This window comes from Pseudomonas sp. Eqa60, assembly GCF_018326405.1.
GTDB lineage: Bacteria > Pseudomonadota > Gammaproteobacteria > Pseudomonadales > Pseudomonadaceae > Aquipseudomonas > Aquipseudomonas protegens.
Genome location: NZ_AP024342.1, coordinates 2,336,826 through 2,392,332, shown reverse-complemented (window position 1 = coordinate 2,392,332; position 55,507 = coordinate 2,336,826). Strand labels below are relative to the sequence as shown.

Annotated in this window: 56 protein-coding genes and 10 tRNA genes (1 of these 66 running past the window's edge); 16 read left to right on the top strand and 50 right to left on the bottom strand. The window is 61.5% G+C overall.

Going from position 1 to position 55,507, the window contains the following annotated elements; translation table 11 throughout:
• The first annotated feature begins 97 nt into the window (after positions 1-97).
• On the top strand, positions 98-310 hold the full coding sequence (locus KI242_RS10880; RefSeq protein WP_003179963.1) for a cold-shock protein: 213 nt from the start codon (positions 98-100) through the stop codon (positions 308-310).
• A gap of 70 nt (positions 311-380) precedes the next feature.
• Here the strand turns inward: KI242_RS10880 and KI242_RS10875 are convergent, their stop codons facing one another.
• Both KI242_RS10875 and KI242_RS10870 read right to left on the bottom strand, forming a co-directional pair.
• On the bottom strand, positions 381-692 hold the full coding sequence (locus KI242_RS10875; RefSeq protein ID WP_053150273.1) for an I78 family peptidase inhibitor: 312 nt from the start codon (positions 690-692) through the stop codon (positions 381-383).
• Positions 693-853: 161 nt separating this feature from the next.
• On the bottom strand, positions 854-1,159 hold the full coding sequence (locus KI242_RS10870; protein ID WP_053150270.1) for a hypothetical protein: 306 nt from the start codon (positions 1,157-1,159) through the stop codon (positions 854-856).
• Positions 1,160-1,324: 165 nt separating this feature from the next.
• Here KI242_RS10870 and KI242_RS10865 point away from each other — a divergent pair, with 165 nt between their 5' ends.
• Positions 1,325-1,537, top strand: coding sequence for a hypothetical protein (locus tag KI242_RS10865; protein WP_011060413.1), 213 nt, complete (start codon positions 1,325-1,327; stop codon positions 1,535-1,537).
• Between the two features lie 33 nt (positions 1,538-1,570).
• Here the strand turns inward: KI242_RS10865 and KI242_RS10860 are convergent, their stop codons facing one another.
• From KI242_RS10860 to KI242_RS10825, 8 genes are all read right to left on the bottom strand, one after another.
• Positions 1,571-2,599, bottom strand: a complete 1,029-nt coding sequence (locus tag KI242_RS10860; protein WP_011060412.1) for a nucleoside hydrolase — start codon at positions 2,597-2,599, stop codon at positions 1,571-1,573.
• Positions 2,600-2,641: 42 nt separating this feature from the next.
• Positions 2,642-3,046, bottom strand: coding sequence for a D-ribose pyranase (gene rbsD / locus KI242_RS10855; RefSeq protein WP_072451517.1), 405 nt, complete (start codon positions 3,044-3,046; stop codon positions 2,642-2,644).
• Positions 3,043-3,960, bottom strand: coding sequence for a ribokinase (rbsK, locus tag KI242_RS10850; protein WP_053157380.1), 918 nt, complete (start codon positions 3,958-3,960; stop codon positions 3,043-3,045). Before rbsK ends, rbsD begins: the two co-directional genes overlap by 4 nt.
• A 24-nt stretch (positions 3,961-3,984) precedes the next feature.
• Positions 3,985-5,007 carry a LacI family DNA-binding transcriptional regulator gene (locus tag KI242_RS10845; RefSeq protein WP_011060409.1) on the bottom strand — a complete coding sequence of 341 codons (1,023 nt, stop codon included), beginning with the start codon at positions 5,005-5,007 and terminating at the stop codon, positions 3,985-3,987.
• 3 nt (positions 5,008-5,010) lie between these two features.
• Positions 5,011-5,985, bottom strand: coding sequence for an ABC transporter permease (locus KI242_RS10840; RefSeq protein ID WP_011060408.1), 975 nt, complete (start codon positions 5,983-5,985; stop codon positions 5,011-5,013).
• Positions 5,982-7,535, bottom strand: coding sequence for a sugar ABC transporter ATP-binding protein (locus KI242_RS10835; RefSeq protein ID WP_053157377.1), 1,554 nt, complete (start codon positions 7,533-7,535; stop codon positions 5,982-5,984). Before KI242_RS10835 ends, KI242_RS10840 begins: the two co-directional genes overlap by 4 nt.
• Positions 7,536-7,592: 57 nt before the next feature.
• Positions 7,593-8,549, bottom strand: coding sequence for a sugar ABC transporter substrate-binding protein (locus KI242_RS10830; RefSeq protein ID WP_212806096.1), 957 nt, complete (start codon positions 8,547-8,549; stop codon positions 7,593-7,595).
• Between the two features lie 272 nt (positions 8,550-8,821).
• Entirely contained in the window at positions 8,822-9,271 is a 450-nt protein-coding gene (locus tag KI242_RS10825) for a hypothetical protein (RefSeq protein ID WP_011060405.1), read from the bottom strand.
• A gap of 338 nt (positions 9,272-9,609) precedes the next feature.
• Between KI242_RS10825 and KI242_RS10820 the strand changes: the two genes are divergently transcribed.
• From KI242_RS10820 to KI242_RS10810, 3 genes are all read left to right on the top strand, one after another.
• Entirely contained in the window at positions 9,610-10,698 is a 1,089-nt protein-coding gene (locus KI242_RS10820; RefSeq protein WP_053157371.1) for an asparaginase, read from the top strand.
• A 186-nt stretch (positions 10,699-10,884) separates the two neighbouring features.
• Entirely contained in the window at positions 10,885-11,154 is a 270-nt protein-coding gene (locus tag KI242_RS10815; protein WP_015634917.1) for a DUF1654 domain-containing protein, read from the top strand.
• A gap of 4 nt (positions 11,155-11,158) precedes the next feature.
• Positions 11,159-11,848, top strand: a complete 690-nt coding sequence (locus KI242_RS10810) for an endonuclease I family protein (RefSeq protein WP_053157368.1) — start codon at positions 11,159-11,161, stop codon at positions 11,846-11,848.
• A 51-nt stretch (positions 11,849-11,899) separates the two neighbouring features.
• Here KI242_RS10810 and KI242_RS10805 read toward each other — a convergent pair whose 3' ends face one another.
• On the bottom strand, positions 11,900-12,250 hold the full coding sequence (locus tag KI242_RS10805) for a hypothetical protein (protein ID WP_011060401.1): 351 nt from the start codon (positions 12,248-12,250) through the stop codon (positions 11,900-11,902).
• Between the two features lie 265 nt (positions 12,251-12,515).
• Here KI242_RS10805 and csrA point away from each other — a divergent pair, with 265 nt between their 5' ends.
• Positions 12,516-12,710: a carbon storage regulator CsrA gene (csrA, locus tag KI242_RS10800; protein WP_007920550.1), complete on the top strand. Its 195-nt coding sequence runs from the start codon at positions 12,516-12,518 to the stop codon at positions 12,708-12,710.
• A gap of 238 nt (positions 12,711-12,948) precedes the next feature.
• On the opposite strand, the gene KI242_RS10795 is transcribed toward csrA, so the two are convergent.
• The 6 genes from KI242_RS10795 to KI242_RS10770 form a co-directional block, all read right to left on the bottom strand.
• A complete protein-coding gene (locus KI242_RS10795; RefSeq protein WP_053157365.1) occupies positions 12,949-13,389 on the bottom strand; it encodes a VOC family protein in 441 nt (146 codons plus the stop codon).
• 79 nt (positions 13,390-13,468) lie between these two features.
• Positions 13,469-13,930 carry a DUF2214 family protein gene (locus tag KI242_RS10790; RefSeq protein ID WP_053157649.1) on the bottom strand — a complete coding sequence of 154 codons (462 nt, stop codon included), beginning with the start codon at positions 13,928-13,930 and terminating at the stop codon, positions 13,469-13,471.
• 163 nt (positions 13,931-14,093) lie between these two features.
• Positions 14,094-15,560, bottom strand: coding sequence for a glycosyl hydrolase family 18 protein (locus KI242_RS10785; RefSeq protein ID WP_015634913.1), 1,467 nt, complete (start codon positions 15,558-15,560; stop codon positions 14,094-14,096).
• Positions 15,561-15,605: 45 nt separating this feature from the next.
• On the bottom strand, positions 15,606-16,235 hold the full coding sequence (locus KI242_RS10780) for a lytic polysaccharide monooxygenase auxiliary activity family 9 protein (protein ID WP_011060397.1): 630 nt from the start codon (positions 16,233-16,235) through the stop codon (positions 15,606-15,608).
• 343 nt (positions 16,236-16,578) lie between these two features.
• Complete coding sequence (locus KI242_RS10775; RefSeq protein ID WP_041117035.1) at positions 16,579-16,929, bottom strand: hypothetical protein; 351 nt, start codon at positions 16,927-16,929, stop codon at positions 16,579-16,581.
• Positions 16,930-17,017: 88 nt separating this feature from the next.
• Complete coding sequence (locus KI242_RS10770) at positions 17,018-17,338, bottom strand: helix-turn-helix transcriptional regulator (protein ID WP_011060395.1); 321 nt, start codon at positions 17,336-17,338, stop codon at positions 17,018-17,020.
• Between the two features lie 274 nt (positions 17,339-17,612).
• Here KI242_RS10770 and KI242_RS10765 point away from each other — a divergent pair, with 274 nt between their 5' ends.
• From KI242_RS10765 to catB, 3 genes are all read left to right on the top strand, one after another.
• Positions 17,613-18,746, top strand: a complete 1,134-nt coding sequence (locus KI242_RS10765) for an RNA ligase RtcB family protein (protein ID WP_015634911.1) — start codon at positions 17,613-17,615, stop codon at positions 18,744-18,746.
• A complete protein-coding gene (prfH, locus tag KI242_RS10760; RefSeq protein WP_011060393.1) occupies positions 18,746-19,363 on the top strand; it encodes a peptide chain release factor H in 618 nt (205 codons plus the stop codon). Before KI242_RS10765 ends, prfH begins: the two co-directional genes overlap by 1 nt.
• A gap of 142 nt (positions 19,364-19,505) precedes the next feature.
• Positions 19,506-20,141 carry a type B chloramphenicol O-acetyltransferase gene (gene catB, locus KI242_RS10755; protein ID WP_041752092.1) on the top strand — a complete coding sequence of 212 codons (636 nt, stop codon included), beginning with the start codon at positions 19,506-19,508 and terminating at the stop codon, positions 20,139-20,141.
• A 144-nt stretch (positions 20,142-20,285) separates the two neighbouring features.
• Here the strand turns inward: catB and KI242_RS10750 are convergent.
• A tRNA-Val gene (locus KI242_RS10750) sits at positions 20,286-20,362 on the bottom strand.
• Positions 20,363-20,549: 187 nt separating this feature from the next.
• Between KI242_RS10750 and KI242_RS10745 the strand changes: the two genes are divergently transcribed.
• Together KI242_RS10745 and KI242_RS10740 are read left to right on the top strand one after the other, a co-directional pair.
• Complete coding sequence (locus tag KI242_RS10745) at positions 20,550-21,833, top strand: FAD-binding oxidoreductase (RefSeq protein WP_011060391.1); 1,284 nt, start codon at positions 20,550-20,552, stop codon at positions 21,831-21,833.
• A gap of 51 nt (positions 21,834-21,884) precedes the next feature.
• Positions 21,885-22,031 (top strand): hypothetical protein, encoded by a 147-nt coding sequence (locus KI242_RS10740; RefSeq protein WP_155246649.1) that lies wholly within the window; start codon positions 21,885-21,887, stop codon positions 22,029-22,031.
• Positions 22,032-22,039: 8 nt separating this feature from the next.
• Here KI242_RS10740 and KI242_RS10735 read toward each other — a convergent pair.
• From KI242_RS10735 to truA, 12 genes are all read right to left on the bottom strand, one after another.
• Positions 22,040-22,116: transfer RNA gene (locus KI242_RS10735), tRNA-Asp, on the bottom strand.
• 102 nt (positions 22,117-22,218) lie between these two features.
• Positions 22,219-22,295: transfer RNA gene (locus KI242_RS10730), tRNA-Asp, on the bottom strand.
• 59 nt (positions 22,296-22,354) lie between these two features.
• Positions 22,355-22,430: transfer RNA gene (locus KI242_RS10725), tRNA-Val, on the bottom strand.
• Between the two features lie 154 nt (positions 22,431-22,584).
• Complete coding sequence (locus tag KI242_RS10720; protein ID WP_041117029.1) at positions 22,585-23,361, bottom strand: SDR family oxidoreductase; 777 nt, start codon at positions 23,359-23,361, stop codon at positions 22,585-22,587.
• Positions 23,358-24,569 (bottom strand): O-succinylhomoserine sulfhydrylase, encoded by a 1,212-nt coding sequence (locus KI242_RS10715; RefSeq protein ID WP_015634907.1) that lies wholly within the window; start codon positions 24,567-24,569, stop codon positions 23,358-23,360. Before KI242_RS10715 ends, KI242_RS10720 begins: the two co-directional genes overlap by 4 nt.
• Positions 24,570-24,605: 36 nt before the next feature.
• A complete protein-coding gene (gene purF, locus KI242_RS10710) occupies positions 24,606-26,111 on the bottom strand; it encodes an amidophosphoribosyltransferase (protein ID WP_011060388.1) in 1,506 nt (501 codons plus the stop codon).
• A 41-nt stretch (positions 26,112-26,152) separates the two neighbouring features.
• Positions 26,153-26,710, bottom strand: a complete 558-nt coding sequence (locus tag KI242_RS10705; protein WP_011060387.1) for a CvpA family protein — start codon at positions 26,708-26,710, stop codon at positions 26,153-26,155.
• A 98-nt stretch (positions 26,711-26,808) separates the two neighbouring features.
• The gene (locus tag KI242_RS10700; RefSeq protein ID WP_212806095.1) at positions 26,809-27,462 is read right to left on the bottom strand and encodes an SPOR domain-containing protein; all 654 of its coding nucleotides are present in this window, start codon (positions 27,460-27,462) and stop codon (positions 26,809-26,811) included.
• A complete protein-coding gene (gene folC, locus KI242_RS10695; protein ID WP_053150239.1) occupies positions 27,446-28,753 on the bottom strand; it encodes a bifunctional tetrahydrofolate synthase/dihydrofolate synthase in 1,308 nt (435 codons plus the stop codon). Before folC ends, KI242_RS10700 begins: the two co-directional genes overlap by 17 nt.
• Complete coding sequence (accD, locus tag KI242_RS10690) at positions 28,750-29,670, bottom strand: acetyl-CoA carboxylase, carboxyltransferase subunit beta (protein ID WP_019094939.1); 921 nt, start codon at positions 29,668-29,670, stop codon at positions 28,750-28,752. The genes folC and accD overlap by 4 nt, the downstream gene beginning before the upstream one ends.
• Before the next feature lie 259 nt (positions 29,671-29,929).
• The gene (locus KI242_RS10685; RefSeq protein ID WP_011060383.1) at positions 29,930-30,562 is read right to left on the bottom strand and encodes a phosphoribosylanthranilate isomerase; all 633 of its coding nucleotides are present in this window, start codon (positions 30,560-30,562) and stop codon (positions 29,930-29,932) included.
• A 61-nt stretch (positions 30,563-30,623) separates the two neighbouring features.
• The gene (gene truA, locus KI242_RS10680; RefSeq protein WP_011060382.1) at positions 30,624-31,448 is read right to left on the bottom strand and encodes a tRNA pseudouridine(38-40) synthase TruA; all 825 of its coding nucleotides are present in this window, start codon (positions 31,446-31,448) and stop codon (positions 30,624-30,626) included.
• Positions 31,449-31,676: 228 nt separating this feature from the next.
• On the opposite strand from truA, the gene KI242_RS10675 reads away from it, so the two are divergent.
• Positions 31,677-32,336 (top strand): M24 family metallopeptidase, encoded by a 660-nt coding sequence (locus KI242_RS10675; protein ID WP_212806094.1) that lies wholly within the window; start codon positions 31,677-31,679, stop codon positions 32,334-32,336.
• A gap of 77 nt (positions 32,337-32,413) precedes the next feature.
• Here the strand turns inward: KI242_RS10675 and KI242_RS10670 are convergent, their stop codons facing one another.
• The 7 genes from KI242_RS10670 to leuC all read right to left on the bottom strand — a co-directional run bounded on the left by KI242_RS10670 (position 32,414) and on the right by leuC (position 41,619).
• Complete coding sequence (locus KI242_RS10670; RefSeq protein WP_212806093.1) at positions 32,414-34,990, bottom strand: FimV family protein; 2,577 nt, start codon at positions 34,988-34,990, stop codon at positions 32,414-32,416.
• Between the two features lie 205 nt (positions 34,991-35,195).
• Entirely contained in the window at positions 35,196-36,206 is a 1,011-nt protein-coding gene (locus KI242_RS10665) for an aspartate-semialdehyde dehydrogenase (protein WP_212806092.1), read from the bottom strand.
• Positions 36,207-36,385: 179 nt separating this feature from the next.
• Positions 36,386-37,498, bottom strand: a complete 1,113-nt coding sequence (asd, locus tag KI242_RS10660; RefSeq protein WP_011060379.1) for an aspartate-semialdehyde dehydrogenase — start codon at positions 37,496-37,498, stop codon at positions 36,386-36,388.
• A 54-nt stretch (positions 37,499-37,552) separates the two neighbouring features.
• Complete coding sequence (gene leuB, locus KI242_RS10655) at positions 37,553-38,635, bottom strand: 3-isopropylmalate dehydrogenase (RefSeq protein WP_077933678.1); 1,083 nt, start codon at positions 38,633-38,635, stop codon at positions 37,553-37,555.
• A gap of 51 nt (positions 38,636-38,686) precedes the next feature.
• The gene (locus KI242_RS10650) at positions 38,687-39,451 is read right to left on the bottom strand and encodes a class I SAM-dependent methyltransferase (RefSeq protein ID WP_015634897.1); all 765 of its coding nucleotides are present in this window, start codon (positions 39,449-39,451) and stop codon (positions 38,687-38,689) included.
• Positions 39,452-39,545: 94 nt separating this feature from the next.
• Positions 39,546-40,190, bottom strand: coding sequence for a 3-isopropylmalate dehydratase small subunit (gene leuD, locus KI242_RS10645; protein WP_015634896.1), 645 nt, complete (start codon positions 40,188-40,190; stop codon positions 39,546-39,548).
• Between the two features lie 10 nt (positions 40,191-40,200).
• The gene (leuC, locus tag KI242_RS10640) at positions 40,201-41,619 is read right to left on the bottom strand and encodes a 3-isopropylmalate dehydratase large subunit (RefSeq protein WP_015634895.1); all 1,419 of its coding nucleotides are present in this window, start codon (positions 41,617-41,619) and stop codon (positions 40,201-40,203) included.
• 153 nt (positions 41,620-41,772) lie between these two features.
• On the opposite strand from leuC, the gene KI242_RS10635 reads away from it, so the two are divergent.
• Positions 41,773-42,663, top strand: a complete 891-nt coding sequence (locus KI242_RS10635; RefSeq protein ID WP_011060374.1) for a LysR family transcriptional regulator — start codon at positions 41,773-41,775, stop codon at positions 42,661-42,663.
• An 83-nt stretch (positions 42,664-42,746) separates the two neighbouring features.
• The gene (locus KI242_RS10630; protein ID WP_011060373.1) at positions 42,747-46,025 is read left to right on the top strand and encodes an EAL domain-containing protein; all 3,279 of its coding nucleotides are present in this window, start codon (positions 42,747-42,749) and stop codon (positions 46,023-46,025) included.
• A 48-nt stretch (positions 46,026-46,073) separates the two neighbouring features.
• Here KI242_RS10630 and KI242_RS10625 read toward each other — a convergent pair whose 3' ends face one another.
• The 12 genes from KI242_RS10625 to gltX form a co-directional block, all read right to left on the bottom strand.
• Positions 46,074-46,520: an Hsp20 family protein gene (locus tag KI242_RS10625; RefSeq protein WP_011060372.1), complete on the bottom strand. Its 447-nt coding sequence runs from the start codon at positions 46,518-46,520 to the stop codon at positions 46,074-46,076.
• 114 nt (positions 46,521-46,634) lie between these two features.
• The gene (locus KI242_RS10620) at positions 46,635-47,594 is read right to left on the bottom strand and encodes a tRNA-dihydrouridine synthase (RefSeq protein ID WP_011060371.1); all 960 of its coding nucleotides are present in this window, start codon (positions 47,592-47,594) and stop codon (positions 46,635-46,637) included.
• Positions 47,595-47,738: 144 nt separating this feature from the next.
• The gene (locus tag KI242_RS10615; RefSeq protein WP_011060370.1) at positions 47,739-48,173 is read right to left on the bottom strand and encodes a thioesterase family protein; all 435 of its coding nucleotides are present in this window, start codon (positions 48,171-48,173) and stop codon (positions 47,739-47,741) included.
• A gap of 47 nt (positions 48,174-48,220) precedes the next feature.
• Positions 48,221-49,054, bottom strand: coding sequence for an alpha/beta fold hydrolase (locus KI242_RS10610; RefSeq protein ID WP_212806091.1), 834 nt, complete (start codon positions 49,052-49,054; stop codon positions 48,221-48,223).
• A 26-nt stretch (positions 49,055-49,080) separates the two neighbouring features.
• Complete coding sequence (locus KI242_RS10605; protein ID WP_011060368.1) at positions 49,081-49,620, bottom strand: TetR/AcrR family transcriptional regulator; 540 nt, start codon at positions 49,618-49,620, stop codon at positions 49,081-49,083.
• 182 nt (positions 49,621-49,802) lie between these two features.
• Positions 49,803-49,878 (bottom strand) — tRNA-Glu (locus KI242_RS10600).
• A gap of 78 nt (positions 49,879-49,956) precedes the next feature.
• A tRNA-Ala gene (locus KI242_RS10595) sits at positions 49,957-50,032 on the bottom strand.
• A 52-nt stretch (positions 50,033-50,084) separates the two neighbouring features.
• Positions 50,085-50,160 (bottom strand) — tRNA-Glu (locus tag KI242_RS10590).
• Positions 50,161-50,239: 79 nt separating this feature from the next.
• A tRNA-Ala gene (locus KI242_RS10585) sits at positions 50,240-50,315 on the bottom strand.
• A 52-nt stretch (positions 50,316-50,367) separates the two neighbouring features.
• Positions 50,368-50,443: transfer RNA gene (locus tag KI242_RS10580), tRNA-Glu, on the bottom strand.
• 80 nt (positions 50,444-50,523) lie between these two features.
• Positions 50,524-50,599: transfer RNA gene (locus KI242_RS10575), tRNA-Ala, on the bottom strand.
• A gap of 279 nt (positions 50,600-50,878) precedes the next feature.
• Positions 50,879-52,360, bottom strand: coding sequence for a glutamate--tRNA ligase (gltX, locus tag KI242_RS10570; protein ID WP_011060367.1), 1,482 nt, complete (start codon positions 52,358-52,360; stop codon positions 50,879-50,881).
• A 232-nt stretch (positions 52,361-52,592) separates the two neighbouring features.
• Here gltX and KI242_RS10565 point away from each other — a divergent pair, with 232 nt between their 5' ends.
• Positions 52,593-53,639, top strand: coding sequence for an HlyD family secretion protein (locus KI242_RS10565; protein WP_041752090.1), 1,047 nt, complete (start codon positions 52,593-52,595; stop codon positions 53,637-53,639).
• Positions 53,640-53,688: 49 nt separating this feature from the next.
• Complete coding sequence (locus KI242_RS10560; RefSeq protein ID WP_169893377.1) at positions 53,689-55,179, top strand: MDR family MFS transporter; 1,491 nt, start codon at positions 53,689-53,691, stop codon at positions 55,177-55,179.
• Between the two features lie 112 nt (positions 55,180-55,291).
• On the opposite strand, the gene uvrB is transcribed toward KI242_RS10560, so the two are convergent.
• Positions 55,292-55,507, bottom strand: the final stretch of a protein-coding gene (uvrB, locus tag KI242_RS10555; protein WP_011060364.1) for an excinuclease ABC subunit UvrB. 1,800 nt of this gene lie beyond the right edge of the window; only the last 216 of its 2,016 coding nucleotides appear in the window; its start codon lies beyond the right edge, outside the window; the stop codon is at positions 55,292-55,294.

Sequence of the window (55,507 nt, the reverse complement as noted above, 5' to 3'; positions counted from 1 at the left end):
CTCCCAAGCCGAACATTTCGACTATGATAGCTCGGTGTGCCCAGTTGGCCTGAGCAGCACAGCACTACTGAAAATATATGTTTCTTGGAGATACACCATGTCTAATCGCCAAACCGGCACCGTAAAATGGTTCAACGATGAAAAAGGCTTCGGCTTCATCACTCCTCAAGGTGGCGGTGACGACCTGTTCGTACACTTCAAAGCTATTGAAAGCGACGGTTTCAAAAGCCTGAAAGAAGGCCAGACCGTTTCCTTCGTGGCTGAGAAAGGCCAAAAGGGTATGCAAGCTGCACAAGTTCGCCCTGAGTAATTTCTCAGCGAGCTAAAAAAACCCCGTCCATGTGACGGGGTTTTTTATGCGTGATCCAAAGGCCTCAGCCTCAACCACAGTTGACCCGGGTCACCACCAGGCCGGCATCAGTGTTCAGGTTCAGGCGATCCGAGCGGTACTCCAGGGTGATCATGTCGTTGGGCTTGAGGAACCGTGCGTACTGCGCGCCTGCGCGTGTACGGGCCTGCTCGAGCAACTCGGGAGAAGCCTTCTTGCCGACGGCGAATTCGGCGGCCGATGCTTCACAACGAGTGTGCCCGGACTCAGCGGCCACAGGCTCCTTTGTCGACCCGGCAGTGCTGCACCCACCAAGGACGAGAGCGGCCAACAAGGTTCCGAATGAAGCGAGCTTCCAAGGCATGAAGCCTCCTTTTCAAAATTAAGCAGAGATCGTGCGACAGCCGATTTGGCTTTTGGTTTCAAAACAAATGGCCATTTGCCGTATCAGGTGAACAGCGGGCAAGTCTGCCTCAGCCGGTGCCACTCTTTCACGGGACAATCGTCACCGGATATGAACGACGCTCAATAGATGTCGATGTAGTCGAACGCCGGCTTGGGCCAGTTCTGTTTGAGCGCATTGAAGATCTGCATCACCCAGACCTCGTCGGCGGCAGCCACCTTGCCGACATACCCGGAGCCGGCCGCCCAGGTTTCCAGGCGAAACAGCAAACCTTCTATCTCGGCACCGCCCACTACCCCCGAAGAGATATAGGCAATTCCGGTTTTGCTCACGCGCAACTGGGTATGCACGTTGTCGCTGGCAGACGCCAGCAGCTGACGCACCGACTCCAGGGTCAGGGCATCAGGCTGGTTCAAATCGATTTGCACGGAGGCTTCCTTGAGCACAGGAAAAGCCGCAGTGTCGCACAGCACTCGCCTGATGCCTAAGTCGGAGTGCCAAACGCCCGGCAACATGGTTAACTCTGCGACGCAGCAACTACCCGCCCAGAGCCCTGCCCTGGCGCCCGCCTTATCCGAATTCGTGAGACTTTCATGGCCACCGTGAGTATCGACGCCGACATCAAAGCCAAATGGCCCCAGGGCCAATGCTCCTACAGCCCAGGGAGCCCGGAGGAGCTGGCGATCATTGGCATAGACCTGCTGGTCAAGGAACTGGGCACCCAGTCCGCCCGAGCCTTCATTGAACAAGTCTTCGAGAAATACCCGGCCGACCACCTGGGCGTACAGGACCCGGAACGGGAATAGAACCCCGCAGGCAGGTACCTGCGGGGGCAAGGTTTACTTGAGACGCGCCAGGCGCTCGGTGAGCAAGTCGAAGAAACCCTGGGCATCGCCGTTCTCAACCCAGAACACGTTCTTTTCCTGCTTCAGGCCGTCGTACCAATCGACGATGGTCTGGCCGAAAGTCGGCCCCTCGCGGCTGTCGATGACCATATTGGCTTGACGGCCGGTGAACAGCTCGGGCTTGAGCAGGTAGGCAATCACTGTAGCGTCATGCACCGGGCCGCCGGGAATACCGTAGTGCTCCATGTCGCCCTTGACGTACTCGTTGAGGATGTCCCCCACCACCTTGCTGGCGTTGTTGTTCAACGCCGCGATCTTCTGCAGCCGCGCATCGCTGGTCAGCACCTTGTGGGTCACGTCCAGCGGCAGATAGGTCAGTTTGACGCCGCTCTTGAGCACCACTTCGGCCGCCTGGGGGTCGGCGAACAGGTTGAACTCGGCCACCGGCGTGATGTTGCCACCGTTGAAGTGCGCACCGCCCATGACCACCACTTCCTTGATGCCCTGGGTGATGTCCGGTGCCTGGATCAGCGCCAGCGCCAGGTTGGTCTGCGGGCCGAGCATGGCGATAGTGATGCTGTGGGGCTTGGCCGCCCGCAGCGTATCGATCAGGTAGTTGATCGCATTGCCCTTGGCCAGAGGCGCCTTGGGCTCGTGCACCGTCACCCCGGAAATGCCTTCCTTGCCATGGATATTCTCGGCATAGATGGGGGTACGCAGCAGCGGCTTGGGCGCTCCGGCGTATACCGGCACCTCCTCGCGCCCCGCCCACTCTCGGGCCAGGCGCGCATTGCGCGAGGTCTTGTCCAACCGCACGTTGCCCGCCACCGTGGTCAGGGCGCGGATCTGCAGCTCCTCGGGGGAAGCCAGGGCGAACAGCAGGGCTACCACATCGTCGGCCCCCGGATCGGTGTCGATGATCAGATCGATTTTTTCCGCCGCCTGAGCGCCGGTAGCAGTGAGCAGAGACAAGAGCAGCAGACTCCGGAACCAGTGGTGAAACAACTGAGCATAGCGGCGCATGGCGCACTCCTTGTGCAAGATGGAAAAAGGCCCGACAGCGGCCTAGAAGGTCACCCCGGCAATCAGGGCGATATTGCAATACGGCTGGCACTCCCCGGTGCGGATCACCGCACGGGCCTGGCGGCTGAGCACCTTGAAACCCTCGTGGTTCATGAGCTGCCGCTGCCCCAGCTCACCACCGGCGGTCATGCCTTCAAGCGCCGCCAGCGGCGTAGGCTGCTTGAGCAGAATTTCTTCGGCCAGCACATGACGCTCCACCTGCATCTCGCTGAGCAACACCTTCAAGGTAGTGAGAAAGTCGGGAACGCCGTGGGTCAGCGCCAGGTCGATCAACTCCACGCCCGGGGGCACCGGCAGGCCGGCATCGCCGATCACCACGATATCGCCGTGGCCCAGGGACGCGATCAAGCGTGACAGGGCAATGTTGAGCAAAGGTGTCTTTTTCATGAAGGGATAAACGCCTGAACGTCGGACAGCGTGGGAATGGAAGGTTGCGCACCGGCGCGCGTCACCGACAGCGCCGCAGCCACCTGACCAAAGCGGATGGCCTCGGCTTCGCTCTTGCCGGCAGCCAGGGCCGCGGCAAATCCACCGACAAAGGTGTCCCCCGCCGCCGTGGTATCGATTGCCTTGACCCTGGGCGCCGGGAAATGCTCGAAACGCTGGCCATCGGCAAACAGCGAGCCCTGTGCACCGAGGGTGATGATCACCTTGCCAGCACCCGCAGCGATCAAGCGACCGGCAGCCACTTCAGCGCTCTCCAGGGAGTCCACCGCTACCCCGCTCAAGGCCGAAGCCTCGCTCTCATTGGGAATCAGGTAGTCGATCGCGCCATACCACTGCGCTGGCAGCGGGCCACTGGCCGGCGCCGGATTGAGGATCACCGTCTTGCCCAGTTCGCGCCCGCGCTTGAGGGTGTAGCCCACAGTCGCCAGCGGCACTTCAAGCTGGCAGATGATGACTTGCCCATCCTGCAGCACCCCATCGAACCCGGCGACCTTCTCGGGAGTGAGCTGGCCATTGCCGCCGGCGACGATGACAATCGCATTCTGGCTACTGTCATCCACCACGATCAGCGCCACCCCACTGGAGCCTTCGACCACACTCACCGCCTGGCAATCGATCTGCTCGGCCAGCAAGGCACCTCGCAGTTGCTCGCCATAGGCATCGTCGCCGACACAGCCGACCATCGACACCTGCGCTCCCAGCCTGGCCGCAGCCACCGCCTGATTGGCGCCCTTGCCACCGGATACCGTGGCGAAGGATTTGCCAATCAGCGTCTCGCCCCCTCGGGGCAGGCGCTCGGCCCGAGTCACCAGGTCCATGTTGAGGCTACCCACTACCACTACTTTTGCTGACATACATCGGTACTCAATCAGTTGGGTTCAGCGGTATTCGGCGAAAGCGCCACCCAGCGGCGCCGTCGACTCCCGCAAGACGATATTCGGCGTAACGATGCGCTGGTCGACCGGCAGCTCCCGGCAGGCGATCCGCCGCAGCAGCAACTCTGCCGCGGTTTCCCCCAGTTGCAGGATCGACTGGCCGACCGTGGTCAGCGCCGGGTAGACGTACCGGCTCATGAGGATGTCGTCGAAGCCGATCACCGAAAGCTCGCTGGGCACGCGGATATTGCGCTCCGCTGCCGCGCGCAGCACCCCGATGCCCATCATGTCGTTGCCAGCGAAAATCGCGCTCGGCGGCTGTCCGCCATCGAGCAACTGCGCGGCTGCGCGATAACCACCAGTGCTACTGAAATCACTTTCCAGGATGCGCTCGGCAGGCGCCTCGACACCGGCCTCACGCAGCGCCTGCTGGAATCCCGCCAGGCGCATCTGCGCCACACTGGTATTGCCCGGGCCGCCGATGCAGGCAATGTCCCGATGCCCCAGCTCCAGCAGGTGTCGGGTGGCCAGGTAGGCACCGTGCTGGTGGTCGATACGCACCAGGTCGGCGTTCACCCCTTCCAGCCCACGGTCGACAATCACCATCGGCGTGCGCACGCCGGCCAGCCCCTGGGCCAGGCCGCTGTCGCCACCGGCCGAGGTGACAATCAACCCGTCGATACGTTTTTCCAGTAATACTCGCAGGTAGTTGCGCTGCTTCTGCGGGTTGTCGTCGGAGTTGCAGAGGATCACGCAGTAGCCGTTGCGTTCGCAATAATCCTCGATCCCCCGAGCCAATTCGGCGAAGTACGGGTTGAGGCTGTTGGGTACCAGCAAGCCGATGGTAGCCGTGGTCTTGGCCTTCAGCGAACGCGCCACCGCGCTGGGCACATAGTCCAGGCGCGCGATAGCGGCCTCGACCTTGACCCGAACTTCCTCACTGACTGGCCGCGTCTTGTTCAGCACATGGGACACCGTGGTGTAGGAAATCCCCGCCAGCGCCGCCACATCCTTGATTGTTGCCATGAATCAAACCCGCCGATTGGCGCGCTGGCTGCGATAAGTGTCCAGCACCACGGCAATCACGATGACCGCACCAGTGATGATGCGCTTGGTCGGTTCGGATGCGCCGATTTGCGCCAGGCCCGCAGCCAGCACGGAAATAATCAAGACGCCAAAGAAGGTACTGATCACCGAACCGCGCCCGCCCATCAGGCTGGTGCCGCCGATCACCACCGCAGCGATGACTTGCAACTCCAGACCGGAGCCCGCGTTCGGGTCTGCCGCTTCCAGGCGAGAAATCTGAAACAGTGCAGCGATACCTGCCAGCAACCCCATCAGGCTGAAGACCAGGATCTTGTAGGGTTTGGGGTTGATCCCCGCCAGACGCACTGCCTCTTCGTTGGTACCGATGCCGATCAGGTAGCGACCGAACACGGTGCGAGTCAGCACCGCCTGGGCCAGGAAAATAATCAGCAGGGCAATGATAAACGACGGCGAAATGCCGAAGGCAATCGGATTCGACAACCAGGCGAAGGCGTCACCGATGTAGGCGGTGCGTGAGCCCGTCATCTGGTAGGCCACGCCGCGGGCCATTTCCAGTACACCCAGAGACACGATGAACGAAGGAATGCGCCAGGCCACGGTGATCGAACCGGTCACCGTTCCAGCCAGCGCCGCGCAAGCCATGCCCAGCAACGCCGCGGGCACCACGCTCCAGCCCCAGCCGAGAATCGCCACGCTGACGGTCGACGCCGCCAGGGCCAGTACCGAGCCCACGGACAGGTCGATGCCACCGATGATCAGGACGAAGGTCATGCCCACCGCCAGCACCATCAGGTCGGGAATCTGGTTGGCCAGGGTACTGAAGGTGTCATAGGACAGAAAATGACTGCTGAGTAGGGAGAACAGCACGATCATCCCCAGCAACGCCCCCGCCAACCCCAGGTAAGTGCCGAGGCCGTAGTAGTGGCCGCCTCGCTTGCCGCTTGCTGCAGTTTTCATGATGCATTCCTAGGCGCCGCTTCATCGATCAGCGCATCTCGTTTTTGATAGCCGGCAAATGCCGCGGCAAGCAGTTCATCCTGGGTCCAGCTGTCGCGCTCGAAGGTATCGATCAGCCGCCCGGCCGAGAGCACGCCGATGCGATCGCAGATCAGCATCAGCTCGCGCAGGTCGCTGGACACCACCACAAGGGCCTTGCCCTGCCGGGTCAACTCCCCCAACAGGCCGTAGATATCGAACTTGGCACCGACATCGATGCCACGGGTCGGCTCATCGAACAGCAGCACCGAACAGTCGCGCTCCAGCCAGCGGCCGATCACCACCTTCTGCTGGTTGCCACCGGACAGCTCGCTGACCAGTTGCGCCGGGCTGGAGCTGCGGATACGCATGGCGTCGATCTGGCGCTGCGCCAGATGCTCCTCGTCCTGGCCATTGACCAGGCCGCTGCTGGAAATCGCCGGCATGTTGCCCAGGGCGATATTGGCGCTGATGGACTGGGTCAACAGCAGCCCCTCACCCTTGCGGTCCTCGGTAATCAGGGCGATGCCGTTGGCCACCGCATCCACTGGCGAGCGGATGCTCACCGGGCGCGCCGGGGTGCCCAGGGCGATGGTGCCGCTGTCGGCGACATCGGCACCGAAGATCAGGCGCAGCAGCTCGGTGCGCCCTGCCCCGATCAACCCGGAAATTCCGAAGATCTCGCCACTGCGGACCTCGAAGGACACATCGCGGACTTTGTCCGAGCGGCTGAGGTTGCTCACCGTCAAGGCCGGCGCGCCGATCCGGCGCTCGCCCAGGTCGATGTGCTCGCCCAGCTCGCGACCCACCATCAGGTTCACCAGTTGCTCGCTGTTGTAGTTGGCCATCGGCTCGACACAGACCAGGCAGCCGTCACGCAATACCGCGATGCGCTGGGCAACCCGGGCCAGCTCTTCCAGGCGATGGGAGATATAGATGATCGACACGCCGCGGGCCTGCAGGCGGGTGATCTGCTCGAAGAGCATTTCTACCTCGCGGGACGTGAGCATGGCGGTGGGCTCATCGAGAATCAGCACATGGCAGTCGCCGATCAGGTTACGGGCGATCTCCACCATCTGCTGGTGGCCGATGCCCAGCTCGCCCACCAGGGTGTCGGGGTCGATGGCATCCAGACCGACCTGGGTCATGGCCTCGATCGCCGCCTTGCGCAATTGCCGGCGGCTGATCCAGCCACCACTGCTGGGCAGGTTGTCGAGGAACAGGTTCTCGGCCACCGACAGGGTCGGCAGCAGGTTGAGCTCCTGCATCACCATGCGAATGCCCAGATCCTCGGCCTGGGCGCGACTGCCCGGACGATAATCCTGGCCATTGAACTGCATGTGCCCTGTGGTGGGGCTGACCAGGCCACCGATGATCTTCGACAGGGTGCTCTTGCCGGCACCGTTCTCGCCGGTGAGCGCCAGCACTTCACCGCGCAACAGCGTCAGGTCGATGCCGGTCAACACCGGTTGCGCATAAGTCTTGCCGATACCGCTGACCGATAGGACAGCGTTGGCAGCAGAAACTGACATAGGAAACTCTCCATGCGCCCGCCCAACCGGGCGAGCGCCGTTGTACCGCCGCAATGACTACTGAGTGACCAGCTCAACCGGAGTTTCGATCACGCCATTGGTGCCGCTGTCGACTTTCTCGCCCTTGAGGATCTTCAGCGCGGTCTCGATACCGAACACCGCCTGCTTGGCAGCGAACTGATCGGCAGTGGCCAGGACCCGGCCATCCTTGAGCATCGGCTTGATGGCGTTGATGTTGTCGTAGCCCACGACCTGCACCTTGCCTGCCTTGCCGGCAGCCCGGACTGCCGAAACCGCGCCCACCGCCATGCTGTCGTTACCGGCCAGCAATGCCTTGATGTTCGGGTATTCGCTGAGCATGGCCGAGGCCACACGATTGCCGGCGTCGATTTCCCAGTCGCCCGACTGCAGCGACACCACCTTGATCTGCGCGGCTTCCATTGCATCCTTGAAGCCGGCGGTGCGCTGCTGTGCGTTGGTGGTGGTGGAAACCCCTTCGATGATTCCCACTTCGTCACCGGCCTTGAGTTGCTTGGCCAGGTACTCACCCACCAGACGCGCGCCCTTGCGGTTGTCCGGGCCAACGAAAGGCACGCTGATGTTCTTGCTCTTCAGCACGCCGGGGTCGAGCTGGTTGTCGATGTTGATCACCGTGATCCCGGCGTCCACGGCCTTCTTGATCACCGGAACCATGGCCTTGGAGTCAGCCGGGGCGATCACCAGTGCGTCGACCTTGGAGACGATCATCTGCTCGACGATGCGGATCTGGTTGGCGGTATCGGTTTCATCCTTGATGCCGTTGGACACCAGGTCGAAATCGGCGGAATGCTCTTTCTGATAGGCCTTGGCACCATCTTCCATCGTCAGGAAGAACTCGTTGGCCAAGGATTTCATGACCAGGGCGACCTTGGGTTTCTGCGGGGTATCGGCTTGAGCCGAGGAGAAAGGAAGGGCCGCGGATGCAGCGGCGAGAACGGCGACAGCGAGGAGACGTCCAGCAAAGGGCAGCTTCATGGGTTCACTCCGATCTTATGATTATTGTGAGCAGCGTTCGTCAAACGGAACCGCCAGGTAGGCAGCACCACTGGCCGACGGCGAACCTTGCAAAGATAGACGATTATCCTTGTCCGAAGGCCGCGCAAACGTTTGCGTAAAACGAACTATGCGAACCTCGCCAGCGTTTGTCAACGCTGTTCAAAGTGCGATCAGAGAGAGTGGGTAGCCATCCGCAGCCGGCCACGAGGAGAAAAACCTGCCCGAAAAATGCTCCCGGACAGGCTGATGATTCAGGCAGTGGTGTTCACCAGGCCACCGGAAGACGACTCCTTGGCCAACTCCCGGACCAGGTTGCCAGAGACTTCCGCCAGCGCGCCGTTGGTATCGGCGACTTGCCCTTGAATGGCCATCACTGCCGTCTGCTTGGCCTCAGGGGTTGGGTAGTTGGCGGCCTGGGCGGCAGCCAGTTGCTGTTGCAGCTCGCGAAGTTGCTGCTGCAGCTCCTGCATGCGCTTGAGCAGCATCTTTACCACGATGCCGTGCTTGTCTTCGCTTGGGCTTTCGCTTTCAGACTGTTCGGCCTGCTTGCTGGAGCCGACCCGCAAAGTGCCCGACTCGTCGGTACCCAACGCCGTAGACGCCTGTTCGGCGGCGGCATTACTCAATGCATCGATGGTCGCGGGCGACTTGCCATTGATCAGAATGGCTCCTGCCCCTGGAAATCCTACTGACAGTGACATGGGAACTCCTGGTGAAAAATCCTAGAAGGATCATCGACCGCTGCAGAACAATCTTTAATGGATGAGCGAGAAGTCATCCCAGGACTTGTGACGAGCATTTTCGGATTGCCGAACGCGCCACCTTGAAAACGTTCGGAAACCCGGACGCCACATGATTTCTTACGCATAAAAACAGAAATAAAATTGATATAAATCAGTAACTTAAAATAGTCATCCAGCCAAGGTAGCGCTGGTACAGATCCTGCTCCACCCTCGCTGCCCCGGCGCATACAGATCTGCCGCCGGGGTGTTTCTAGATGAACCTGCATCAGCACCGTCTCACTACTAGAGAGAAAATAATGAAATCTGCCTTCAAATCCTTCGCCCCGGGCGCTTTGGCCCTCCTCCTGCTTCTACCTGCAGCCCTGCAAGCCAAAGAAGCTGAAACCCAACAGAAACTGTCCAACGTCGTGGTTCTCGCCACTGGCGGCACCATCGCCGGCGCCGGCGCCAGCGCGGCCAACAGCGCCACCTACCAGGCGGCCAAGGTCGGCATCGAACAACTGATCGCCGGCATTCCCGAGTTGAGCCAACTGGCCAACGTGCGTGGCGAGCAAGTCATGCAGATCGCCTCGGAAAGCATCACCAACGAAAACCTGCTGCAACTGGGCCGCCGCGTTGCCGAACTGGCCGACAGCAAGGACGTCGATGGCATCGTCATCACCCACGGTACCGATACCCTGGAAGAAACCGCCTACTTCCTCAACCTGGTGGAAAAGACCGAAAAGCCAATCGTTGTAGTCGGCTCCATGCGCCCGGGTACCGCAATGTCGGCTGACGGCATGCTCAACCTGTACAACGCTGTGGCTGTGGCCGGCAGCAAGAACGCCCGCGGCAAAGGCGTACTGGTGACCATGAACGATGAAATCCAGTCCGGCCGCGATGTCAGCAAGATGATCAACATCAAGACCGAAGCCTTCAAGAGCCCATGGGGCCCGCTGGGCATGGTGGTGGAAGGCAAATCCTACTGGTTCCGCCTGCCAGCCAAGCGCCACACCATGGATTCGGAATTCGACATCAAGAACATCAAGAGCCTGCCTGACGTAGAAATCGCCTACGGCTACGGCAACGTCAGCGACACCGCCTACAAGGCCCTGGCCCAAGGTGGCGCCAAAGCCATCATCCACGCCGGTACCGGCAACGGCTCGGTGTCTTCCCGTGTGGTCCCTGCCCTGCAGGAACTGCGCAAGAATGGCGTACAGATCATTCGTTCTTCCCACGTCAATGCCGGCGGCTTCGTACTGCGCAACGCCGAACAGCCTGACGACAAGTACGACTGGGTCGTGGCTCATGACCTGAACCCGCAGAAAGCCCGCATCCTGGCCATGGTCGCCCTGACCAAGACCCAGGACAGCAAGGAACTGCAACGCATGTTCTGGGAATACTGACAGCCCCTCTGCTCGACCGGCCCCGGTCGAGCATGCTTGCAACCACTCGCCCGCCCGGGCGGGTGGTTCCCCCCTTTCCCCCATGCAAAAAAATCTGCTCTCCTCGTGAGACAAATGCATAAAGCGTTGTCAGAGGAACTTCTTGAATTTTAAGCAGTTGCGAAATGCCCTACAGTTAAATACTGTATGCACGTACAGCTTAATAAGGAATGTTCCGTGGCCACGACCCAAACGCCCCTCAGCTCCTACGAACGCCTGGGTGTGCGCATCCAGAAAATCATCAACTCTCCCACCGCACAAAAGGCCAAGGCAGCGCTGATCTTCCGCCTCGCCGATGAGCCACAGGATGAGTGGGAACGCCTGCTGGAGGAGATCGCCGAAAACGACAACGTCACCCTCGCCTACCGCGACGATGGCGGTGTGCAGATTTTCTGGGTCGTGCCGAAGGAAGATTGAGTCGATGAGTGTCCGTTGTTTTGCCTTGCTGTTGCTGTTTCTCGCCTGTTCCGCCCAAGCCGATGCGCCCCGCACCTTCAGCGAAGCCAAGAAAGTCGCCTGGAAGCTCTACGCCCCCCAATCCACCGAGTTCTATTGCGGCTGCAAATACAACGGCAACCGGGTGAACCTGGCGGCCTGCGGCTATGTTCCGCGCAAGAACGCCAAGCGCGCCGAACGCATTGAATGGGAGCATATAGTGCCGGCCTGGCAGATCGGCCATCAGCGCCAGTGCTGGCAACAAGGCGGTCGCAAGAACTGTACACGCACCGATTCGGTCTATCAGCGCGCCGAGGCCGACCTGCACAATCTGGTACCGAGCATTGGCGAAGTGAATGGTGATCGCAGCAATTTCAGCTTCGGCTGGCTGCCGGAACAATCGGGCCAGTACGGTTCGTGCCTGACCCAGGTCGACTTCAAGGCCAAGAAGGTCATGCCTCGCCCTTCGATTCGCGGAATGATCGCCCGCACCTACTTCTACATGAGCAAGCAGTACGGCCTGCGCCTCTCCAAACAGGATCGGCAGCTCTTCGAAGCCTGGAACAGGACCTATCCAGTACAGGCCTGGGAGCGCCAGCGCAATCAGAGCGTGGCTTGCGTGATGGGGCGCGGCAATGAATTCGTCGGCGCAGTCAACCTCAAGGCTTGTGGCTGAACGCAGATCGCCCGCGGGTGGCGGGCGATCATTGAGCCTATGGAAACGGGCTTACTGCGCGGCTTGATGCTCGATGACCGTGACTTCGATGTCACGCTTCTTGGCCTTGACCAGCTTTTCGGTCACTTCATTCTTCTTCGCCTCGGCCTCGGCCTGGGAAGCAAACGGACCGACCACGACCAGACGCTTGCCGTCCACGGTCACCACATTGGAAATCACCCCGTGCTCGATCAGCCAGCCGGTCAGGTCACTCACCGCCAGGGGGAGCGGGCTGCCCACCAGCACATCCCATTGCGGCTCGGTCGAGGCCGGCTGGGTCTGTACTGCCACCGCCGTGCTCTTGTTCGCTTCGACCCGCTTGCCTTCCCCACAACCGGCCAACGCCAATACCGCCATCATCATCGCTACTGTGCGCACAACCTAACCCCTAGAAAGTCTGAGGTGGCGATTTTAGCACTCATGACCCGAGAGACCTCGTCACAAAATCGGACCGAAACAGGAAGAATGATATTTATTGCCTATGTATAGTTGCGCCTTGGGAATTAATAGATCTTCTGCGCGTCAGAAAGAGGCACCCACTCAGTGGAACTTCGCACTAATCTATACCTAAGACCGACCTCTGCACTGTTTGAATCTGGTGCCCTACAAAGCTATCAAGGAGAAGATCATGCTGATACTCACCCGCAAAGTCGGTGAAAGCATAAACATCGGTGACGACATTACGATCACCATTCTCGGCGTCAGCGGCCAGCAAGTGCGCATTGGTATCAACGCGCCAAAAGACGTCGCGGTACACCGTGAAGAAATCTATCAACGCATTCAGGCAGGCCTGACCGCTCCGGACAAACGCGAAACCCCCTGAACAGCATGAGCACCAGCCTTTTGCCCGCGCACAACGGCTGGCGCAGCGCCTGTCTTGTTTGCCTTGAGCTTTTCCCCGCAGACGGCCCGCACACCCTCGCCCGGTTGCAGCCACAGCAGATTCCCGCCCATCAGACTGTCGTCAACCACTGATTATCGCCCTTTCGCGATAGCGAGCCCGACCGTTGATTCCCGACACACGCCGCCGCTGCATTGCAGGCGGCGCACCGGTGCGGCGGTCAGGCGCCCGCTGCAGGCTCCACAGGCTTGAAGCCCAGGTCCTGGGTAAAGCGCAGCAGGTAACCATCCGGGTCGAGTACCAGCAGGTTCAACTCGCCGTGCAGCAATTCGTCGTGACGGTACCAGCACTCCTGAATCTCTCGACGCAAGGCAATGCCCGCCCGAGCCAGGGCGGCTGCCAACTGGCGAATATCCGGGCACTCGATGGACAGGTTCATGCCGCGGCCAAATGGAGCCTGCAAGGGCCCCACGCGCCACTCCGATTCCTGCTGGTCATCCTGCTCCAGCATCAGTTGTGCACCATTGAGGGAGAGGAAGGCAAAGAAGTGTTCCGGCCGCTGATACTCCACCTTGAAGCCCAGAAGATCGCAGTAGAAGGCCAGACTGCGCTGCAGGTCGGTGACCAGCATCTCCGGCACCAGGTCATTCATTTGAAACATCGAAGGCTTCCATTGCTCATTGATAGACCCGCGAGCCTACTCTCAAGCAGCCACGCAGTGCAGCCCCGCTTACCAATGATTACAACTGAGCCCAGGTCACCCCACGCGCCATGCCGCTGGCGGCGATGACCATCAACACCATGAGCAGGGCCTGCACATCGCTGATACGGGCGAACAGCAGCGCCCGCCCGATCTGTGGCGCCACCCCTCGCCCCCGGGCCATGCGCCAGCGGATCAAGGTCAGCATCGGCAGGACCTCCAGCAACAGGATGATCACGAACAGCGTCATCTTCAGATGGAACAGCGGCTGGTGCAGGTAATACTCCGTACCCTTGCCATAACCGCCAAAAGCCCGCAACAACCCGGTGATCAACAACACCGCGGCCATCAGCCCCCAGACATTGTCGGCCCGCAACACCTGCCCGGGCGCCGCAGCGCCGCCGCTCAGGCGACGCAATGCCGAAGCACGCGCCAGTACCCCGGCAAAGGCACTGGCAAACGCCAGCAAATGCACAGCCGCCAGCAACCATTGCTGCAACATCGAGCTCATCTCCGCTTGATTGATCGACACATCCGGGCAGCTCAGTAATAGCTCATAACCCGGGCTGTTGCCGGCCAGCGGAAACGAAAAAAGCGGCTCGCACGGATCGACAACTTCCGCAAGAACCGCCTGGCCACTCAACTTCATCAATGGCCGTCACAACTCAGCCATGACGCTCCTGCAGCACCTTGCTCCACAGGGTGAACGCTACGGATGGCGTCCAGCCCGGGTTGGAGGTGTGCTCCTGAAGGCACAGGTAACGATTGCCTTCGTAAGTCACTCCATCCTCCCTGAGGTAGTGCTGGCTGGTGCGCCACTCGGGAAAGCTCGGATCGACCGCACCGCCTGCGGTCCTGGCACTCACACTGCGGCTGGGGAGCGACTCCTGGCCCTGAGTGTCGGTAGCGGTCACAAAATAGCTGTATTGGGTGTCCGCACTCAGCCCCTGATCCTCGAAGCCCGGAGAGGGAGTGCGAGCGACCGCATTGCCGTCGCGGTACAAGGTGTAGAACTCCACCGGCCGCACACTACCGGAAACGCCCCAGCTCAGGTTGACGCTGCTGCGACTGGTGCCCAGTACCATCAGGTTTCCAGGAGCACCTGGGCGCTCCGGCTCACCGCCATCGCCATGGATCAGCGGCGCATAGCGATGACGAAACTCCCAGTTGTAGGGCACGCCCTGCCGACTGATGCCGGCATCCCAGTTCACCGACCAGGTCATCAACCCCTTGATGGCGTGACCGGCGCCCTGCAAGCGCTTGAACGCATTGCTCACCGCCGACGGGTCGATCACATAGCCGGTGGCCGCGGCATCGACGTTGCTTGGCAGGCCTATCACCAGCTTGTCCGCGGCAATGCGAGTGAAACCGCGGGTACCGGAGGCCAGGCTTTCGCTCAGGTAGTAGAGGAAATCCTCTTTCATCGCGTCATTGTTCTGGGCGATCCAGGCGCCCTGCCCGCCATTGGCCTCCTGCACCCAGAGCCCGTCGCCTCCCTGGTTATAGAACTGCGGCGCGACAAAGTCGTAATAGCCTTCCAGGGCCTGCAGGTAGGCCACGTACTTGCCATTGCTGGTCAGGTAGGGAAACTCAGGCGCCATGCTGATGATGAAGTGCTTGCCCTGGCCGGCGTAATGATCCTTCACCAGCTTCAAGGCGGCTGGCAGCACACTCTTGTTGTCGGCAAAGTCGATGGCGCTCTGCTCCAGGTCGATATCCAGGCCATCGAAGCCGTAGGTTTCCACCAGACGGATGATTTCGTTGGCCAGGGGCTGTTCGTTGCCCTTGTGCAATTCGATATGGGCATCGGCGCCGCCCAGGGAGATCAATACCGCCCGGCCCTGGCTGTTGAGCACGCCCACCTGGCGCCGGAACTCGGCGTCCGAAAGGTTGTAGGGCTTGAAGGTGGGAATACCGTTGCCCTTCATGAAGGCCACTGCAACCACGTTGTATTCCTTGGGCACGTCCACCAGATCCAGGTTGGCGAATTGCCCCTGCTGGTAGCCGTCGCTGTGACCGGCGGCCCAGTTGTGCCAGAAGCCCATGAGCACCTTCTTGCCGGCAATGCTCGGCATCAGGGAAGCAGCATCTGCGGCCTGACTCTTGATTAATGCAAAATCGATCTTATCCACGTTCTAATCCTTCAGAACTGTCAGAAAATGTTAACTACCTGAAACTTATTTAAAGTCCAGATCGAAAGCCTGATAAAAGCCATTGCCGGTATTGGCAACAATCCACACCAGTACTACAACATGGTGGCCCTTTTTATTTTTGGGCAGCACAACTTCATGATGAGTCTTGGCTTTCAATACCGAACCGAACTTGTCGAATGGCACTTCGGTGTAGAAGTCCTGATAAAAAGCCTGGGGTTCCAGCTGGGCGCGACTGATGCGCTGTTTCGGGTCCCAGCCGTCCTTGGTGATGAACCAGTTATAGCCCCGGGTAACGTGAGGTGCGGTGTATTCCCACTGCACCTGGAACACCTGGCCCGGGTTCACGTTCACCAGCGGCCAAGTGAAGGGCCGGTTGATCTTTTTCGACATTTCCTCGTTGGTGAAGTTGATGCAATCGCGATCATCAACCTTGCCGCCACTGAGAATATGACCATCGGCGGGTGGCGCGACACTGGCCACATCGCTGTCGTAAGGCTTTGGGAAAGGACCGGCGGCGAGGGCCGGAAAGTTTTTCCCGCCTTCCATCTCATTGACCTGCCAGGTTCCCAGCAGCCCCAGTTCTACCGCTACCGCACCGCGGCTGGACGGAGAAACAACGCGACCATGTTTTAGTTGAGCCTGTGGCTTATTCATATCTTTCACTCCATTGATTAATTAACTACTGCTCCTTATTGAGCACCCTCAACTTAGCGCACTTTTCCCTGCTTTTTTCATCACCACAAAAACTAACCATTCAGGACAATTTACAAAAGTCCGCCCCAGCCCCCTTAATCCCTGGACTTCCTTATTTCAACTGACAGTTTGAAGAGGCAATGTATTACACGCTTTGCTACAGGCTTATTGGGTGTTTCCACAGATCGCCAATAACAGCTGGCCTGACCAGCTGGAAACCCTTCCCCAGAAATGACAAAACCCGGCCGATGCCGGGTTTGTACCTGATAGCGTCAAATGCCAACGCCAGTGACTATCCTCTGCGTTACAGACAGGTCGCTAGCGCCGCCAGGCGGCGCTTCGAGACATAGCTGTCTGCAACCGCATAAAAGTGGACGGTGGTCGTCGCGGCCTCGGCCTTGATATCGACAAAAGTCTCGGCGGAACGGGTATACACGGTGTACCCCCCAGCCTTGCCCGGTTGCAGATAGGCAGCGGCATCGACACCAAAGACCGACTCGTCCTGCCAGGCGAACTGCACACATTGCGCTACCAGTTGATCAGCCTTGGCCGAGGCCAGGGTTTTGTTGGGCGTTCGGGCCCGAGCTTCATCCATGGTAGAGCTCGCACAGCCAGCCAATAGCGCCGCCACCATTACCGCCATCAAAACCCGCATGCTGCCTCCTCGTCCTGAAAACGCGAGAGTATCGCTCAGGCCGCGTTAAAAAGGCGCGCGAACAGCAGAAAAACTCCCCCGCGCCCACTCAGCACTCCGCCAGGGAGGACGCCAGCTGGGCGATCGCCTCCTGATCCTCATCTCCGAGGTGGCGGTAGTTCTGAATAATGGTGCTTTCATCCAGGCTCAGGCTGCCCTCGGACAAGCGCGAGCGCTCGCCGGTCAACACATAAAGCAGGTCAACGCCGTGGCGCCCGATGGCCATCAGGTAATCCGATTTGGGCACCCGCTCACCGCTCTCGTAACGGCCCTGGGCGTTGGCTTCAACACCGCCAATGGCACCGAATTCCTGCTGGGAGAGCCCCAACGCCTTGCGCTGTTCTTTCAAGCGCTCACCAAAGGTCTGCATAACCATCCTCATTCAACAAGGTGATGGTTTTACGACCGTAGCGGCCGCAGAAGGTGCACTTTGTTTGCCCACACCATTGCCAGCCCCCGGGCAAAAGATTAACCTGCGCGCCCTTTCCACACTTTTGCCAAGGAGATCCACCATGCAACAACTGATCACCCCTTGCAGGACGTGCCTGGTTTAAACGCTGCAACCGCTACCCGCTAGCGCCTTCGCTTAACCCCCGCTTCGTCCTGCCACTACCTGAATATTTTTTTCCAATCAGGAATTGGACATGGACACTTGCATCCGTCATTTGTCGAACGGCGTCTCTCTGATCGCCTCCGACACCACCTGGATCGAAGACAAAGCGCTCCAGCAACTGCACACCACCGCACAACTGCCCGGCATGCGCCAGGTCGTCGGCATGCCCGACCTGCATCCAGGCCGGGGCTATCCGGTGGGCGCGGCATTTTTTTCCACCGAAGTGGCCTACCCGGCGCTGGTGGGCAACGATATCGGCTGCGGCATGGCGCTGTGGCAAACCGACCTCTCCAGCACTCGCCTCAACCTCGACAAGCTGGAAAAGAAAATCGGCAATATCGACCTGCCCCTGGATGAACAGTGGGATGAACAACGCGCGCAACTGGCATTGCCCGTCAGCGGTCATGAGCACTCCCTGGGTACCATCGGCGGCGGCAACCACTTCGCCGAACTGCAACAACTCGATCAGGTCCATGACGCCGACGCCCTGCAAGCGCTGGCACTGGACCCGAAAGCCTTGCTGCTGCTGGTGCACAGCGGCTCCCGAGGCCTGGGAGAAGCTATTTTGCGCAGCCACGTCGACCAACACGGCCACAACGGCCTGTTGATGACCAGCACCGCCGGCGCCCAGTACCTGGAGCAGCACGACCAGGCCTTGCGCTTTGCCGAGGCCAATCGACGGTTGATCGCCGAGCGCCTGCTGCACAATCTGCGGGCCAAGGGCCAGCCGCTGCTGGATATCAATCACAACCTGGTGTCTGCGGCGCAGGTCGACGGCGTATCGGGCTGGCTGCATCGCAAGGGCGCCACGCCATCGGACCAGGGTCCGGTGGTGATTCCCGGCTCCCGTGGCGACTACAGCTACCTGGTGCAACCGCTCCCCCAATCGTTCAGCCTCTACTCCCTGGCGCACGGCGCCGGGCGCAAGTGGCTGCGCAGCGACTGCAAGGGCCGGCTGGCAACGCGCTTCAGCTTCGATCAACTCAAGCGCACCCAGCTGGGCAGCCGAGTGATCTGCGAGGACCGCGGCCTGATGTACGAAGAGGCTCCCGAAGCCTACAAGAGCATCGACAGCGTGGTGGGCAGCCTGCGCGACGCCGGCCTGGTGAAGATCATTGCCCGACTCAAACCGGTACTGACCTACAAACGCCGGGGGTGCTGCTGATGATGTTGCTACAGCTGTCCTCCGCCCAAGGGCCTGCCGAATGCGAATTGGCAGTAACCCACGCATTACGCCGCCTGCATCACGAAGCCGAAGCGCAGAACGTGCGCCTCGGCATCATCGAGCAGGTTGCCAGCCAGGCTCGCGACGCCCATCGCTCGGTGCTGGTCAGCCTGGATGGCGAGCACGCCGCAAACCTGGCTCGACGCTGGACAGGCACCCTGCTGTGGATCTGCAAAAGCCCTCTGCGGCCCGCACATCGACGCAAGAACTGGTATTTCGCCGGCCAGCCATTCTGCGCCCTGGAAGAAGCCGAGGGCGGCGAGATCCGCTTCGAGGCCATGCGCGCTTCCGGCCCCGGCGGGCAGCACGTGAACAAGACCGACTCCGCGGTACGTGCCACCCATGTAGCGACCGGCATCAGCGTCAAGGTGCAGTCCGAACGCAGCCAGCACGATAACAAGCGCCTGGCTCGTCTATTGATCCAGCAACGGCTTGCCGATCGGCAAGAGCAATCCGTACAGGAACTGCGCTTGCAGCGTCGTGACGCCCATCACCGGGTTGAACGGGGCAATGCCGTGCGCACCTTCAGCGGCAGCGCCTTCACCCCTCTGGACTGACCCGCCCTGGTACGGGAAGCCGATCGTCACGACGGCTCCCCGAACCAGGTTGGTGGCTACAGAGGGCAATACGTAAAAGATCTTGAACCGGTGACCGATGCGGCAAATGCAGAGGACACTGAAGACATGGAGCAGAGTCCCGATGAACAACTACTTCGAAAGCCCCTTCAAGGGCATCACGCTTGATCGGCAAGTCACCCACCCGAATATTCGAGTAGGTCGTTTCAGCTACTACTCAGGCTACTACCACGGTCATAGTTTCGATGAGTGCGCGCGCTACCTGCCCCACGAGGAAGGTGCGGACAAGCTGATAATCGGCTCTTTCTGCTCAATCGGCTCGGGAGCCGCATTCATCATGGCCGGCAACCAGGGGCATAGAAGCGAGTGGATCAGCACCTTTCCGCTCTACTGGATGCCCGAGGAACCGGCCTTCGCGGGCGCGCAGAATGGATATCAAGCCGCAGGCGACACGGTGATCGGCAATGACGTCTGGATCGGTTCCGAAGCCATTGTCATGCCGGGCATCAGGATCGGCGATGGCGCCGTGATAGGCACTCGAGCCCTGGTGACACGGGACGTGGAACCCTACGCAATCATCGGCGGTAACCCCGCCAAGACGATTCGCAAGCGCTTCGATGATCGGCGTATCGAGATGCTTGTGAAAATGCAGTGGTGGAACTGGAGCAGCGAGCAGTTGAAAGCAGTGATGCCACTGATGACCAGTGCCAATGTCGAGGCGCTGTTTGAACATTGGCAGGAGCACATCCGCCCCGACTGATCACTGGCCAAGATCGCAGCGAGCGCTGCAATGCCAGTGGGCTTCTTGGCGGATTGTGCAAAGCCATCAAAATGGCCAGAAACAAAAAAGGGGCTCACCTTTCGGTGAACCCCTTCTAGACCGCCCAGCAGAGCGGATTTTGTTTGGTAGGCGCGATTGGACTCGAACCAACGACCCCCACCATGTCAAGGTGGTGCTCTAACCAACTGAGCTACGTGCCTGCTGTGAGGCGGCATTCTACGGAATTCCAAAGGGGTGTCAACACCTTTTTTGCAGCTAAGCCTATGAATATGCGAATTTTTTAATTTTCGTGGGATGAAGAAGTTTTTTCTTCAGTCTGGCAGCTCATTTGCAACTCAGGTAGCATCGGCGCACTCGTAAAATATATTAAACACATGAGGTCGCAGGATGGCGAACATTCCCTACCCACAGTCCTATTACGCGGCATCGGCCAATGCGGCTCCGGAACGTCCGATGCTCCAAGGCGAGATTGAAACCGATGTCTGCGTGATCGGTGCGGGTTATACCGGCCTGTCCAGCGCCCTGTTCCTCCTGGAAAACGGCTTTCGTGTGACCGTACTGGAGGCCGCCAAGGTCGGCTTTGGCGCTTCAGGGCGCAATGGCGGGCAGATCGTCAACAGCTACAGCCGCGATATCGACGTGATCGAACGCAGCGTCGGCCCCAAGCAGGCACAACTGCTGGGGCAGATGGCCTTTGAGGGTGGCCGGATCATTCGTGAACGGGTGGCCAAATACCAGATCCAGTGCGATCTGAAGGACGGCGGTGTATTCGCAGCGCTGACCAGCAAGCAGATGGGTCATCTGGAGTCGCAGAAGCGCCTGTGGGAGCGCTACGGCCACACCCAGCTGGAATTGCTGGATGAGCGGCGTATCCGCGAAATCGTGGCCTGCGATCAATACAAGGGCGGCATGCTCGACATGAGCGGCGGCCACATCCATCCACTGAACCTGGCACTGGGTGAAGCGGCTGCCGTGGAGTCGCTGGGCGGCACCCTCTATGAGCAGTCCCCGGCAATCCGCATCGAGCGCGGCGCCAATCCGGTGGTCCACACGCCCCAAGGAAAGGTCCGCGCCAAATTCATCATCGTTGCTGGCAATGCCTACCTGGGCAATCTGGTTCCGGAGCTGGCAGCCAAGTCCATGCCTTGCGGAACCCAGGTCATCACCACCGAGCCCCTGAGCGATGAGCTGGCAGCCAGCCTGTTGCCCCAGGATTACTGCGTCGAAGACTGCAACTACCTGCTGGACTACTACCGCCTCTCCGGCGACAAGCGCCTGATTTTCGGTGGCGGCGTGGTGTATGGCGCCCGCGACCCGGCGAACATCGAGGCCATCATCCGACCGAAGATGCTCAAGGCCTTCCCGCAACTGCAGAACGTGAAGATCGATTACGCCTGGACCGGCAACTTCCTGCTGACGCTGTCGCGCCTGCCCCAGGTTGGGCGCCTGGGGGACAATATCTACTACTCCCAGGGCTGCAGCGGCCACGGCGTGACCTACACCCACCTGGCCGGGAAAGTCCTGGCGGAGGCCCTGCGCGGCCAGGCTGAGCGCTTTGACGCCTTTGCCGACCTGCCTCACTACCCCTTCCCCGGCGGCCAGTTGCTGCGCACGCCATTCACCGCCCTGGGCGCTTGGTACTACAGCCTTCGGGACAAGCTCGGCTTCTGAAAGCCGAACCTCCTTGCAAGCACAAAAAAACCGCCGAGCAGGCGGTTTTTTGTGTTCGATCAGCAGCAAGCAAAAGACGCTGCCAAAGAGCGAATCCCGAAAACAAAAAACCCCGGTCTTGCGACCAGGGTCTTTGCTATCGATGCGAAACAAGCTGTTGGCTTGTTTCGTTGCTTCAAGGCGTTCAGTGATCCTTGAGGCTGATATGGCGCAGCGGACGGGACTCGAACCCGCGACCCCCGGCGTGACAGGCCGGTATTCTAACCGACTGAACTACCGCTGCGTATCGCTTGGACTTGCGTCCATGTGAACCGTTTAAATCATCTGATTGAAGAGCTTCGAGGCTTCCTCAATCTCAAGCCAGGCGAACCCGACTTGGAAAATATGGCGCAGCGGACGGGACTCGAACCCGCGACCCCCGGCGTGACAGGCCGGTATTCTAACCGACTGAACTACCGCTGCGCGTCGGTTGGAGGCTTCCTTGGAAGCTTCCCTCTTTCTTGCGAAAGAGACTCAGGGAATGGTGGGTGATGACGGGATCGAACCGCCGACATTCTGCTTGTAAGGCAGACGCTCTCCCGGCTGAGCTAATCACCCTTTGCTTCGCTGAGGCCGCGAAATTTACGCAGGTAACGAAGCTAAGTCAATAGCAGGCTTGAAGTTTTTTTCAAAAACAGCAGCAAGCAGAAACTTCGCACCAAGAGCCAGAGGCGCCCCTCTTGGGCTTGCAGCCACAAACTCGCTCCCACCCTTATTCCTGATAAATCATTTTCTTGGTCATGCCACCGTCCACCACGAATTCCTGGCCGGTGACAAAGCCCGAATTGCGGGACAGCAGCCAGGCCACCATGGAGGCCACATCTTCCACCGTCCCTACCCTGCCTGCCGGATGCTGGGCATGATCGGCATCGGATAACGGCTCTGCGCGACGCACCGCAGGATCCCGGGCATCGATCCAGCCGGGGCTTACCGCATTGACCCGAATCTCCGGCCCCAGGCTGATCGCCAGGGCATGAGTCAAGGCCAGCAACCCCCCCTTGCTCGCCGCGTAGGCTTCGCTGTCAGGCTCCGATTGCCTGGCGCGGGTAGAAGCCAGATTGACGATGGCGCCGCCATGGGCGCGCAAATACGGCGCACAGTGCTTGGCCAGCAGCATCGGCCCGCCCAGGTTCACCGCCATGACCCGATTCCAGTAGGCCAGATCCAGGCTTTCCAGGGTGATGTTGTGCGGGTCGGCTACAGCGGCATTGCAGACCAGGGCGTCGAGGCGCCCGAACTGCCCCAGCACCTCAGCCACCCCCTGGGCCACTTGCACTTCATCGGCCACGTCCATGGTGATGAACCAGGCACTTTCACCCAGCACCTTGGCCACCTTGGAGCCGCGCTCACGATCGAGGTCGGTCAACACCACCTGCCAGCCTTCGCTGATCAGCCAGGCAGCGATACCCAGGCCGATACCCCGGGCCGCGCCGGTCACCAGCGCGACACGCCCATTGCCGCCGCCCTGGGGCGTGGACAACTCGATCACAAGGCTGCCAGGCCGCGAGCCAGGTCGGCTTGCAGGTCGACCACGTCCTCCAGCCCCACCGCGATGCGGATCAGGCTGTCGCGAATGCCTGCCGCTTCACGCTCCTGGGGCGCCAGGCGCCCGTGGGACGTGGTGCTCGGATGGGTGATGGTGGTTTTGCTGTCGCCGAGGTTGGCGGTAATGGAGATCAGTCGCGTGGCATCGATAAAGCGCCAGGCGCCCTCTTTGCCGCCCTTGACCTCAAAACTCACCACCGCGCCAAAACCACGCTGCTGACGCTTGGCCAGCTCGTGCTGCGGATGGCTGGCAAGGCCTGCGTAGTGCACCTTCTCGACGCCCTCCTGCTGCTCCAGCCACTCAGCCAGGGCCAGGGCATTGGCACAATGAGCACGCATCCGCAGGTTGAGGGTTTCCAGGCCCTTGAGGAAGATCCAGGCGTTGAACGGGCTCAGGGTCGGCCCGGCGGTACGCAGGAAACCCACCACTTCTTTCATCTGCTCGCTGCGCCCGGCCACCACGCCGCCCATGCAACGACCCTGGCCGTCGATGAACTTGGTCGCCGAATGCACCACCACGTCCGCCCCCAGCTTCAACGGCTGCTGCAAGGCCGGAGTGCAGAAACAGTTATCCACCACCAGCATTGCGCCCTTGGCATGGGCCACCTCCGCCAACGCGGCGATATCCACCAGCTCGGCCAGCGGATTGGAGGGCGACTCGACGAACAGCAGCCTGGTATTGCTCTTGATCGCCGCATCCCAGCCGGACAGGTCCGCCAGGGGCACGTAATCGACTTCAACACCAAAGCGCTTGAAGTACTTCTCGAACAGGCTGATGGTGGAGCCGAACACGCTGCGCGACACCAGCACATGATCGCCGGCGCTGCACAGGCTCATGACCACCGAGAGAATGGCCGCCATGCCAGTGGCGGTCGCCACAGCCTGCTCTGCCCCTTCCAGCGCCGCGATGCGCTCTTCGAAGGAACGCACGGTGGGGTTGGTGTAGCGCGAATAGACGTTGCCCGGCACTTCGCCAGCAAACCGCGCCGCCGCATCGGCGGCCGTGCGGAACACATAGCTGGAGGTGAAGAACATCGGGTCACCGTGCTCGCCTTCCGGCGAGCGGTGTTGGCCGGCGCGCACCGCCAGGGTATCGAACGCTACGCCTTCAAGGTCGCTGTCCAGCCGACCGGCATCCCAATCCTGACTCATGCCGCCTACTCCTAATGTCTTCTTAAAATGCTCGGATCAGTTGTTGTACAGATCGATGATGGCGCTGACCGCCTGGGTCTTGGCCTTGGACGCATCGTTACGAGCGTTCTCGATCTTGTTCAGGTAGGCCTCGTCGACGTCGCCGGTAACGTACTTGCCGTCGAACACCGCGCAGTCGAAGTTCTCGATCTTGATCTTGCCACCACCGACCGCCTCGATCAGGTCCGGCAAGTCCTGGTAGATCAGCCAGTCGGCACCGATCAGGTCTGCCACGTCCTGGGTCGAACGATTGTGGGCGATCAACTCGTGGGCGCTCGGCATGTCGATGCCATACACGTTCGGGTAACGCACGGCCGGTGCAGCCGAGCAGAAGTAGACGTTCTTCGCGCCCGCTTCACGGGCCATCTGGATAATCTGCTTGCAAGTGGTGCCACGGACGATGGAGTCGTCCACCAGCATCACGTTCTTGCCGCGAAATTCCAGTTCGATCGCATTGAGCTTCTGGCGTACGGATTTCTTCCGCGCCGCCTGGCCCGGCATGATGAAGGTACGGCCGATGTAACGGTTCTTGACGAAACCTTCGCGGAACTTGACCCCCAGATGGTTCGCCAGCTCCAGCGCCGCAGTGCGGCTGGTATCCGGAATCGGGATCACCACGTCGATATCGTGCTCAGGACGCTCGCGCAGGATCTTCTCTGCCAGTTTCTCACCCATGCGCAGGCGCGCCTTGTACACCGAGACGCCATCAATGATCGAATCCGGACGGGCCAGATATACGTGTTCGAAGATGCACGGCGTGAGTTGCGGGTTGGTGGCGCACTGGCGGGTGTAGAGCTTGCCCTCTTCAGTGATGTAGACCGCTTCGCCCGGAGCCAGGTCGCGAATCAGGGTGAAACCCAGCACATCCAGGGAAACGCTTTCCGAGGCGATCATGTATTCCACGCCTTCGTCGGTATGACGCTGGCCGAAGACGATCGGACGGATACCGTGGGGGTCACGGAAACCGACAATGCCGTAGCCGGTGATCATGGCCACCACCGCGTAGCCACCCACGCAACGGTTGTGCACGTCGGTGACGGCGGCAAACACGTCTTCCTCGGTAGGCTGCAACTTGCCGCGCTGGGCCAGCTCGTGGGCGAACACGTTGAGCAGCACTTCAGAGTCGGAGTTGGTGTTGACGTGGCGCAGGTCGGACTCGTAGATCTCCTTGGCCAACTGCTCCACATTGGTCAGGTTGCCGTTGTGCGCCAGGGTGATGCCGTAAGGCGAGTTGACGTAGAACGGCTGAGCCTCGGCCGAGGTCGAGCTGCCCGCGGTTGGATAGCGGACATGGCCGATGCCCATATGGCCTACCAGGCGCTGCATGTGCCGCTGCTGGAACACATCACGCACCAGGCCGTTGTCCTTGCGCAGGAATAACCGGCCATCATGGCTGGTCACGATACCGGCAGCGTCCTGGCCGCGGTGCTGGAGGACGGTTAGCGCGTCATACAGCGCCTGATTGACGTTCGACTTACCGACGATACCGACGATGCCACACATGCGACGCAACCCCTACTTAATGAAACTGAACTGAACCCATCTTACTGAGGCGTTTTGGCCGGTAAGAGGTGCTCCTTGAACGGTATATCAGCGGGTACGCTGATACCGCTGGCCAGCCACTGACTGCTCCACCCCAATATGAGGTTCTTGGACCAGTCTGCAACCAATAGAAATTGTGGCACCAGTCGCGACTGTTGCCACCAGGAATCCTGCTGTACCGGCCCCAGGCTCAGGAGCCCGATCGCCACGACCACCAGCAGCGCGCCACGCGCAGCGCCGAAGGCCATGCCGAGGAATCGATCGGTCCCGGAGAGGCCGGTGACGCGAATCAACTCGCCGATGAGATAGTTGACCATTGCCCCCACCAGCAAGGTGGCGACAAACATGATTGCGCAGCCCGCGATCACGCGAGCCGAGGGAGTTTCGATATAACCGCCGAGGTACTCGGACAGTGAGCCACCAAACATCCAGGCAACAACTCCTGCGATGATCCAGGTAAGCAACGACAAGGCTTCTTTGACGAAACCGCGGCTCAAGCTGATCAAAGCGGAGATGGCGATTATTGCAACGATCGCCCAGTCAACCCAGGTAAATGGCACAGTGCAGCCTACAGACGGATAAGGCGGCGCATTTTAACAGAGCGCTTGGCTGTCGGTAAGCTGCGATTCACTGTGCTTTTAAAATCAAGCGGATAGCCTTAGCCACGCTCTGGCTGGAAGCGCACCACGAAACCCTTGAGATTATGCTGACGCCCCAGCAGGTCACGCAGGCGATCAGCTTCGGCGCGCTCGATCAGCGGTCCGACAAATACCCGGTTCTTGCCTTCGGCGGAACGGATATAGGCGTTATAACCCTGGCTGCGCAGGGTTTTCTGCAGGTTTTCCGCGCTTTCACGGCTCGACAGACTGGCCAGTTGCACCGACCAACTGACGGACAGGCCATTGGCATCGACCCGGCTCTGGCTGGTATCGGGCTTGGCACTGGCCACGGGCTGCGGCGGAGCCGGTGTCGGCGCAGGCTTGGCCACAGGCGCAGGCTTGCTGGCCACGGTCGGAGCAGGAGCCACCACCGGGGCCGGTGCGATCGGGGTCGATGGCGCTTGCTGCACCACAGGCTCGTGCTCGTCGGCTGGCACAGAGCCCTCGGGCAGTACCTGAGGCTCTGGCACAACTACCGGCTCGACCTGGACCTGCGGCATGGCCGCGGCTTGCGGCGCCGACGGCACATCCACCGTCACATGACGCTGCTCATCCTCGCGCGAGAACAGCATTGGCAGAAAGATCACCGCCAAGGCCACCAACACCAGTGCTCCGACCATTCGCTGCTTGTAGACGTTATCCAGCATTGCCATGTGCAGCTTCCTCCGTGGAGCGCCGGGCGAGCCACTCAAGCGCCTCGGCAACACAATAAAAAGAACCGAACAGCAGAATTTCGTCATCTGCAGTGGCTTGCGCGCATTGCGCTTCCAGCGCGGCAGCCACACTGGAATAGGACGCTACCGGAGCACCAAGGTTCTCCAGAGCCTGCTGCAAATCCTCCACCGGGCGCGCCCGTGGCGTATCCAGAGGCGCTACCGCCCAGTGCCGGACCGCCCCTTTCAGGCAGCCAATCACGCCCTCCAGATCCTTGTCCGCCAGCAGCCCGAACACCGCCAGACGCTTGCCCGGCACAGGCCGGCGCGCCAGGCGCTCAGCCAGGTACTGGGCGGCATGGGGGTTGTGACCGACGTCCAGCAGCAGGTTCAGGCGCTTGCCCTGCCAGTCGACCTGCCGGCGATCCAGACGCCCGGTAACCCGGGTCTGGCGCAAGGCCGCGCTGATCCGCTCCGGCTGCCATGGCAAACCGGTGAGCAGATAGGCCTGCAACGCCAGAGCGGCATTTTCCATAGGCAGATCCAGCAATGGCAGGTCTTGCAGCTCGACCGGCTTGCCCTGGGCATCCAGGCCACGCCACTGCCAATGCTGGTCAGTGACCCCGAGATCAAAGTCCCGCCCCCGCAGGAAAAACGGGCAGCCCAGCTCCCGCGCCTTGTCCAGCAAGGGTTGCGGCGGATCCAGGTCGCCACATAGCGCCGGAGCGCCAGGACGAAAGATCCCGGCCTTCTCGAAGGCCACGGATTCGCGGGAATCGCCCAGGTATTCGATGTGATCGACACCAATACTGGTCACCAGCGCCAGGTCGGCATCCACCAGATTGACCGTATCCAGGCGGCCACCCAACCCCACCTCCAGGACCACGGCATCCAGCGCCGCCTGCTGAAACAGCCAGAACGCTGCCAGAGTGCCCATCTCGAAGTAAGTCAGGGTGACTTCGCCGCGCCCCGCCTCTACCGCAGCAAAGGCTTCGCACAACTGCTCGTCAGTGGCCTCGACGCCATTGATCTGCACCCGCTCGTTATAGCGCAGCAGGTGCGGAGAACTGTAGACCCCCACCTGCAGGCCCTGGGCCCGCAGCAGGGAAGCGACAAAAGCGCAGGTAGAGCCCTTGCCATTGGTACCGGTGACCGTGACCACCCGGGGCGCCGGCTTGCCCAGCCCCATCTGGGACGCTACCTGCTGCGAGCGCGCCAGCCCCATATCGATGGCCGAGGGGTGCAACTGCTCGAGGTAGGCGAGCCATTCGCCCAGGGTACGTTGGGTCATAGGTTTGCTGGAGCCGGCGGCACCACGATCGGCTCGACCGGCGCCGCGACGAATTCCGGCGTCGGCAGGCCCATCAGCTGGGCCAGCAGGTTGCCCAGGCGCGGACGCAGTTCCTGGCGGGAGATGATCATGTCGATCGCACCATGCTCCAGCAGGAACTCACTGCGCTGGAAACCTTCAGGCAGTTTTTCCCGCACGGTCTGCTCGATCACTCGAGGACCGGCGAAGCCCACCAGGGCTTTTGGCTCGGCGACAATCACGTCGCCCAGCATCGCCAGGCTGGCGGAAACGCCGCCGTAGACCGGGTCGGTCAACACGGAGATGAACGGGATGCCTTCTTCACGCAGGCGCGCCAGTACCGCGGAGGTCTTGGCCATCTGCATCAGAGAGATCAGGGCTTCCTGCATTCGCGCACCACCGGAGGCGGAGAAGCAGATCATCGGGCAGCGATTTTCCAGGGCGTAGTTGGCGGCGCGCACGAAACGCTCGCCGACGATGGCGCCCATGGAGCCCCCCATGAAGGAAAATTCGAAAGCCGAGACCACCACCGGCATGCCCAGCAGGGTGCCACTCATGGAGATCAGCGCATCTTTCTCGCCGGTCTGCTTCTGCGCAGCGGTCAGGCGGTCCTTGTACTTCTTGCCGTCGCGGAACTTCAGACGGTCCACTGGCTCCAGGTCAGCGCCCAGTTCGGCACGACCTTCGGCGTCGAGGAAGATATCGATACGGGCACGCGCACCGATGCGCATGTGGTGGTTGCACTTGGGGCAAACATCCAGGGTCTTTTCCAGCTCCGGACGATAGAGCACCGCCTCGCAGGATGGGCACTTGTGCCAAAGACCTTCAGGCACCGAGCTTTTCTTCACCTCGGAACGCATGATCGAAGGGATCAGTTTGTCTACTAACCAGTTGCTCATGCTTTCTTTCTCCAGTACCGGCGGCCCGAACGCTCTGGTTCGCAGCCCCGCGTATGCCCTTGAGCTAAATTCATGTGTGCGGCGATGATCAGTTCGCTGCCGCGGTCAGCACCGGGCTCGACCTGCCTGCAACGAACCTTTCCTCAGCCATCCCGACAACCCGCTCCAGAGCGGTTGCCACTCGATTCCGACCCCGCCTGAAGGCGACGCCTGCCTGTTTTGTACAGTGGTGTTATGGACGGCGGCAGACTGCCAGCCGTCACATCGACTCGTTGCTGCGACGCACTGCCTGCATAAATGCCTGAATCTTTGCCGGGTCCTTGATGCCCTTGCCCTGCTCCACCCCGCCGCTGACATCCACCGCATACGGGCGCACCCGGGCGATGGCTGCCGCCACGTTATCTGGCGTGAGGCCACCGGCAAGAATGATCGGCTTGCTCAGCCCCTGAGGAACCAGGGACCAGTCGAACGCCTCGCCGGTTCCACCCGGCACGCCTTCGACATAGGTATCCAGCAGAATCCCGCTGGCCCGCGGATAGGCCAGGCAGGCCGCCGCGATGTCATCCCCGGCCTTGACCCGCAACGCCTTGATATAGGGCCGGTGATAGCCCTCGCAATCAGCCGCCGACTCATCGCCATGAAACTGCAGCAAGTCCAGCGGTACGGCGTCGAGAATCTCCCCCAGCTCGCAACGACTGGCATTGACGAAGAGGCCGACGCTGGTCACGAACGGCGGCAAGGCGGCGATGATTGCCCGCGCCTGCTGCACATTCACCGCCCGCGGGCTCTTGGCATAGAACACCAGGCCGATGGCATCGGCCCCCGCCGCCACTGCTGCCAACGCATCTTCTATGCGGGTAATCCCGCAGATCTTGCTGCGAACAGCTGGCATGTCATGAACCTCGGGGGCAAATCCGGAAAGTCCCGGATGGTAGCAAATGCTTTTCCGGGCGTCAGCCGTCAAGTTCCGAGAATCCGCTGAGGAAATGTGGCCCGATGTATCGCTCGGGCAACTGGAACTCGTCCTTGTATTCGACCTGCACCAGGTACAGGCCAAAAGGATGGGCGGTGACGCCGCCGGTACGCCGGATCCGGCTTTCCAGCACTTCTCGCGCCCACTCCACCGGCCGCTCGCCGGCACCGATGGTCATCAGCACCCCGGCGATGTTGCGCACCATGTGATGCAGGAAGGCGCTGGCACGAATATCCAGGACGATCATCTTGCCGTGCCGGGTGACCCGAAGGTGATGGATCTCCTTGATCGGCGACTTGGCCTGGCACTGCCCGGCCCGGAACGCGCTGAAATCATGGGTGCCCACCAGGAACGCGGCAGCCTGGGCCATGCGCTCGATATCCAGCGGCCGGTGGTTCCAGGTGATTTCTTCGTTGAGATGGGCTGGACGGATCTGATCGTTGTAGATCACATAACGGTAACGCCGGGCGATCGCCTTGAACCGTGCGTGAAAATGCGCGGGCATCTCCTTGGCCCAGCTGACGCTGATGTCGTGGGGCAAATTGATATTGGCCCCCATCACCCAGGCCTTCATCGAACGCACGGCCTGAGTATCGAAATGCACCACCTGCCCGCAGGCATGCACCCCGGCATCGGTGCGTCCGGCACAGGACACCACCACCGGAGAATCCGCGACCCGGGACAGGGCCTTCTCCAGGGTTTCCTGGACACTGGGCACACCGGAGGCCTGACGCTGCCAGCCGCGGTAGCGCGAGCCCTTGTATTCCACACCCAGGGCGATTCGGGAAAAGCCTTCGGCTGCCATTTCGGCGGCCGGGTTATCTATATTTGCCAAGAACTTACAGCCTGCTGATATGCGCAAAGGCGCTCATTATAGGGCCGCAGACAATAGACGCCACGGGCTGTCGGGCTTTGTTTGCAGATTGATCAGCCATACAGCCGCCCACAGGGCGATTGCATCCGCCCACAGGCAAACGCTATATGGTTTTTTATATATCGAAAACAACAAAGCCCCCTGATCGAGAGCCGATGAATGAACGCAAGCAGCAAAGAAGCCGTAGGCCTGGCCTACAGCCTGGAGGGCATGCTCCATGCCAAGCGCATGACCTGGGAGGCCATCGGGCAGATCGCCCGGCAGGTCAAGCCGGGCATGCAGGAATCCGCCGCCAGGGAAATGGGCCTGCAAGTCCTGCGGGAGATGGGTATGGAGCGAATCTGGCATCCGCTGCTGATCCGCTTTGGCGCCAATACCCTGAAAACCTTCAAGCAACGCTCCGATGGCGATCCGCTACTCCAGGAAAACGATCTGTTCTTCATCGACCTGGGCGTGGTCTGGGATCGCCATGAAGGTGATTGCGGGGCGACGTTCGTGGTCGGCGACGACGCTGAAATGCATGCCTGTGCCGCCGCGGCGAAAAGCCTGTTCGACCAGGTCCACGACCACTGGCAGAGCCACCTGGTGGCCGGCCCTGAACTCTATCGCTATGCACAGGAACAGGCCCGAGCCATGGGCTGGGCACTCAATCTGGATATCAAGGGCCATCGGGTCAGCGACTTTCCCCACGCCATCTACCGCGCCGGGGACCTGGGAGATTTCGCCGCCTGCCCGCAAGTGGGTCTGTGGATCCTGGAAATCCAGATCGCCCACCCTACCCGGCCCTTCGGTGCCTTTTACGAAGACCTGCTGGCCTGAGCCTCACCGCCACCGCAGCGCCACCAACAAAAACGGCAGCCTCATCGGCTGCCGTTCTGTTCAAGCATCAGGTTGCTTCAGGCCAGTCGCCCCAGCATCTCCTGGGCTTCGCTCTTCTGCCCTTCGTTACCTTCGCTCAGCACCTCACCGAGGATGTCCCGCGCACCGTCGTTATCCCCCATATCGATATAGGCCTGGGCCAGATCGAGCTTGGTGGCCACCTCATCGCTGCCGGAGAGGAAGTCGAAGTCCGCCTCATCAGGCGCTGCAGCGGCATCCTCGGCAGTGAAGCTGGGGATCGCCGGCTCCGGCTGATCAAGGCTCTGGCTCAGACGATCCAGTTCGGCGTTGACATCATCCAGCTCGGAAGTGAAGGCGTCCTTGGAGTCCGCGCCAGCATCCAGCTCATCGGCCAGGGACAGATCGAAGTCCGCCGACAGATCCAGGTCATCCAGGGCCGGGTCGGTGACGGTAGGCACGTCGCCTGCCGGCAGGTCCTTGAGGTCGTCGTCCAGGCTCAGCAGGAAATCTTCATCGCTCGGCTTCGCCGCCGGTAGATCAGCCCCCAGGTCCAGATCGAAATCACCCAGGTCGTCCAGGTTTTCCTCGGGAGCAAGCTGCTGCTCGAGCACCGAGCCAAAGCTCAGGTCGTCATCCAGCGGGAAGTCTTCCAGCTCGGTTTCAGGTACAGGGGTGAGCACTGCCGGCGAAGCCGCCTCCAGGTCATCCAGGCTCAGGTCAAAATCCGCATCCAGGCCTTCTACCGGAGCAGCCGGCTCAGGCGCTGGCGGTTCGTCCTGCAGCAGCTCCTTGACGTACTCGGCATCCAGTTCGGCTGCCACGGCCGCAGTGGCCAGGCCAGCTGCCGCCGCTACCGCGACCATTGCCGGGAAGCGACTTTTCAGTTGCTCGACCTGAGCGTGGTTATCGCCATTGGCCACCAACTGCCGTTCCTGGGCGACAAAGGCGCTGCGGTCACCCTGATGCGCGTAGACCTCCATCAGCTTCAGACGCAGATCACTGCGTTGCGGCTCCAACTTGACCGCTTCTTCGAGAATCGCCGCGGCCTGGTTCAGGCGGCCGGCATCGATGTGATTCTGAGCCTGGCCCAGCACATCGGTGGCCCGCTCGACCGGGGCTACCGGAGCGGGCGCCACCACCGGCGCTGGAGCTGGAGCTGGAGCTGGAGCGAGATTAACGCTTGGGGCTGGAACCTCAAGGCCTTCGAAGCTGCTTTCCGGCAGGTCCATTTCCTCGGTGAAATCGCTTTCCTCCGACAGTGCCCGCGCCATGCGCAAGTGCTTCTCCGCTTCCTGCTGAGCCTTGCGGCGACGAGCCAGCAACAGCAACAGCAGCAACAAGGCCAATACCGCACCACCACCCACCAGCCCCAGCAGGATCGGGTTGGTCAGCAGATCGGAGTATTTATCCTCGTCGCTCTTGGCGGGAACGGCATCCTCAGCAGGCTTGGCAGCCGGCTCGCTGGCCGGGGCCGCTGGCGCCACCACTGGGGCTGGCGTTTCGGGCTTGGCCACCAACTCAGCTGGCATTGCCGGAGATGGCTGGGCACTAGGTACCGCAGTACCTGCGCCCTCGGCCTGCATCTTGGCCAACTGGTTGTTCTTCAATTCGATCAGGCGCTGCAGCTTGTCCAGCTGGCTTTGCAGGTCCGCCATGCGCTCCTTGAGCTCGGCGTTGTCACGACGGGTTGCGTCGAGGCTTTCCTGAGTCACCGCCAGCTTGTTGTTCAGTGCCTTGGCATCGCCGGCTGCGCCCTTGCCCCGGGTCTTGCCGTTTTCAGCGGACACCAGGCTCAGGTTGTCCTTGGTGTTGACCTGCTTGGGCGCCTTGTCGGCACCGGCGCGACGAGTCGCGTCCACCTGCTGCTGGCCACGGGCACCGGCACGGCGGCCCTGGCGCCAGGCAGCATTCTGCGCCGCCACTTCAGCAATTGCCTTGGGCTGCGGCAGCGCGGTGCTCTGTACCACATCGGGCAGGCGCAGCACCTTGCCGGTCTTCAGCCGATTGATGTTGCCATCGATAAAGGCATCCGGGTTCAGCGCCTGGATCGCCAGCATGGTCTGCTGGATAGAGGCACCGTTGCGGTTCTTGGCGGCGATTTCCCACAAGGTGTCACGGGCCGAGGTGGTGTACTGCTCCGACTTGCCGGACTTGTTGGCGCGGGTGACCGGAGCACTCACCGCCGGGGCGCCTACTGGCGCGCTCTGGGCAGCGGCGGCGGCCTGCGGGGAGAATTTCGATGGGTCCAGCAGCACACTGTAGTCGCGCAGCAGGCGGCCGTTGGGCCACATCACCTGCACCAGGAACTTGACCATCGGCTCCGACAGCGGCTGGCTCGAGGTCACCCGCAGCACGCTCTTGCCGCCGGGATTGAGAATCGGAGTGAAACGCAGGTCGTTGAGAAAGGCCTGGCGATCAACGCCGGCCTTGGCGAACTCTTCTGCCGGCGCAAGGCTGGGCACTACCTCGGCGGCAGTGAGGTCCTTGACATCGAGCAATTCGATTTCTGCTACCAGAGGCTGGTTCAGACTCGACTTCAGGGTCAGCTCCCCAAGCCCAAGCGCCTGCGCCATACCGGAGGACAGCGCCGAGGCGGCCGCTATTGCTAACACCAGTTTGCGAACTTGAACCATAGCCTCATCCTTTGTTTGAACATTCCTCGGCCAGCGAGAAGGTTTTGTAGCGGCTGCCAACAGGCATTGCGCGGGACCATCAACGACCACGACGCGCGATTATTTCTTGCATGCCCCGGGAGCACCTGACGGCCACTCACCTCCAGCAACTTGCCAAGCATAGCGCCCGGCTAGATTCATTCTGCAAATTGTTGCCAAGTATCTTTTACAGCAGGTCTTTTATCAACAATTCAGCCAGCTGCACAGCGTTCAAGGCCGCACCTTTGCGTACGTTATCCGAGGTCAGCCACAGATTCAGTTCCGTCGGGTCGTCGACCCCGGAACGAACCCGCCCCACATAGACAACATCCTGGCCCACGGCGTCACCCACGGCAGTCGGATAGTCGCCCGCCTCCACCAGCTCCAGGCCGGGGGCCGCTTCCAGCGCCGCATTGACTGCCGCCAGGTCAACGGCGCTGTCTGACTGCAGAGTCACGCTATAGCTATCGCCAAAAAATACCGGTGCTTGAATGCAAGTGACAGAAATCTTTAATAAAGGCTGCCCCAGCACCTCGCGCAACTCCCGGACCAGGCGCTTTTCCAACAGGGTATGGCCCTGGGCGTCTGGAGTGCCGACCTGGGCCAGCAGGTTGAAGGCCACTTGCCGATCGAAAAAGCGTGGCTCCATGGGGCGCACATTCAACAGTTCGGCCGTCTGCCGGGCCAGCTCGCTGACGGCCTCACGGCCCTGGCTGGAGATCGCCAGGCTGGCGGTCAGGTTGACCCGCTGGATGTCCAGCAAGCCTTGCAACGGCGCCAGCGCCACGGCCAGGGCGGTAGCCGAAGCGCTCGGGCTGCTCAGTTGCAATGGTTTTTTCAAGCCGGCCAGCAACTGGGCATTGGCTTCGGGAACGACATTGGGCGCCTGGGTCGAAGGCAAGGCACCGGAAAGATCGATCACCGCGCAGTTGGCCGCCGTGGCACGCGGGGCAAAACTCAGGGTTACCGCCGGGCCGGCTGCGAAGAACGCCAGCTGGACCTTGCTGAAATCGAACTCGTCGACTTCACGCACCCGCACGTTCTTGCCGCGGAACGGCACCGAATGACCGGCCGACTCGCTACTGGCCAGCAGGTGCAGGTTGGCAACGGGGAAGTCACGTTCTTCCAGAATCTGCACCAGGGTTTCGCCGACAGTACCGGTGGCACCGATCACGGCAATATCAAGGGAAGGAGTCATGGTGCTACCTCAGGCGAAACGGGGGGAGCGGCACTTTACCCGGCACGGGGTGGCGAGGCAATTCGCGGGGGAGCTGTGGCTGGAACGAAGCACTCTTGGCGGGCAAGCCCACTCCTGCGGTGGGCATGAAAAAGCCCGCGCCTTGTGCAAGGGGCGGGCTATTTCAAGCGCTCAGAGAATCAACGCTCCAGCAGGATCCGCAGCATGCGGCGCAGCGGCTCGGCCGCCCCCCACAGCAACTGGTCGCCGACAGTGAAGGCGCCCAGGAACTGCGAGCCCATGTTCAGCTTGCGCAGGCGGCCCACCGGAATGTTCAGGGTGCCGGTGACCTTGGTCGGGCTCAGCTCCTGCATGCTGATATCACGCTGGTTCGGCACCAGCTTGACCCAAGGGTTGTGCTGGCTGATCAGCCCTTCGATATCGGCGATCGGCACGTCCTTGTTGAGCTTGATGGTCAGCGCCTGGCTGTGGCAGCGCATGGCGCCGATGCGCACGCAGATGCCGTCCACCGGGATCGGGCTCTTGAAGCGACCGAGGATCTTGTTGGTCTCGGCCTGGGCCTTCCACTCTTCACGGCTCTGGCCGTTGGGCAGTTCCTTGTCGATCCATGGAATCAGGCTGCCGGCCAGCGGCACGCCGAAGTTCTCGGTCGGGTAGGCATCGCTGCGCATGGCCTCGGCCACCTTGCGATCGATGTCGAGGATGGCACTGGCCGGGTTGGCCAGTTCATCAGCGACGGCAGCGTGGGTGGCGCCCATCTGCTTGATCAGCTCGCGCATGTTCTGCGCGCCGGCGCCGGAGGCGGCCTGATAGGTCATGGCGCTCATCCACTCCACCAGGCCGGCTTCGAACAGGCCGCCCAGGCCCATCAGCATCAGGCTGACGGTGCAGTTGCCGCCGATGTAGTTCTTGGTGCCCGCATCCAGCTGCTGGTCGATGACCTTGCGGTTCACCGGATCGAGGATGATCACCGCGTCATCTTCCATGCGCAGGCTGGATGCGGCATCGATCCAGTAGCCCTGCCAGCCCGCTTCGCGCAGCTTGGGGAAGACTTCGCTGGTGTAGTCGCCACCCTGGCAGGTCAGAATCACGTCGAGGGTTTTCAACTCTTCAATGTTGTAGGCGTCCTTCAGCGGAGCAATGTCCTTGCCCACCGACGGCCCCTGGCCACCGACATTGGAAGTGGTGAAAAACACCGGTTCAATAAGATCGAAGTCCTGCTCTTCCAGCATCCGCTGCATGAGCACGGAACCGACCATACCGCGCCAACCGATCAGACCTACACGTTTCATCGCAACTACACCTATACAAAAGTGGGCCACTGTCTGTGCAGTGGGCCCGAAAGATTACAGATTCCGCAGCGCGGCGACTACTGCATCGCCCATTTCCTGCGTACCGACTTTGGTGCAACCGGCCGACCAGATGTCGCCGGTGCGCAAACCCTGGTCCAGGACCCGGCTCACGGCCTGCTCGATGGCGTCCGCGGCCTCGGTCAGGTTGAAGCTGTAGCGCAACATCATCGACACCGAGAGGATGGTCGCCAGCGGGTTGGCAATGCCCTGCCCGGCGATGTCCGGCGCCGAACCGTGGCATGGCTCGTACATGCCCTTGTTGTTGGCATCCAGGGACGCCGACGGCAGCATGCCGATGGAACCGGTAAGCATCGAGGCTTCGTCGGAAAGAATATCGCCGAACATGTTGTCGGTGACTATCACATCGAACTGCTTCGGCGCACGCACCAGTTGCATGGCGGCGTTGTCCACGTACATGTGGCTCAACTCGACATCCGGGTAGTCCTTGGCCACTTGCTCGACCACTTCACGCCACAGTTGGCTGGACGCCAGGACGTTGGCCTTGTCCACCGAGCACAGCTTCTTGCCGCGCACGCGGGCCATGTCGAAGCCGACCCGGGCAATACGGCGGATTTCACTCTCGCTGTACGGCAGGGTGTCGTAGGACTGGCGTTCGCCGTTTTCCAGTTCGCGGGTGCCCCGTGGCGCGCCGAAGTAGATGCCACCGGTCAGCTCCCGAACGATGAGGATGTCCAGGCCGGAGACGATTTCCGGTTTCAGGCTCGAAGCATCGGCCAATTGCGGGTAGAGGATCGCCGGGCGCAGGTTGCCGAACAGGCCCAGTTGCGCACGAATCTTCAGCAGGCCGCGCTCAGGGCGGATGTCACGCTCGATCTTGTCCCACTTCGGGCCGCCCACGGCGCCCATCAGCACCGCATCGGCGGCCCGGGCACGATCCAGGGTCTCATCGGCCAGGGGCACACCGTGCTTGTCGATGGCCGCACCGCCGATCACGTCGTGGCTCAGCTCGAAGCCCAGGCTGTACTTGTCGTTGGCCAATTCCAGGACCTTGACCGCCTCGGCCATGATTTCCGGGCCAATACCGTCACCGGGGAGAATCAGAATCTGCTTGCTCATGCGTTCCTCGTTTGCTCTGTCGGCACGCCCGCAGGCGTGCCCGGAAAAAGTCTATCGCTCGGCCCACAGCACCAGTACATCTGTACTGAACGAACCGTCGGCCGCAATCTCAAAATATTCACGCACTTCGTTACCCATTGCCTGCTGCAACTGGCGGATCGCCACCCGCAACGGCTCGGGAGTGCGCATGCGCTCGACCCAGGAGCTGTACTCCAGGCGCAGGCGCTGGCGGCTGGTACTGCGGGTGTGCAGGCCGGCCTCGCTGACCTGGCGCAGCCATTCACCCGCCGAATAATCGCGCACATGGCTGGTATCGCGCAGCACTTCGACGCTTTGCAGGTAAGTGTCCAGCAGCGGACTGCCCGGCGACAAGACATCGATGAACGCCGCCACGCCGCCCGGCTTCAGGACCCGGCGCACTTCCCGCAGGGCCAGGCCCAGGTCGCTCCAATGGTGGGCCGAGTAACGGCTGAAGACGAAGTCGAACTCGCCATCGGCGAACGGCAGGCGCTCGGCGGCGCCCAGTACGGTGCGGATGTTACCCAGCCCGCGCTCCTGCGCCGCCCCTGCCACCACATCCAGCATCTGCTGGGAGAGGTCGTAGGCCACCACTTCCCTGACCTGCGGCGCGACATGAAAACTGACGTGGCCGGCACCGCAGCCCAGGTCCAGGAGCCGGGCTGTGCCCTTGCCTGCCACCTCGGCCTGCAGCAAGGCGAATTCGGCACCCTGAGCGTGCACGGTGCTGCTCAGATAAGCCGAAGCCTGCTCGCCAAATTGCTTCTGTACTACCTGGCTGTGGGCGTTGCTGGTCATGGGGCGATCCTTTTGGGCAAGGGAAACGGCGTTCGCTGGCAAGCCAGCTCCTACAACGCCATCCGTAGGGGCCGGCTTGCCGTCGATCAGGCAATCAGGCGTCGCGGAACAGCCAGGGCTGGCTGGCGCGATGCTTGGCCTCGAAGGCGGCGATGGCGTCGCCGTCCTGCAGGGTCAGGCCGATGTCGTCCAGACCGTTGAGCAGGCAATGCTTGCGGAAGGCATCGATCTCGAACTTCAGCACCTTGCCGTCGGGGCGGGTCACGGTCTGCGCTTGGAGGTCGATGCGCAACTGGTAGCCCGGAGTAGCCTCGACCTGCTGGAACAGCTCGTCGATTTCAGCGTCGCTCAGGATGATCGGCAGCAAGCCGTTCTTGAAGCTGTTGTTGAAGAAGATGTCGGCGTAGCTGGGCGCGATGATGCTGCGAAAACCGTACTCCTCCAGGGCCCACGGCGCGTGCTCGCGGCTGGAGCCGCAACCGAAGTTTTCCCGGGCCAGCAACACGCTGGCACCCTGGTAACGCTCGGCGTTGAGCACGAAATCCTTGTTCAACGGGCGCTTGGAGTTGTCCTGGTAGGGCTGGCCCACGTCCAGGTAGCGCCATTCGTCGAACAGGTTGGGGCCAAAGCCGGTGCGCTTGATCGACTTGAGAAACTGCTTGGGGATGATCTGGTCGGTGTCGACGTTGGCACGATCCAGAGGCGCGACCAAACCATTGTGCTGAGTGAAAGCTTTCATGCTGCGCTCCTTAGATCAATTCACGGACGTCGACGAAACGACCGCTGACAGCGGCGGCGGCGGCCATGGCCGGGCTGACCAGGTGGGTACGCCCACCGGCACCCTGGCGCCCTTCGAAGTTGCGGTTCGAGGTCGAGGCGCAATGCTCGCCGGACTCCAAGCGGTCCGGGTTCATCGCCAGGCACATCGAGCAGCCCGGCTCACGCCATTCGAAACCGGCTTCGAGGAAGATCTTGTCCAGGCCTTCAGATTCGGCCTGCGCCTTGACCAGGCCCGAGCCCGGCACCACGATCGCCTGCTTGATGGTGGAAGCCACTTTGCGGCCCTTGGCGATGACCGCGGCGGCGCGCAAGTCTTCGATCCGCGAGTTGGTGCAGGAGCCGATGAAGACGCGGTCCAACTGAATGTCGGTGATCGCCTGATTGGCGCTCAAGCCCATGTACTTCAAGGCGCGGACGATGGAATCGCGCTTGACCAGATCCATTTCCTTGGCCGGGTCCGGTACGTTCTGATCCACCGCCAGGACCATTTCCGGGGACGTGCCCCAGCTGACCTGCGGCTTGATCTGTGCGGCATCGAGCTCGACCACGGTATCGAACTTGGCGTCGGCATCGGACACCAGGTCCTTCCAGGCCTCGACGGCCAAGTCCCATTCGGCGCCCTTGGGGGCGAACGGACGTCCCTTGACGTATGCCACGGTCTTTTCGTCCGCCGCCACCAGGCCGACACGGGCACCGGCTTCGATGGACATGTTGCAGATAGTCATGCGGCCTTCGACGGACAGCTCGCGAATCGCGCTGCCGGCGAACTCGATGGCGTGGCCGTTGCCACCGGCGGTGCCGATCTTGCCGATCACGGCCAGGACGATGTCCTTGGCGGTCACGCCGAAAGGCAAGGTGCCTTCCACGCGCACCAGCATGTTCTTCATTTTCTTGGCCACCAGGCACTGGGTGGCGAGCACGTGCTCCACCTCGGAGGTGCCGATGCCATGGGCCAGGGCGCCGAAAGCACCGTGGGTCGAGGTGTGGGAGTCACCACAGACCACGGTCATGCCCGGCAAGGTGGCGCCCTGCTCCGGGCCGATCACGTGGACGATGCCCTGGCGCACGTCGTTCATCTTGAATTCGACGATGCCGTATTCATCGCAGTTGTCGTCGAGGGTCTGCACCTGGAGGCGGGAAACCTGGTCGGCGATCGCTTCTATCCCGCCCTTGCGCTCCGGCGTGGTCGGTACGTTGTGGTCCGGGGTGGCGATGTTGGCATCGATGCGCCATGGCTTGCGCCCGGCCAGACGCAGGCCTTCGAAGGCTTGCGGCGAGGTCACTTCGTGGATGATGTGACGATCGATATAGATCAGCGCCGAACCATCGTCGCGCTGCTTGACCAAATGCGAATCCCAGAGCTTGTCGTAGAGCGTCTTGCCGGCCATCGGACCATTCCTCATCAGCTTGTTTCTATGCCCCGGGCTCCGATCGTGCGCCGATCAATAACCCTTTGGCTTGTGAGGCCGATCCTATGGCGTTAGATTAAATAACTCAAATTCATATTTTTCATGCTTTGGATAACCAACTGGAATGCAACTATGGACCTGGCCAACCTCAACGCCTTTATAGCCATCGCCGAGACCGGCAGCTTTTCCGGCGCCGGCGAACGCCTGCACCTGACCCAGCCAGCCATCAGCAAACGCATCGCCGGCCTGGAGCAGCAACTCAACGTGCGGCTGTTCGACCGCCTGGGGCGGGAGATCGGCCTGACCGAGGCCGGGCGTGCCCTGCTACCCCGGGCCTACCAGATCATCAATGTGCTGGATGACACCCGCCGCGCCCTGACCAACCTCACCGGCGAAGTCAGTGGCCGCCTGACCCTGGCCACCAGCCATCACATTGGCCTGCACCGCCTGCCGCCATTGCTGCGGGCCTTCACCCGGCGCTACCCGCAAGTGGCCCTGGACATCCAGTTCCTCGACTCCGAAGTGGCCTACGAGGAAATCCTCCATGGCCGCGCCGAACTGGCAGTGATCACCCTGGCCCCCGAGCCCCACTCCCTGGTCAAGGCCACTGCGGTCTGGGACGACCCGCTGGACTTCGTCGCCGCGCCGGAACACCCGCTGGTCAGCAGCGGCCAGGTGAGCCTGGCGGATATTGCCCTGCATCCCGCAGTTTTCCCCGGCGGCAATACCTTTACCCACCATATTGTCCAACGCCTGTTTGAAGCCCAGGGCCTGACGCCGAACATCGCCATGAGTACTAACTATCTGGAAACTATAAAGATGATGGTGTCCATCGGCCTGGCCTGGAGCGTGCTGCCACGCACCATGCTCGACGACCAGGTGGCGCGCATTCCTTTACCGGGCATACAGCTGCACCGCCAGCTAGGCTATATCCTGCATACCGAACGGACACTTTCGAACGCTGCGCGGGCTTTCATGGCCTTACTGGATGCACAAGTCGATTGGCCAGGGAACCCGGCATAACACTCCGGGTATCGCCCGTGCCACGCCGCAGCGCCATGAGTATCCCGCACCCGACGAATGACTCAGCTCAAGGCCTGACCTCCATGCCCAAACCCGCTGACCGTATTCCGCCCTTGCCGCGTATCCATGCTGTCGACCCCCGGGAGTCGGAGCAAAGCTGGGAAAACGCACCGCAGCTGCTCGCCGCCCTCAACGGTGCGCGCCTGGGGGCCTGGTATTGGGATATTGAAAGCGGGCAGATCAGTTGGTCCCGGGGCACCCAGGCGCTGTTCGGCTTCGACCCGCGCCAGCCCTTGCCGGAAAACCTCGAATACCTCGACCTGCTGCCCATCGAGGACCGGGCCAGGACGATTCGCGCCTTTCATTCAGTGCTGGCCGGCGCGCCGCTGGAACACGCCATGCACCACCGCATCCGCTGGCCCGACGGCAGCCTGCACTGGCTGGAGATCAACGGCAGCGTGTTACCGGACAAGCACGGCAAGCCGCGAATGATCGGGGTGATCCGCGAGATCACCCACCAGCGCCAACGCGAAGAAGCCCTCAGCAGTTCGGAAAAGCGCTTTGCCACGCTGTTTCACCTGTGCCCCAACACCGTGCTGCTGACCCGCCTGGAAGATGGCCTGATCAGCGAGGCCAACCAGTACTTCGAAAGCCAGTTCGGCTGGCCCGCCGAGCACGTGATCGGCCGTACCACCCTGGAGATCGGCCTGTGGGTCAACCCCGAACAGCGCGCCCAACTGATCAAGGCGGTCCAGAAGAAGGGCCAGGCCGCCAGCCTCGAAGTGCAATTTCGCGCCAGCAACGGGCAGATCCATGACGGCATCCTCAGTGCCCAGAAGGTTGAACTGGAGGGCAAGGCCTACCTGCTCAGCACCTTTCTCGACACCAGCGAGCGCAAACGATCCGAACAGGCGCTCAAGGATAGCCAGGAACGCCTGGACCTGGCCCTGGATTCGGCGCAACTGGGCACCTGGGACTGGCACATTCCCAGCGGCATGCTCTACGGCTCGGCCCGCGCCGCGCAATTGCACGGCCTGGAACCCATCCCTTTCCATGAATCCTTCGACGCCTTCTTCGAAGGCGTACCCACCGAAGAGCGCAACTCCATGCGCGATGCCTACCGCAGCCTGCGCGAAGGCCCGGCGGGCAACTATCAACTGACCTACCGGGTGCAACTGGAGGACGGCAGCTCGCGCTACCTGGAAAGCCGCGCCCGCCTCTACCGCGACGAACAGGGCAGCCCGCTGCGCATGGCCGGCACTCTGCTGGACATCACCGAGCAGGTGGAACGGGAACAGCGCCTGATCACCTCCGAAGAGAAATTCGCCAGCCTGTTCCAGGTCAGCCCCGACCCAATCTGCGTGACCTTGCTGGAAACCGGTCAGTTCATCGAGATCAACTCCAGCTTCACCCAGACCTTCGGCTGGACCCTGGACGAAGTGCTCAACCGCAGCGCCGAACAGATCGGCCTTTGGGAAGATGCCGCGCCGCGCCTGCGGCGCATCGAGCAGGTGATTCGCGAACAGGCGCTGAATAATGTGGCAGTGGTGGTCCACCACAAGAACGGCCAGCCGCTGACCTGCATCATTTCCAGCCGCCTGATCACCGTGGACAAGCAGCCCTGCATCGTCACCAACCTGCGGGACATCACCCAGCAGCAGCGCTCGGAGGCAGCCCTCAAGGCCAGTGAAGAGAAGTTCGCCAAGGCCTTTCACTCCAGCCCTGACGCCATTAGCATCACCGAGCGCGATACGGGCCGCTACCTGGAAGTCAACGATGGTTTCTGCCGCCTGACCGGCCACCGCAACGACGAGGTGATCGGCCGCACCATGTACCAGATCGGCATCTGGGCCGAAGAAGCGCAACTCTCCACCTTGCTGGCGGAGCTCCAGATCAAGGGCCGGGTGCACCACCTGGAAATGCTCGGGCGCAACAAACGCGGGGAAATCCTCACCCTGGAAGTCTCGGTGGAACCCATCACCCTCAACGAAACGCCCTGCCTGCTAATGACCGCCCGGGACGTCAGCCTGCTGAAGAACGCCCAGGCACAGATCCGCCACCTGGCTTACCACGACCCCCTGACCAACCTGCCCAACCGCGCCCTGCTGATGGACCGCCTGAGCCAGCAGATTGCCCTGCTCAAGCGCCATAACCTGCGCGGTGCCCTACTGTTTCTCGACCTCGATCACTTCAAGCACATCAACGATTCCCTGGGCCACCCGGTGGGCGACACCGTGTTGAAAATCATCACCGCCCGGCTCGAAGCCAGCGTGCGCATGGAAGACACCGTGGCACGCCTGGGCGGCGATGAGTTCGTGGTCCTGCTGAGTGGCCTTGAGGGCACGCGCAACGAAGTCAGCGAACAGGTCCGCCAGCTGGCCGACACCCTGCGCGAATTGCTGTCCGAACCGATGTTCCTCGATGGCCAGCGCCTGCAGGTCACCCCGAGCATCGGTGTGGCACTGATTCCCGACCACGGCTCGACCCCCACCGACCTGCTCAAGCGCGCCGACATCGCCCTTTATCGGGCCAAGGATTCAGGGCGCAACACCACCCAGATGTTCCACAACACCATGCAAAAAGCCGCCAGCGAACGCCTGCGCATGGAAACCGACCTGCGCCTGGCCCTGTCCCGGGGCGAATTCAGCGTGCACTTCCAGCCCCAGGTGGACGCCCGCGACAACCGCATCGTCGGCGCCGAAGCCTTGGTGCGCTGGCAACACCCGGAGTTGGGCGCACAGTCGCCAACCGAGTTCATCAAGGTGCTGGAGGACAGCGGCCTGATCCTCGAAGTGGGCACCTGGATTCTCGACGAGGCCTGCCTGGCCTTCAGCCAGTTGATCGATCAGAAACTGGTGGATCCCCAGCACTTCAGCCTGTGCGTCAACATCAGCCCGCGGCAGTTCCGCCAGACCGACTTTGTCGAGCGGGTCGAACACAGCCTGCACGCCTACGCACTGCCCTCGAGCCTGCTGAAGCTGGAGATCACCGAAGGCATCGTGATCCAGAACCTGGAAGACACCATCAACAAGATGCGCCGGCTGAAGAAACTCGGAGTGAGCTTTGCCATGGACGACTTCGGCACCGGCTACTCGTCCCTGACCTACCTCAAGCGCTTGCCGGTGGACACCTTGAAGATCGACCAGTCCTTCGTCCGCGATGCGACCCACGACCCCAACGATGCGGAAATCATCCGGGCCATTGTCGCCATGGCCCGCAGCCTGAACCTCAAGGTCATCGCCGAAGGCGTGGAAACCCCGCAGCAGCTCGAATTCCTCCAGGGCCTGGAGTGCCACCTGTACCAGGGTTTCCTCCATAGCAGGCCGTTGCCGCTGAGCGAATTCAAGAAGCTGCTGGAATGACAGGCACGAAAAAGGGCGCCACCAGGGCGCCCTTTTTTTGCAGCGGTCTTAGTGTTGCAGAGCCGCCTGCTGCGCACCGTTGATCGGGATGCGCTTGGCTTTGGCCTCTTCCGGCACAACCCGTAGCAGGTCGATATTCAACAGACCGTTGCTCAGGGCCGCGGCCTTGACCTCGATATGGTCGGCCAGGCGGAAGGACAGCTTGAATGCACGCTGGGCAATGCCCTGGTGCAGGTAAGTGACGCTTTCATTGGCATCGCGCTTGCCACCGCTCACGGTCAACACGCCTTTTTCCACTTGCAGTTCCAGGTCTTCTTCCTGGAAACCGGCGGCGGCAATGACGATGCGGTATTGATCGTCAGCGTGTTTCTCAACGTTGTAGGGTGGGTAGCTGCTGCCTGGTTCGTTGCGCAATGCCGATTCGAACAGATCATTGAAACGGTCGAAGCCGACAGAGGAACGGAACAGTGGAGCCAAGGAAAATGCAGTACTCATGGGTGTTTCTCCTGATTATTCAGCGAGTGGTTATCTCCGCGACCCGAATTCGGCATCGCGTACCCAAGAGATAGGGATGGGCTCCAGCGTTTCAAGACATGCCTTAAAAATTTTTTACGCCGCCTCGCTCCGGGGCATGCCCAACAGGCGCCCGACCTGATCCAGCTCGGTTTCCCGGCGCAGGGCGGTGAACAGTTCGACCGCTTCCGGATAGTTGCGGGTCAGCATCGCCAGCCATTGCTTCAGGCGCCCCGGCGCCGAACGCGGGGTCAGTTGCACCACTACCTGAGCCCAGAAATCCTGGAGCATCGGCTGCAGGTCGGCCCAGGACATTTCCACCACTTCTTCACCGGCCCGGGCTGCGGCGATCTGCCGGGCCAGATCGGGACGCGAGACCAGCCCGCGACCCAGCATGATGTCCTCGACGCCGCTGATTTCCCGGCAACGGCGCCAGTCCTCGACGCTCCAGATATCCCCGTTGGCGAACACCGGCACCTTGACCACTTCCTGCACCCGCGGGATCCACTCCCAATGGGCCGGCGGCTTGTAGCCGTCGACCTTGGTCCGCGCGTGCACCACGATATGTTCGGCGCCACCCTCGGCCAGCGCTGTGGCACAGACCAACGAGCCATCCGGGCTGTCGAAGCCCAGGCGCATTTTCGCCGTGACCGGAATGTGCGCCGGCACCGCACGCCGCACATGCTCGACGATCTGGTTCAGCAGCTCGGGCTCCTTGAGCAGCACCGCCCCGCCCCGGGACTTGTTGACGGTCTTGGCCGGGCAACCGAAGTTCAGGTCGATGACCTCACTGCCCAGCTCACAGGCCAGGGCCGCGTTCTCTGCCAGGCACACCGGGTCCGAACCCAGCAACTGCACTCGCAGCGGCACGCCGGCCGCGGTGTGTGCACCGTGCAGCAGTTCGGGGGCGAGCTTGTGGAAGTAGGCAGGCGTCAACAGGCGGTCATTGACGCGGATGAACTCGGTGACACACCAGTCGATCCCGCCAACACGAGTCAGTACATCCCGCAGGATGTTGTCGACCAACCCCTCCATGGGCGCCAGGGCAATTTGCATGAAACACACTCGACAAGAAAACGGGCAAAAAAACGTCCGCCAGTTTACTGGGTTTCGACCTTCAGCAGGAGTTTTACAGGGGCGAGCCAGCCGTTGCAGGCGCCTTCGCTGGCAAGCCGGCGCCTGCACGGGCACAGGGAGGTGTCAGGCGCCCTGCAGGGCCGGGCCGTAACCGTCCAGGAACTCGGCGGGCATGCGCTTGGGCTTGCCGGTGGACAGCTCGATGCAGACAAAGGTGGTCTGGGCCCGCAACAGGGTCGTACCGTCGCTCGGGCGCATCAGCTGGAAACGCCGGGTCATCTTCAGGCGCTGGTCCCAATCGACGATCCAGGTGGCCAGTTGCAGCTCATCGCCTTCATAGGCCGCCGCCAGGTAATCGATCTCGTGCCGCACCACGGCCATCGCCCGGTCCAGGCGCCGGTATTCGGCCAGGTCCAGCCCCAGGCGTTGCGAATGTCGCCAGGCGCAACGCTCCAGCCAGGTCACGTAGACCGCATTGTTGGCGTGCCCGAGGCCATCGATATCCTCGGCGGCCACCTGCAGATCGATGACGAATGGCGTTGCCAGATCCCAACTCATGCCCGACTCCCGGTCAGTTTTTTTGACCGGGGCAGTGTAACGGATGCTCAGGCCGATTGGCGCGCTTGCAGATGCCGTCCACTGACCAGCGCCACCACCGCATCCACCACTCGGGAGTCGGCCAATATCCGCTGGTGGCCACCTTCACTCAAGCGCAGGAGACGGCTGTCGAACCAGGCCTGGTGGATGAGCTCCGATTCCTTGACCGGAACGAAGAGGTCATCTTCGGCGTGAATGATCAGGCCGGGCATATCCAACTGATACTGGGCCACGTCCATGGAGGCGGCGCGCATTCCGACCTTCTTCTCCACCTGGCGGATAAAGGCGGAACGCGCCTTGGGCGGCAACCGCATGTAGCTGGCAAAACCGCGCAACACGGCCAGGATACGTGCCGGCGCGGCAATACTGACCAGGGTTTCGGTGCGCAGGCCCAATTGCACCGCGAGCATGGCGCTGGCACCGCCCATGGAGTGGCCGATCACCGCGCGCAGGGGCGGCAATTCGGCTGCTGCCTCCAGCATCGCCCGGGCAAACAGTGCCACGTTTGCCTCATCGCCCGGGGAACGACCATGGGCCGGGCCATCCAGCGCCACGGCGGTATAGCCGGCGGCCACCAGGGCCTCGATCAGGCTGGCAAACTGCGTGGGCCGCCCTTCCCAGCCGTGCATCAGCAATACCGTCGGCCCCTGGCCCCAACGCAGGGCTGAAAGCCCGAAACGCAAGGTCAGGCGCTCGGCACGCGCCAGCAGGGGCAACTCCCACTTTCGTGGCGGCAGCTCGCGAGGGGTCATGAACAAATGACGCATCCGATTCGCCGCCCATTGCGGCGCCACCCACCCCAGAGTGCCATTGACGCCACGAATCCAGCTCAATCTGCTCATCACCTACCTCGCCGTTGCACTTCAGGTCATAGCACCGCCGACTTGGCGGCACGCAGCAAACGATCGGACAACTCGCCGGGCCCCAAGGCCCGCGCCAGGGACAGGCCGCCCACCATCAGCGCCATGTCGGCCAAGGCCTTGTCGGTATCTTCGGGGCTGGCAGCCAGTTGCGCGACCATCAGCTCCATGTGTTCGTTCAAAGCCTTGCGAAAGCTCTCGGGCAAGCGCCCCAGTTCGCCGACCGAGGCTGGAATCGGGCACGCCTGCTCGGTGGAGTCGCGGTGTTTGCGCGACAGATAGAACGCCGCTGCCAACGCCCGGCGCTCTTCGCCGCTGAGGCTTGCATCCATTTCATCGAGCAGGCCGCGTCGATGGGAAAGCAACTGAGTGAAAGCTTCCAGCATCAGCGCATCCTTGCTCTCAAAGTGCGCATAGAAGCCGCCTACAGTCAGGCCGGCAGCCCCCATCACCTCACCCACACTCGGTTCGGCCGGGCCGCGCTGGATCAGTGCAGAACTGGCGGCCTGGAGAATACGTTCGCGGGTTTGAGCTTTTTTGTCGTTCATCGTTACCTCCGAATATTACGGAAAAAATATTATTCTCATAATAATTTTCCGCAAGTCGCCAGTGTGACCGTCGGTCAGAAGCGCAGGCTGAGGAAGAAAGAGAGATTGGCTGAAGGCCAGAAAAACAAAAGGGTCATTCAATGATTGAATGACCCTTAAAAATCCCGCAGAGCGGGTAAACGTGGCGTCCCCTAGGGGACTCGAACCCCTGTTACCGCCGTGAAAGGGCGGTGTCCTAGGCCACTAGACGAAGGGGACACAAACCCTTCTAACAGCTGATCAGTGCTGAGTACTGATCGATTCAAGGCCGGTGTGGCCAAGCCTTGAACTGTAAATTGGTGGAGCTAGACGGGATCGAACCGTCGACCTCTTGCATGCCATGCAAGCGCTCTCCCAGCTGAGCTATAGCCCCGGATTTTCGCCTCGCGGCGCAGCGACATCTTGCAACATCGCTTGTGTGAAACTGGCGTCCCCTAGGGGACTCGAACCCCTGTTACCGCCGTGAAAGGGCGGTGTCCTAGGCCACTAGACGAAGGGGACGCAAACCCTTCTTACAACTGACCGGTGCTGAGTACCGATCGATTCAAGGCCGGTGTGGCCAGGCCTTGAACTGCAAATTTGGTGGAGCTAGACGGGATCGAACCGTCGACCTCTTGCATGCCATGCAAGCGCTCTCCCAGCTGAGCTATAGCCCCGGATTTTCGCCTCGCGGCGCAGCGACATCTTGCAACATCGCTTGTGTGAAACTGGCGTCCCCTAGGGGACTCGAACCCCTGTTACCGCCGTGAAAGGGCGGTGTCCTAGGCCACTAGACGAAGGGGACGCAAACCCTTCTGTACAACTGACCGGTGCTGAGTACCGATCGATTCAAGGCCGGTGTGGCCAGGCCTTGAACTGCAAATTTGGTGGAGCTAGACGGGATCGAACCGTCGACCTCTTGCATGCCATGCAAGCGCTCTCCCAGCTGAGCTATAGCCCCTCATCGCTGAGGACGGGGCGAATCTTAAGGGGCGATCGGAAGGCTGTCAATTTTTTTTCCGTTTTTTGAAAAAAAATTTGCCGGGATAACAATCACTTACCGCCCCGCCCGGAAAACCCGGGGTTTTGCGGCCCTCTGCGCCTGCGGCGAGTCGCACAAAACACTCGCCGCAAGCCTCAAAGAACCACCAGAAGCCGCAATCAACCCGCCTGGCGCTTGAGTTTCAAGCGTAGTCGAAAAGCTCCCCGCCCCTGTCGGCTGCCCTTCGGCAAAAACGCCTCAGGCGATGGCGCCGAGGAGTTTTTCCCATTCCTTGTTTTCTTTCTTCGACACACCACCCAGCAGATCGATGGCCTGGCGCAGACGGAAACGGGTCAGGTCCGGACCGAGGATTTCCATGGCATCGAGCACCGACACCGAACTGGCCTGGCCAGTAATGGCGGCAAACATCAGCGGCATGGCATCGCGCAGTTTCAGTTCCAGAGACTCAACCACCGCCTGGATGGTCGCGGTGATGCTGTCTTTCTCCCACTGACGCAGGCTTTCGAGCTTCCACAGGATCAATTGCATCAGTTGACGCACCTGATCGCCGGACAGCTTCTTGGACTCGAACAGCTTGGCATCCGGGTTCACGCCACCGGCGAAGAAGAAGCCGGCCAGCGGTGCGATCTGGCTGAAGGTCTCGACCCGGCCCTGTACGTGCGGTGCGATCTTCATCATGTAATCGGGGTTCAGCGCCCAGGTCTGCACCCGGCTGGCGAACTCCTGCACCGGCAGGTCACGCAGCCACTGGCCGTTGAGCCAGGACAGCTTCTCGATATCGAAGATCGGCCCCCCCAGGGACACCCGCGACAGGTCGAAATTGTCGACCATTTCCTGCAGCGAGAACTTCTCGCGCTCGTCCGGCATCGACCAGCCCATGCGGCCCAGGTAGTTGAGCATGGCTTCCGGCATGAAGCCCATGCGCTCGTAGAAGGTTACCGAGGTCGGGTTCTTGCGTTTGGACAGCTTGCTCTTGTCCGGGTTGCGCAGCAGCGGCATGTAGCACAGCTGCGGCTGCTCCCAGCCGAAGTACTCGTAGAGCAGGATCAGCTTGGGCGCCGACGGCAGCCATTCTTCGCCGCGCAGCACGTGGGTGATGCCCATCAGGTGGTCGTCGACCACGTTGGCCAGGAAGTAGGTCGGCAGGCCATCGGTCTTCATCAGCACTTGCATGTCCATGCGATCCCACGGGATCTCGACATCGCCGCGCAGCATGTCCGGCACCACGCAGACGCCTTCGGTAGGCACTTTCATGCGGATCACGTGAGGCTCGCCGGCCGCCAGGCGCCGGGCCACTTCTTCCTTGGACAGCAGCAGGGCCCGGCCGTCATAGCGCGGGGTTTCGCCACGGGCCATCTGTTCGGCACGCATCTGGTCCAGCTCTTCGGCGGTGCAGAAGCACGGGAAGGCGTGGCCCAGGTCCACCAGTTGCTGAGCGTACTTCTGGTAGATGTCGCCACGCTCGCTCTGGCGATACGGGCCGTGAGGGCCGCCAACGTCCGGGCCTTCGCTCCAGTTGATGCCCAACCAGCGCAAGGCGTCGAAAATCTGCTGCTCGGACTCCCGGGTCGAACGCAACTGATCGGTGTCTTCGATACGCAGGATGAACTCACCGCCATGCTGCTTGGCAAAGCAATAGTTGAACAAAGCGATGTAGGCGGTACCTACGTGGGGATCCCCGGTAGGCGATGGCGCGATGCGCGTGCGGACGGTGGTCATGGCATGTCTCGAAAGGAAAGAAAAACGAGGAATAAAACAGGGGGCGAATGGTAACAGGCGACGGCAGCCCCGCTCCAGTGAGGAGGGCATTTAAGCCAAGGTTGCGACTCCAGGCCGCTGCCAGCCTGTTGAAGGGCCAATAATCAGTCCATGGCATTTACCGCCCAGTGGCTATATGCCAGATTCGCCCGCTGATAGATCTCCTTACACTTTTATTGAATACAGCCAGCCCATGCCAGCCCAACTCAAGCGTCGCCTGTTTGTCTTTCTGTCCTTGGTCCTGTTGATTGCCCTGGGTTTCCTTGCCCACTGGTGGTTCCACGGGCGCTTTTACGAGACCACGGACAACGCCTACGTGCAGGGCGAGATCACCCGGGTCTCCAGCCAACTGAGCGCGCGAATCGAAGAAGTGCTGGTGCAGGACAACCAGCATGTGGAACAGGGCCAGTTGCTGGTACGCCTGGAAGGGCAGGACTTCCAACTGGCGGTGGACCGCGCCCAGGCCGCCCTGGATACCCGCGAGGCCGAACGCCTGCAGGCCCAGAGCAAGCTGACCCAGCAAGCCAGCCTGATTGCCGCGGGCCAGGCCCAGGTGGCGTCGAGCCAGGCCAGCCTGGGCCGCTCGCAGATCGACCTGTCTCGGGCCCAGACCCTGCGCAAGCCCGGTTACGTCTCCGAGGAGCGGGTCACTACCCTTTCCGCCGACAACCATATCGCCCGCTCCCAGGTGGCCAAGGCCGAAGCCGACTTGCAGGGCCAGCGCCAGCAAGTCAATGCCCTGAACGCCGAGATCAAGCGCCTCGATGCACAGATCGCCAATGCCCGGGCCGACCTGGCGCAAGCACGACTGAACCTGACCCGTAGCGAGATCCACGCCCCCATCAGCGGCCTCATCGGCCAGCGCGCCGCACGCAATGGCCAGGTGGTGCAGGCCGGCGCCTATCTGCTGTCGATCGTTCCGGACCAGGACATCTGGATCCAGGCCAACTTCAAGGAAACCCAGATTGGCCACATGCAGCCAGGGCAAAAGGCCGAGCTGACCTTCGACGCCTACGGCGATACGCCGATCCAGGCCCGGGTCGACAGCCTGTTCGCCGCCTCCGGCGCGCAATTCAGCCTGCTGCCGCCAGACAATGCCACCGGCAACTTCACCAAGGTGGTACAGCGCATTCCGGTCAAACTGACCTTCGCAGCCGACAATCCCCTGCGGGGCAAGATCCGCCCCGGCATGTCGGTAACCGTGAAGGTCAACGTCAAAGACCCCGTCGATGGCCGGTGATCAACTGCTGCGTCCGGTGGGCGAACCCACCCGGCGCGACTGGATCGCGGTGATGAGCGCCATGCTCGGCGCCTTCATGGCGGTGCTCGACATCCAGATCACCAACTCCTCGCTCAAGGACATCCAGGGCGCGCTGTCCGCTACCCTGGAGGAAGGCTCGTGGATCTCCACTTCCTACCTGGTGGCGGAGATCATCATGATCCCCCTCACCGCCTGGCTGGTGCAGCTGCTCTCGGCCCGGCGCCTGGCGGTCTGGGTCTCGGTGGGCTTTCTTATTGCCTCCCTGCTCTGCTCCATGGCCTGGAGCCTGGAAAGCATGATCGTGTTCCGCGCCTTGCAGGGCTTTACCGGCGGCGCCCTGATCCCCCTGGCGTTCACCCTGACCCTGATCAAGCTCCCCGAGCATCACCGGGCCAAGGGCATGGCCATGTTCGCCATGACCGCCACTTTCGCCCCCTCCATCGGCCCGACCCTGGGCGGCTGGCTCACGGAAAACTGGGGTTGGGAGTACATCTTCTATATCAACGTGCCGCCGGGCCTGCTGATGATCGCGGGCCTGCTGTATGGCCTGGAAAAGAAGGAAGCTCACTGGGAACTGCTGAAAAGCACCGACTACGCCGGCATTCTCACCCTCGGCCTGGGCCTGGGTTGCCTGCAGGTATTTCTTGAGGAAGGCCACCGCAAGGACTGGCTGGAATCGAGCCTGATCGTCACCCTGGGCAGCATCGCCCTGATCAGCCTGGTCACCTTCGTCATCGTCCAGGTCTCCAGGCCCAACCCGCTGATCAACCTGGGCATCCTGCGCAATCGCAACTTCGGCCTGTCGAGTATCTCCAGCCTGGGCATGGGCGTTGGCCTGTACGGTTCGATCTACCTGCTGCCGCTGTACCTGGCGCAGATCCAGAACTACAACGCGCTGCAGATCGGCGAAGTGATCATGTGGATGGGGGTGCCGCAGTTGTTCCTGATTCCCCTGGTACCCAAGCTGATGCAGTTCATTTCACCGAAATGGCTGTGCACCCTGGGCTTTGGCCTGTTCGGCCTGGCGAGTTTTTCGTCGGGGGTGCTCAACCCGGACTTTGCCGGGCCGCAGTTCAACCAGATCCAGATCATTCGCGCCCTGGGCCAGCCGCTGATCATGGTCACCATCTCGCTGATCGCCACGGCTTATATACAGCCCCAGGACGCGGGATCGGCCTCCAGCCTGTTCAACATCCTGCGCAACCTCGGTGGCGCCATCGGCATTGCCCTGCTGGCGACCTTGCTGGATGCCCGGACCAAGACCTATTTCGACTACCTGCGCGAAGCCGTTGTGCCCAGCAATCCCCAGGTGGCGGAACGCCTGGCAACCCTCACCGAGAAGTTCGGCAGCGAGACCGCAGCCCTGGGCAAGCTCAGCGAAATCACCCACCAGCAGGCACAGATCATGGCCTACAACGACGCCTTCCATTTCGTCGGCATTGCCCTGGGCATCAGCATGCTGGCGATCCTGCTGACCAAGGCCCTGCCCAAGGGCCTCAAGGCCGGCGAAGCCCACTGACCCACGAATTGCCTGTAGGAGCTGGCTTGCCAGCGAATAGACTCCCAACCCTTGCACAGGATTTGAGGGCCTCTTCGCCGGCAAGCCGGCTCCTACGAGGGATCGAGCGTCGTTAGACGGTGAGCAAGCGCTCGCGCAGCTTGGTGATTTCGTCGCGCATCTGCGCCGCGGCTTCGAACTCCAGGTCGCGGGCCAGTTGGTACATCTTCTCTTCGAGCTGGCGAATGCGCTTGGTGATCTCGCTGGGCGAGCGCAGTTCGTTTTCGTAGCGGGCGTTTTCCTCCGCGGCCTTGGCCATGCCCTTGCGTTTCTTGCTGCGCGAACCGGG

What these genes read in the sequence shown, in the direction of transcription:
- KI242_RS10880 (WP_003179963.1), top strand. Translation starts at nt 98, where the DNA reads ATGTCTAATCGCCAAACCGGCACCGTAAAATGGTTCAACGATGAAAAA.
- KI242_RS10875 (WP_053150273.1), bottom strand. Translation starts at nt 692, where the DNA reads ATGCCTTGGAAGCTCGCTTCATTCGGAACCTTGTTGGCCGCTCTCGTC.
- KI242_RS10865 (WP_011060413.1), top strand. Translation starts at nt 1,325, where the DNA reads ATGGCCACCGTGAGTATCGACGCCGACATCAAAGCCAAATGGCCCCAG.
- KI242_RS10860 (WP_011060412.1), bottom strand. Translation starts at nt 2,599, where the DNA reads ATGCGCCGCTATGCTCAGTTGTTTCACCACTGGTTCCGGAGTCTGCTG.
- rbsD (WP_072451517.1), bottom strand. Translation starts at nt 3,046, where the DNA reads ATGAAAAAGACACCTTTGCTCAACATTGCCCTGTCACGCTTGATCGCG.
- rbsK (WP_053157380.1), bottom strand. Translation starts at nt 3,960, where the DNA reads ATGTCAGCAAAAGTAGTGGTAGTGGGTAGCCTCAACATGGACCTGGTG.
- KI242_RS10845 (WP_011060409.1), bottom strand. Translation starts at nt 5,007, where the DNA reads ATGGCAACAATCAAGGATGTGGCGGCGCTGGCGGGGATTTCCTACACC.
- KI242_RS10840 (WP_011060408.1), bottom strand. Translation starts at nt 5,985, where the DNA reads ATGAAAACTGCAGCAAGCGGCAAGCGAGGCGGCCACTACTACGGCCTC.
- KI242_RS10835 (WP_053157377.1), bottom strand. Translation starts at nt 7,535, where the DNA reads ATGTCAGTTTCTGCTGCCAACGCTGTCCTATCGGTCAGCGGTATCGGC.
- KI242_RS10830 (WP_212806096.1), bottom strand. Translation starts at nt 8,549, where the DNA reads ATGAAGCTGCCCTTTGCTGGACGTCTCCTCGCTGTCGCCGTTCTCGCC.
- KI242_RS10825 (WP_011060405.1), bottom strand. Translation starts at nt 9,271, where the DNA reads ATGTCACTGTCAGTAGGATTTCCAGGGGCAGGAGCCATTCTGATCAAT.
- KI242_RS10820 (WP_053157371.1), top strand. Translation starts at nt 9,610, where the DNA reads ATGAAATCTGCCTTCAAATCCTTCGCCCCGGGCGCTTTGGCCCTCCTC.
- KI242_RS10815 (WP_015634917.1), top strand. Translation starts at nt 10,885, where the DNA reads ATGCACGTACAGCTTAATAAGGAATGTTCCGTGGCCACGACCCAAACG.
- KI242_RS10810 (WP_053157368.1), top strand. Translation starts at nt 11,159, where the DNA reads ATGAGTGTCCGTTGTTTTGCCTTGCTGTTGCTGTTTCTCGCCTGTTCC.
- KI242_RS10805 (WP_011060401.1), bottom strand. Translation starts at nt 12,250, where the DNA reads ATGATGATGGCGGTATTGGCGTTGGCCGGTTGTGGGGAAGGCAAGCGG.
- csrA (WP_007920550.1), top strand. Translation starts at nt 12,516, where the DNA reads ATGCTGATACTCACCCGCAAAGTCGGTGAAAGCATAAACATCGGTGAC.
- KI242_RS10795 (WP_053157365.1), bottom strand. Translation starts at nt 13,389, where the DNA reads ATGTTTCAAATGAATGACCTGGTGCCGGAGATGCTGGTCACCGACCTG.
- KI242_RS10790 (WP_053157649.1), bottom strand. Translation starts at nt 13,930, where the DNA reads ATGTTGCAGCAATGGTTGCTGGCGGCTGTGCATTTGCTGGCGTTTGCC.
- KI242_RS10780 (WP_011060397.1), bottom strand. Translation starts at nt 16,235, where the DNA reads ATGAATAAGCCACAGGCTCAACTAAAACATGGTCGCGTTGTTTCTCCG.
- KI242_RS10775 (WP_041117035.1), bottom strand. Translation starts at nt 16,929, where the DNA reads ATGCGGGTTTTGATGGCGGTAATGGTGGCGGCGCTATTGGCTGGCTGT.
- KI242_RS10770 (WP_011060395.1), bottom strand. Translation starts at nt 17,338, where the DNA reads ATGCAGACCTTTGGTGAGCGCTTGAAAGAACAGCGCAAGGCGTTGGGG.
- KI242_RS10765 (WP_015634911.1), top strand. Translation starts at nt 17,613, where the DNA reads ATGGACACTTGCATCCGTCATTTGTCGAACGGCGTCTCTCTGATCGCC.
- prfH (WP_011060393.1), top strand. Translation starts at nt 18,746, where the DNA reads ATGATGTTGCTACAGCTGTCCTCCGCCCAAGGGCCTGCCGAATGCGAA.
- catB (WP_041752092.1), top strand. Translation starts at nt 19,506, where the DNA reads ATGAACAACTACTTCGAAAGCCCCTTCAAGGGCATCACGCTTGATCGG.
- KI242_RS10745 (WP_011060391.1), top strand. Translation starts at nt 20,550, where the DNA reads ATGGCGAACATTCCCTACCCACAGTCCTATTACGCGGCATCGGCCAAT.
- KI242_RS10715 (WP_015634907.1), bottom strand. Translation starts at nt 24,569, where the DNA reads ATGAGTCAGGATTGGGATGCCGGTCGGCTGGACAGCGACCTTGAAGGC.
- purF (WP_011060388.1), bottom strand. Translation starts at nt 26,111, where the DNA reads ATGTGTGGCATCGTCGGTATCGTCGGTAAGTCGAACGTCAATCAGGCG.
- KI242_RS10700 (WP_212806095.1), bottom strand. Translation starts at nt 27,462, where the DNA reads ATGGCAATGCTGGATAACGTCTACAAGCAGCGAATGGTCGGAGCACTG.
- folC (WP_053150239.1), bottom strand. Translation starts at nt 28,753, where the DNA reads ATGACCCAACGTACCCTGGGCGAATGGCTCGCCTACCTCGAGCAGTTG.
- accD (WP_019094939.1), bottom strand. Translation starts at nt 29,670, where the DNA reads ATGAGCAACTGGTTAGTAGACAAACTGATCCCTTCGATCATGCGTTCC.
- KI242_RS10685 (WP_011060383.1), bottom strand. Translation starts at nt 30,562, where the DNA reads ATGCCAGCTGTTCGCAGCAAGATCTGCGGGATTACCCGCATAGAAGAT.
- truA (WP_011060382.1), bottom strand. Translation starts at nt 31,448, where the DNA reads ATGGCAGCCGAAGGCTTTTCCCGAATCGCCCTGGGTGTGGAATACAAG.
- KI242_RS10675 (WP_212806094.1), top strand. Translation starts at nt 31,677, where the DNA reads ATGAACGCAAGCAGCAAAGAAGCCGTAGGCCTGGCCTACAGCCTGGAG.
- KI242_RS10670 (WP_212806093.1), bottom strand. Translation starts at nt 34,990, where the DNA reads ATGGTTCAAGTTCGCAAACTGGTGTTAGCAATAGCGGCCGCCTCGGCG.
- KI242_RS10665 (WP_212806092.1), bottom strand. Translation starts at nt 36,206, where the DNA reads ATGACTCCTTCCCTTGATATTGCCGTGATCGGTGCCACCGGTACTGTC.
- asd (WP_011060379.1), bottom strand. Translation starts at nt 37,498, where the DNA reads ATGAAACGTGTAGGTCTGATCGGTTGGCGCGGTATGGTCGGTTCCGTG.
- leuB (WP_077933678.1), bottom strand. Translation starts at nt 38,635, where the DNA reads ATGAGCAAGCAGATTCTGATTCTCCCCGGTGACGGTATTGGCCCGGAA.
- KI242_RS10650 (WP_015634897.1), bottom strand. Translation starts at nt 39,451, where the DNA reads ATGACCAGCAACGCCCACAGCCAGGTAGTACAGAAGCAATTTGGCGAG.
- leuD (WP_015634896.1), bottom strand. Translation starts at nt 40,190, where the DNA reads ATGAAAGCTTTCACTCAGCACAATGGTTTGGTCGCGCCTCTGGATCGT.
- leuC (WP_015634895.1), bottom strand. Translation starts at nt 41,619, where the DNA reads ATGGCCGGCAAGACGCTCTACGACAAGCTCTGGGATTCGCATTTGGTC.
- KI242_RS10635 (WP_011060374.1), top strand. Translation starts at nt 41,773, where the DNA reads ATGGACCTGGCCAACCTCAACGCCTTTATAGCCATCGCCGAGACCGGC.
- KI242_RS10630 (WP_011060373.1), top strand. Translation starts at nt 42,747, where the DNA reads ATGCCCAAACCCGCTGACCGTATTCCGCCCTTGCCGCGTATCCATGCT.
- KI242_RS10625 (WP_011060372.1), bottom strand. Translation starts at nt 46,520, where the DNA reads ATGAGTACTGCATTTTCCTTGGCTCCACTGTTCCGTTCCTCTGTCGGC.
- KI242_RS10620 (WP_011060371.1), bottom strand. Translation starts at nt 47,594, where the DNA reads ATGCAAATTGCCCTGGCGCCCATGGAGGGGTTGGTCGACAACATCCTG.
- KI242_RS10615 (WP_011060370.1), bottom strand. Translation starts at nt 48,173, where the DNA reads ATGAGTTGGGATCTGGCAACGCCATTCGTCATCGATCTGCAGGTGGCC.
- KI242_RS10610 (WP_212806091.1), bottom strand. Translation starts at nt 49,054, where the DNA reads ATGAGCAGATTGAGCTGGATTCGTGGCGTCAATGGCACTCTGGGGTGG.
- KI242_RS10605 (WP_011060368.1), bottom strand. Translation starts at nt 49,620, where the DNA reads ATGAACGACAAAAAAGCTCAAACCCGCGAACGTATTCTCCAGGCCGCC.
- gltX (WP_011060367.1), bottom strand. Translation starts at nt 52,360, where the DNA reads ATGACCACCGTCCGCACGCGCATCGCGCCATCGCCTACCGGGGATCCC.
- KI242_RS10565 (WP_041752090.1), top strand. Translation starts at nt 52,593, where the DNA reads ATGCCAGCCCAACTCAAGCGTCGCCTGTTTGTCTTTCTGTCCTTGGTC.